Raw genomic sequence first — 57,671 nt, 5'->3', positions numbered from 1 at the left:
AGAGGTAAAAATTCTTGATGAAAAAGGATCAAAAGCCATGGGAAAGCCCATTGGAACCTATATCACCCTGGAAGCAGACCAGCTGTCTTTAAAAGATGAGGATTATCACAGGGAGGTGTCCGAAGAGCTTTCAGCCCAGATCTCCAAGCTGCTGGAAGGGAAAGATTTCAGAAAACCGGATTTTCACGTATTGGTGGCAGGACTTGGCAATTCTTCCGTAACTCCGGACTCTTTGGGGCCGAGAGTTCTGAAAAACCTTCAGGTCACCAGACATTTAAAAGTTCAGTATGGGGAAGATTTCTGGCGGGGAAAAACCATGCCGGTGATCAGCGGAATTGCACCTGGTGTTATGGCTCAGACCGGAATGGAAACAGCCGAAATACTAAAAGGAATTATTAAAGAAACAAAACCGGATCTCATTATTGCAATTGATGCTCTGGCTGCAAGAAGTGTAAAACGTCTCGGAACCACCATACAGCTGACGGATACCGGAATCCATCCAGGTTCCGGAGTGGGAAATCACCGCCACAGCTTAACAAAAGAAAGCTTAGGGGTCCCGGTTATGGCAATTGGCGTCCCCACCGTGGTAGGGGCGGCTGCCATCGTACACGATACAGTCAGAACCTTAATCAGAGCTTTGTCAGAAAATATGGAGACCAAGGGTATGGGAGATTTTATGGAAAATCTTAATTCTGATGAGCAGTATGATCTCATACGGGAACTTTTAGAGCCGGAGTTCGGACCACTTTATGTGACTCCTCCCGATATTGACGAAACCGTGAAAGAATTGAGTTTCACCATCTCAGAGGGAATCCATATGACCTTTCTGGGACAGGAAGTTTCGTAGTAAACAGCCGGCTTTCTGCATAGTATATTATGAATCAAGAATGCAGGAAGGCGGCTATGAAACAGAGCAGTGAACGATTGAACCGGTTAATTAAAAATTTAATGATTGCAGTAAGCCTGATTCTGGCCGTTTTTTTTAGTTTTAAAGAAGCTTCCCAGGCAGCAGGCAGACTGGATTTAAAGGAGATACAAAACTGGATGGGAGAGGGAGTTGCAGATAGCGTCTCCTTTATCTGGCGATACCAGTATCCTGCTGCTGTCTGGGACCAGGAGGGGGAAGAGGGAAAAGCGCTTTATCAGAAAGATTCTCTCGGAAGCCTTTTTTGCGGGTTTTTCTTCAGCCATTCCCCCTTATCCCGTTATATGGGAAAAAGTAACACAAAAGCCGGCTATTACGGAGAAAATGATCCGGCATACAGGAGTTATTTAGAAAGCGGGAAGTTTTATGAAGAGCACAGCTTTCTTCTATATGATGGAGGAGAAGAGAGCGGGGAAGACGGTAGCGTAAATGCCGGGGCACCTAAGATACAGCCGGGGACACAGGAAAGCCAGGCGGCAGCACAAACGCAAAAACCAGAGGTGAGCCAGGAGATACAGCAGCCCATGCCTGGGGGGACAGAAAAAAAGTCTGCAATGACCTGTGCATCAAGCAATATCTGGCCAATTGTGGGAACTACATACCGGAAGGAACAGCTGGCAGATTATGATTATATGATGAAGCATTTTTACAGCGTTCATACCTCCACGACTGCAGGGCGGGATCTGATGAAAGCCGATCAGTTCCTTTCGGAGAAATTTACTCTGGAAGGAGGTAATGACAAACCCCAGATTTTAATCTACCACACCCATTCCCAGGAAGAATATTCCGATTTCAGGACTCAGAATAATAAAGAAGCAACCGTAGTGGGTATCGGAACCTATTTAACAAAATTGTTAACCGCTAAGGGTTACAACGTCATTCATGACACTTCCGTATATGACTTGCAGAATGGAAAACTGGACAGAAACAAAGCCTATACCTACGCTCTCGACGGCATTACAAAAATTCTCCAGGAAAACCCTTCTATCGAAGTCATCCTGGATATTCACCGGGATGGAGTAAACAGTGATCTGCATATGGTCAATAAAGTCAATGGAAAAATGACTGCGCCTGTTATGTTTTTTAATGGAGTCTGCCAGACTCCGGAAGGCCCCATTGAGTATCTGCCAAATCCTTACAGAGAGAAGAATCTCGCCTTCAGCTTTCAGATGCAGCTGGACAGCGCAGCCTATTTTCCCGGTCTCACCCGTAAGATTTACATAAAAGGACTTCGTTATAACCAGCACTTAAGAGCCAGGTCTTCCTTAATTGAAGTAGGTGCCCAGACCAATTCCTATCAGGAGGCATTAAATGCAATGGAACCTCTGTCAGAGGTTTTGGATATGGTCTTAAAAGGGAACTAAACAGAATACATATTGGTAACTAAAAAAGCTGGGAACCCGTTATTTATCAGGTTTATCCAGCTTTGAGTCTTTTATACAAATGTGATCTTAAGAGAACAAAAACAATTGCGTGGTAAAATGGAATATGTTACCATAGGTACAAGGAACAATCGTGTCACTGCAGGGGCGTTGGCCTTCCATCATTACATAGATGGGAGGTGATGCAAATGAAATATGACTTTAAAGACCTTATGGCCTTTGGTACATTCATTTTAGCATTGCTTACCTTTATTTTTTATAATTGTAAGTAGCGTTTTTCTATAAAGACCTGGAAACAGGCATAGAAAAACCACCCTTGTATACTTTGGACGGTAGCAAGGATGGATTTCTATCATCGTTATTGGCCAACCCCTTGTATTGGGGCGGTTGTTTCTTTACTATTATTCTAATACATATTTACTGTATTTGCAAGCGAAAATAGTAATATGATTAAGGTAATTCAACGCTTTCCCGGTGGACAACCGGTAATTTTAATGGTATATTTGAAGACATTAGAAACATCAGAAAAGAGGATTATACTTTATGGCAGCTGCCCAGCAGAATAGAATACGTAATTTTTGCATTATTGCGCATATTGATCATGGAAAATCGACACTTGCAGACCGGATTATAGAGAAAACAGGGCTTCTTACCAGCAGAGAGATGCAGGCGCAGGTCCTTGATAATATGGATCTTGAACGGGAGCGTGGGATTACCATCAAGGCCCAGGCAGTTCGTACTGTTTATAAGGCAAATGACGGACAGGAATATATATTTAACATGATTGATACACCGGGTCATGTTGACTTTAATTATGAAGTTTCAAGAAGTCTGGCAGCGTGTGACGGCGCTGTTTTGGTAGTGGATGCCTCCCAGGGAATTGAGGCCCAGACACTTGCAAACGTTTATATGGCACTGGACCACGATCTGGATGTATTTCCGGTTCTGAATAAAATCGACCTTCCCAGTGCAGAGCCGGAACGTGTGGTTGAGGAGATTGAAGATGTTATCGGCATTGAAGCCCATGATGCACCCAGAATCTCAGCCAAGACCGGGCTGAATGTAGAAGCGGTGCTGGAAGCAATCGTTGAGAAAATTCCGGCTCCTGCCGGCGATCCGGACGCTCCGCTCCAGGCCCTGATCTTTGATTCCCTTTACGATTCCTACAAGGGCGTTATCGTATTTTTCCGTGTTAAGGAAGGAACGGTACGAAAAGGGGATAAAGTACGCATGATGGCCACCGGTGCGGTGGAAGAGGTGGTGGAAGTCGGATATTTCGGTGCAGGCCAGTTTTTACCCTGTGAAGAATTATCTGCCGGTATGGTTGGATATTTAACCGCCAGCATCAAGAACGTGAAGGATACAGCAGTGGGTGATACCATTACCCATGCAGACAGGCCATGCAAATCGGCTCTGCCAGGTTATAAAAAAGTAACCTCTATGGTGTACTGCGGTTTGTATCCGGCAGACGGAGCCCGTTATAATGACCTGCGAGATGCGTTAGAGAAGCTTCAGCTTAACGACGCTTCCTTATTCTTTGAACCGGAGACGTCACTCGCCCTTGGCTTTGGTTTCCGCTGCGGATTTTTAGGACTTCTTCACCTGGAGGTAATTCAGGAGCGTCTCGAACGGGAATATAATTTAGATCTTGTGACCACTGCTCCTGGCGTGGTCTATCATGTATACAAAAAGAACGGGGAGAAGCTGGAACTGACCAATCCCTCTAATCTGCCTGATCCGACTGAGATTGAATATATGGAAGAGCCCATTGTCAGCGCAGAGATTATGGTGACTACTGAGTTTGTAGGAGCCATTATGAAGCTTTGTCAGGAACGCCGGGGTGTTTATCTTGGAATGGAATATATGGAAGCTACCAGAGCATTGTTAAAATATGAGCTTCCGCTGAATGAAATCATTTATGACTTCTTTGATGCGCTCAAATCCCGATCCAGAGGATATGCATCCTTTGACTACGAACTGAAAGGCTATGAGAAGTCTGAGTTAGTGAAGCTGGACATTTTAGTCAACAAAGAAGAAGTGGATGCCCTTTCCTTTATTGTCCATGCAGAATCCGCCTATGAACGCGGCAGAAGAATGTGTGAGAAGCTAAAGGATGAGATTCCCAGACAGCTCTTTGAAATTCCCATACAGGCAGCCATCGGAGGCAAGATCATTGCCCGTGAGACAGTAAAAGCCATGAGAAAAGATGTACTTGCCAAATGCTACGGCGGTGATATTTCACGTAAGAAGAAACTTCTTGAAAAGCAGAAAGAAGGTAAAAAACGTATGCGCCAGGTCGGTAACGTTGAGATACCGCAGAAGGCATTTATGAGCGTACTGAAATTAGATGATGAATAAAAAAAATTTGGAGATTTATGTGCATATTCCATTTTGTGCACGTAAATGCGCTTACTGTGATTTCTTATCGTTTCCCGGAAACAGACAGATGCAGCAGGAATATACGCAAAAGCTGCTGGAAGAGATAAAATACCAGAGTGCATACGCCGGAGAATACCAGGTCATCAGTATTTTTATCGGGGGCGGGACGCCCTCTATTCTGGAAATAAATCAGATGACCGCTATTCTCGAAGCATTAAACAGTCAGTTTGATATCCAGCCGGAAGCGGAAATTACATTGGAGGCCAATCCGGGAACGGTCACTTCTGAGGCACTTGTTCAGTATAAAAGTGAGGGAGTGAACCGGATCAGTATGGGACTTCAGTCCGCTGATGATAAGGAACTGAACTATCTGGGCAGAATACACACCTACGATGAATTCTTAAAAAGCTATCAGAGAGTCCGCATGGCGGGTTTTGACAATGTAAATGTGGATTTGATTTCAGCAATTCCGGGACAGACGGTGGAATCATGGAAGAACACCTTAAAGAAGGTTACCATGTTAAAGCCGGAGCACATATCGGCTTACAGCCTCATTGTAGAGGAGGGAACTCCTTTTTATGACCGTTACGGAGAGCATGTGGAAATGGACAATGATTCCATGACAAGAGAGGAACGGAGGCGTCTCATGTCTCTTCCGGACCTCCCTGACGAGGACCTGGAGAGGGAGATGTATTACCTGACCAGAGAGTTTTTAAAAGAACAGGGATATGAGCGGTACGAAATATCCAATTATTCCAGAAAGGGATATGAGTGCAGGCATAATATCGGCTACTGGACGGGAACCGAATACTTAGGTCTGGGGCTTGGTTCTTCTTCCTATATGAATGGCTGCCGTTTTCACAATACAGCCAGTTATCAGGAGTATAAAAATGGCGGATTTGAAAGAAAAGAAGAATTTGACAAACTTTTAAGGCAGGAGTTTGAACGGCTTACCATGGAAGAAAAGATGGAAGAGTATATGTTTCTGGGACTCCGTCTGATAGAAGGGGTATCTGCCCACGGATTTGTCAGCAGCTTCGGTCAGAATATTCGTCATGTGTATGGACCTGTTCTTGATAAACTGGAGCGGGAAGGCCTGCTGGAGTTGAAAGAAGGATTCTACCGGCTGACGGAACGGGGTATTGATATCAGTAATTACGTTATGAGTCAGTTTTTGATGTAACAGAAGGGTCTGCAAGGAGAGTAGGAATTTATTCTCTCTTTGCAGACCTTTTTTGTACCACATCAGGGATTTTGTTACTGAACCAGAAAAACCTCCATATTTCTGGTTCCATAAGCACGGGTCTCTCCATGGGTATTGAAGAAGATATCGATATGATTCCCTTTTACACCGCCTCCGCAGTCCTCCGCCGTGTAAATCACTCCGCCGATCATGAGACGGGTTCCATAAGGAATCACTCTGGGATCAACGGAAATGGTATGTCCTGCCGTTGCCACCGTACCGGTGCTGGTGCGTCCTCCCCATCTTCCGGAACAGCTTCTGCAGGGGCAGTAGGCGGTGGTTCTGAAAATTCCAAGGGAACGAAGACCTGTCGCGGAAGCAAAGGAACCAGTACCGTATACTCTGGAACCGGAAAGTTTCTGTCCGCCGGCATAAGCTTCTACAAGATAAGAGCCGTCGCCGTAGCTGCTCCAGGGTACAGATACTTCAAAGCCATAATTTCCTGTGCCTGTGCCCTGATCAGCTAAATCCTTTCTGTATTTCGAAGCAGAAGTGGTCAGCTCGCCTACAACAGTTCCGGCTGTCTGGCTTGTAATGATGACTTTCACCTCTTCCGTAGAAGACGGATCAGAGCTGTTCCATGCCCAGCCCCTGACACTGGTTTCATCTGCACCGTCTATAATTCCCGGAGTCTGTCCGGCAAGAACAGGGGTGGGTGCTGCTGTAAGTAATGCTATCATTAGTAATGTTCCGAAGAACCATTGGATTTCCTTTGTTCTTATCATGTAATAATTCCTTCCTTTCTTTTTTACAAAAAGTACATACAATTTAATACAATATAAATATATGTAACAGATTTGTAATAAATGAGGTACAAGTAATTATTTTACACTTTTTTCCATATTTGTCAAGTTTTTATGGCGATTTCGTCCCGCCACACCTTTCGCTGCACAAAAAAACTGCCGGAAAGCGGTTCTTCCGCTTTCCGGCAGTGTATATGGATGGTTTTTATTATCTCTCTACTACAGCAAATATCTCTTTTGACTGTCTTCCAAAAGCCAGAGCTTCACCACGGCTTCCAAAATAGATATCCACTTTCTTTCCTCTGATACCGCTTCCGGTATCTTCTACAGTATAAATAACTCCGTCAATCATGACTTTTGTTCCAAGTGGCAGAATAGTAAGATCTGCAGACAGTGTGTGCAGCGGCTGTGGGATCGTGCCGGAGTAAGTCTTCTGCTGTCTTCCTGAGCTGCTGGGGCAGTAGGCTGTTGCAGAGAATATTCCGAGAGATGCGCCTCTTTCGTAAACAGGACCTGTGGGTGCTTTTTCTTCTGGCTGTGGCTGTACTTTCTTCTCTATGCCCGGTCCTACCTCGTCACTCATCGTGGCTTCGCTTGCAGTAGCAACCGTTCCGGTGCCGTTCTTTTTCATTTGGTTATCCGTTTCAACACTCCAGGACTGTTGGTTTGCTGTACCTTGGCTTTCAGCCGTCTGGGCAGCCATTGCAGTAGTGGATAACAGCAGAATACAAAGGAGTGTCAGAAATCCAGTGACCTGAATTCGTCTTAAAAAACTAATCATGATTTACCTCGCAATCGTGTTGTTATGGTGTATCAATTACCATTATATTACAAAAGTGTTAAAAGTCAAGAAAAAAATGTCACAGGCTTTGTAATATTTGATAGAAAATTGATATAAAATGTACATGCAGGTAACAAAAACTTCATTTAAAAATTTTCAGGAATGTATTGACAAATGTAGAAAAAAAGAATATATTATGAAAAGAAGATGTTAGCACTCCTAAACGTTGAGTGCTAACAAATACCTCTGAAAGGAGCGTGGCAGTTTGGATGATAAGGATCAGCTTGATGAGCGGAAGATCATTATTTTAAAAGCAATTATTAAAACTTATCTGGAAACAGGAGAGCCGGTAGGTTCCCGTACGATTTCTAAATATACGGACTTGAATTTAAGTTCCGCCACCATCCGCAATGAGATGTCTGATCTGGAAGAGATGGGTTACATTATGCAGCCCCATACTTCTGCAGGAAGGATACCATCCGACAAGGGATACCGCTTCTACGTGAATAAGATTCTTCAGGAAAAGGAAGATGAGTTTACAGAGATTAAGGATTTAATGTTAAAGCGTGTGGACAGGGTAGAGCTTCTCCTCAAGCAGGTAGCAAAGCTGCTTGCCCAGAATACCAATTATGCAGCCATGATCAGTGCGCCCCAGTACCATCATAACAAGTTAAAGTTTATCCAGCTGTCCAAGGTTGATGAGGGAAAACTGCTTGTGGTAATTGTGGTGGAAGGCAATATCATAAAGAACACCATAATCCCTATTCGTTCGGAACTGAATGACGAAGGGCTTTTGAATCTTAACATTCTATTAAATAATGCTTTAAACGGGCTTTCAATAGAAGAAATTAACTTAGAAGTGATCAGCAGACTGAAGACCCAGGCAGGTCCCCACAGTGAAGTGGTTGACCGGGTTTTATCGGAGGTGGCGGCAGCCATAAGAGCCGATGATGAAGATCTTCAGATTTATACCAGCGGTGCAACCAACATTTTCAAATACCCTGAGTTAAGTGACGGGGAAAAAGCAAGTCAGTTAATTGGTGCGCTGGAGCAGAAGGAGCTTCTTCAGGAACTGGTGGATGATGTAAATAATTCGGAAAGCAGTTCCGGAATCCAGGTGTACATCGGAGATGAAGCACCTGTTCAGACGATGAAGGACTGCAGCATTGTTACCGCTAACTATGAACTTGGGGAAGGCTTAAGGGGAACCATTGGCATTATCGGCCCCAAGCGAATGGATTATGAAAAGGTATTGAATACGCTGAGAAACTTAATGACCCAGCTGGATACCATTTTGAAAAAAGATGAAAGGTGAAGGGTAGAATATTGAGCATGGAAGATGTTAAAACAGACGGGAAGCTGACAGAAGAAACGATGAATCAGGAAGACGGCGTTTCCTCTGAAAAAGAGATAGAAGAAACTTGCGGCTGTAATGAAGAATCTTCACAGGAAGAACAGGAATCAGATGAGGTGACACAGTCTGAGGACGATGCAAAAGAAGAACCGGGCAAAAAGGGCTTCTTCGGTAAAAAGAAAGAAAAGAAGGATCCAAAGGACGAGAAGATAGAGGAACTCACAGACCGTCTTCAAAGATCCATGGCTGAATTTGATAATTTTAGAAAACGTACCGAAAAAGAAAAATCCGCCATGTTTGAAATCGGGGCAAAGGATATTATAGAGAGAATCCTTCCCATAGTTGATAATTTTGAACGGGGCCTCGCAGCAATTCCGGAAGAAGAAAAGGAATCACCTTTCGCCGACGGAATGGAGAAGATCTATAAACAGCTGATGAAAACACTGGAAGAGGCAGGGGTTAAGCCGATTGAAGCGGTTGGAATGCCCTTTGACCCAAACTACCACAATGCGGTAATGCATGTGGAAGATGATTCTCTTGGTGAGAATGTAGTTTCCCAGGAACTTCAAAAAGGTTATACCTATCGGGATACCGTGGTAAGGCACTCCATGGTTCAGGTAGCTAATTAATAAAATAAATCAGAAACTCTCACAATTTTGTTTATAAAATAGGAGGAAAAAACTATGGGTAAGATCATTGGAATTGACTTAGGAACAACAAACAGCTGTGTAGCCGTAATGGAAGGCGGTAAGCCAGTTGTTATCCCTAACAGCGAAGGTGTAAGAACAACACCGTCTGTCGTTGCATTTACTAAAAACGGAGAAAGACTGGTTGGTGAACCTGCTAAACGTCAGGCAGTAACCAATGCAGACCGCACCATCTCTTCCATCAAGAGACACATGGGTACTGATTACAAAGTAACCATCGATGGAAAGAATTACAGCCCTCAGGAAATTTCTGCCATGATTCTTCAGAAATTAAAAGCAGATGCAGAGGCTTATTTAGGAGAAAAGGTTACAGAAGCAGTTATTACCGTACCGGCTTATTTTAACGATGCACAGCGCCAGGCAACCAAGGATGCAGGAAAAATTGCAGGCCTTGATGTAAAACGTATTATCAACGAGCCGACAGCAGCAGCGCTTGCTTACGGTCTTGATAATGAAAAAGAACAGAAGATCATGGTATACGATTTAGGAGGCGGTACATTCGACGTTTCCAACATTGAAATCGGTGACGGAGTTATTGAAGTACTTTCTACCAACGGCGATACCCACTTGGGCGGAGATGATTTCGACAACCGTCTGACTCAGTGGATGGTGGATGAATTTAAAAAGGCAGAAGGCGTAGACTTATCCGGTGATAAGATGGCTATGCAGAGATTAAAAGAAGCTGCTGAAAAGGCAAAGAAGGAATTATCCTCTTCCACAACCACAAACATCAATTTACCTTTCATTACAGCTACAGCAGAGGGTCCGAAGCATCTGGATATGAACTTAACCAGAGCAAAATTTGACGAACTGACACTGGATTTAATCGAGCGTACCGCAGTTCCGGTACAGAGCGCTTTAAAAGATGCAGGAATCACAGCAGCAGAGCTTGGAAAAGTGCTTTTAGTCGGCGGATCCACCCGTATGCTGGCAGCTCAGGAGAAAGTAAAACAGCTGACAGGCAAAGAGCCTTCCAAGTCATTAAACCCGGATGAGTGTGTAGCGATTGGTGCATGTATCCAGGGCGGTAAGCTTGCAGGCGATGCAGGTGCAGGCGATATCCTTCTTCTTGACGTAACACCCCTTTCCCTGTCCATCGAGACAATGGGCGGTGTGGCTACCAGACTGATTGAGAGAAACACAACAATTCCTACAAAGAAGAGCCAGGTTTTCTCTACTGCAGCAGATAATCAGACAGCAGTTGACATTCATGTCGTACAGGGCGAAAGACAGTTTGCAAGAGATAACAAGACTCTCGGACAGTTCCGTCTGGATGGAATTCCACCTGCAAGAAGAGGTGTTCCTCAGATCGAAGTTACCTTTGATATTGATGCCAACGGTATTGTTAATGTTTCCGCAAAGGATTTAGGAACAGGCAAAGAGCAGCATATTACCATTACTTCCGGATCCAACATGTCTGATTCCGACATTGATAAGGCTGTGAGAGAAGCAGCTGAATATGAGGCTCAGGATAAGAAACGCAAGGAAGGCATTGATGCAAGAAACGATGCGGACTCCATGGTATTCCAGACAGAGAAAGCTCTGCAGGAAGTCGGAGATAAGATCGCAGATACGGATAAAGCGGCAGTTGAGGCTGACTTAAATGCATTAAAAGAAGCGATTAACAGAGCACCACTGGAAGAAATGACAGATGCCCAGATTGAAGATATTAAGGCAGGCCGTGAAAAACTGATGAACAGCGCACAGGCATTGTTTGCAAAGGTTTATGAGCAGGCACAGTCCCAGGCTGGAGCAGGAGCAGGCCCTGACATGGGAGCAGCAGGAGCAGGAGCTTCTTACCAGGACAGCGATGTTGTAGACGGAGATTATAAAGAAGTTTAATAATAAGTCGGTTGACAGGACTTTGGAGAAAGTGTTGTAGGAATACAGCACTTTTTCCGCAGGAATAAATTCCTTACAATTATGAGAGGTAGACCTAAGATGGCAGAAAGTAAAAAAGATTATTATGAAATCCTTGGCGTTTCCAAAGATGCAGATGATGCAGCACTTAAGAAGGCCTATCGCGCATTGGCTAAAAAATACCATCCGGATACGAACCCTGGAGATGCTGCCGCTGCTGAAAAATTCAAACAGGCCTCCGAAGCTTACAGTGTTTTAAGTGATCCGGATAAGAGACGTCAGTATGACCAGTTTGGTTCTGCTGCATTTGACGGAACCGGCGGAGCAGGCGGTTTTGGCGGCTTCGATTTTAATGGTTCGGATATGGGGGATATTTTCGGGGATATTTTCGGAGATATCTTTGGCGGCGGAAGAAGAAGCGCCCAGTATAACGGTCCATTAAAGGGAGCCAACTTAAGAACCAGTATCCGTATCAGCTTCGAAGAAGCAATTTTCGGCTGCGAGCGGGAGATTGAGATCAATTTTAAGGAAGAGTGCGCTTCCTGTCATGGAAGCGGTGCAAAAGCGGGAACATCACCGGTAACCTGCCCCAAATGTAACGGAAAAGGCAAGATCATGTACACCCAGCAGTCTTTCTTTGGTCAGATACAGAATGTACAGACCTGCCCGGACTGCGGCGGTACCGGCAAGGTCATTAAGGAGAAGTGCCCGGACTGCTATGGAACAGGATATATTACCAGAAGAAAGAAAATTAAGGTTACCGTTCCGGCAGGAATTGACAACGGACAGTCTGTCCGTCTGGCGGGAGCAGGTGAGCCTGGAAGCAACGGCGGAGAGAGGGGAGACCTTCTGGTTGAGGCAGTGGTATCCAATCACCCCATATTTAAACGTCAGGATACCAGCATTTTTTCAACTGTACCCATTTCTTTTGCAAAAGCGGCGCTTGGCGGCACCATTCTGATAAAAACGGTAGACGGCGATGTGGAATACGAAGTAAAAGCAGGAACCCAGACAGATACCAAGGTGCGCTTAAAAGGAAAGGGTGTTCCTACCCTGCGTAACCGTGCTGTCAGAGGTGATCACTATGTCACACTTGTTGTTTCAGTCCCTGAGCGCCTGACTGAGACACAAAAAGAAGCATTGAAGAATTTTGATGATGCAATGAATGGTAATGCAGACAGTGATAAACATAAAAAGAAGGGACTTTTCAAATAAAGCCTTTGAAAGTACATGTCTCAGAGAAGGGGGAAGGTATGAACGGGGTAAGTAAAAAACTTTTATGGGCAGCGGCCTTGTCAGGAATGATAATCCTGCTGTCCATGAATGCATTGGCAGATAATGGACAGACCGCCAGAAATTTTCCGGGCTGGAATGGTTCCGGTACGACAATTGGCGGACCTGGTAATTCCAGTGATTATTTTGATTTCTGGGATGACGAGGAGGAGGACGATGATGGCCCGGGAAACCGAAGCTCAGGAAGAGGGTGGTACTACAGCCCTGCAGGCTGGTGGTTTCAGTACAGTGACGGTACATGGCCTTCTGACTGCTGGAAATATATAGACGGCAGATGGTACCGTTTTGATCAGGGGGGACACATGGTTACAGGCTGGTATACGGACCAGAACGGCGGGAAGTATTATTTAAATCCGGTTGATGACGGAATGCTTGGCGCCATGAGAACCGGCTGGCAGCTGATTGACAAAAAGGCATATTATTTTAACACCATGTCTGACGGAACACTGGGCAGACTTCTTCTTAATACGGTCACACCTGATGGATATAAGGTTGGAGCTGACGGGGCATGGGTTCAGTAAGAATCTTTTTGGATAAAAAAAAACAGGAGACATTTGAGATGACTGAATCATCAGCCGTTCCAAATTGCTCCTGTTTTTCATTACAAATTCTAATTGCCTTTAGATTGTAATTTTGTAAAAAAGATTCTGTTCCGGTCCCGGACACTCAGGCGGGTGTGATGGGGTGTAATGCATCAAGGAATTTCGTTTACTTGATATGTTTTTTTTTGCCCTTACATCCGGTACGGAACAAAAGTCTTTTTCATCCGTTCAATTAGTTAATGCACCAGGAAGAATTTTTATTGCAAACTTTTTAAAAAAATTTAAAAAAAATATTTTTTTCCCGGAAAATATGAGAGAAAGCCTGATTTTCTGCGCTTGCAACCCTTATCATTGTATGTTATGATATCATGTGGTTTTCCTTATGAAGGATTTTTATTGGAAAAGGAATGTACAAAAGAAAGGAAACAGATGATGGTTCAATATTTAATTGTATGCCCTCTTGTTTTTCTGGCTGGTCTTATTGACTCGATCGCCGGCGGGGGAGGACTCATCTCACTGCCTGCCTATCTCGCTGCAGGAATACCGCCTCATCTTGCTATTGGAACCAATAAGATGGGATCTGCCATGGGGACAGTGGTTTCTACGGCACGGTTTGCAAAAAATGGTTATATTAAAGTGAAACTGTCTTTGTGCGCAGCACTTCTGGCAATGGGCGGTTCTGTAATCGGAGCCCATTTATCCATGCTTGCCAGTGAACTGGTGTTAAAAACCATGATGTTAGTGGCACTGCCGGTTGTTGCGTTCTATGTTTTGAAGAATAAAGATTTGGGAGAGCGGGAATATAAAAAAGAAGTATCAGAGAAGAAGATGTTTCTGGTCACCATGGGAGCAGCCCTGGTGATCGGATGCTATGACGGTTTTTATGGACCTGGAACGGGAACATTTCTGCTTCTTGTGCTGACCGGACTTGCAGGAATGGATATCAGAAGCGCTTCCGGTACAACGAAGGTCATTAATTTGTCATCCAATATTGCAGCTCTTACAACATTTTTAATAAATGGAAAAGTATTAATACCCCTTGGCCTTGCTGCCGGTGTATTCTGTATAGCCGGACATTATATCGGTTCAGGACTTGTGGTGAAGAATGGGCTTAAGATTGTCCGCCCCGTCGTACTTGTAGTTCTGCTGTGTCTATTTGTGAAAATAATAAAAGGATAGGGAATTATTATGAAATGGAAGAAATTTACTCTTACTACAACCACAGAGGCTGTTGATCTGGTCAGCAGCATGTTTGATGAAATTGGAATTGAAGGAATTGAAATAGAAGACAACATTCCTCTTACTGAAGCGGAAACAAAGGGGATGTTTATTGATATTCTACCGGAACTTCCGCCGGATGAAGGAATTGCAAGAGTCAGCTTTTATCTGGATCCTGACTCTGATGCGGATATAGATGGGATGTTAAAAAAGGTGGAAGAGGGACTTAACGAGCTTTCCATGTTTACTGATTTAGGAGCCCGTACCATTGAGACCAGCGAGACAGAGGATAAAGACTGGATTAACAACTGGAAGCAGTATTTTAAACCATTTACAGTTGATGATATTTTAATTAAACCGACCTGGGAGGCAATTCCAAAAGAGCATAAAGACAAGCTTTTAATCGAGATTGATCCGGGAACTGCCTTTGGGACAGGCCAGCATGAGACCACTCAGCTTTGCATCCGCCAGCTGAAAAAGTATGTGACGCCGGATACCCTTGTTCTTGATGTGGGAACCGGAAGCGGAATTCTGGGAATCACAGCATTAAAGCTGGGAGCCAGGGAGGTTTTCGGAACAGATCTGGATGAAAATGCCATTGTTGCCGTAATGGAAAATATGGAGTCCAATCACATTGATCCCGCCAAATTTAAAGTTTTAAAAGGAAATATCATAGATGATAAGGAAGTAAAAGAAGCTGCAGGCTTTGAAAAATATGATGTTGTAGTTGCAAACATACTGGCTGATGTAATTATTCCATTGCAGAAAGAAATTCCGGTTCATATGAAGAAGGGCGCTGTATTTATTACCTCCGGCATCATTAATATGAAAGAGGAAGCGGTAAAACAGGCGTTTGCTGATAACGATGCCTTTGAACTTCTGGAGATTACTTATCAGGGAGAGTGGGTTTCTGTGACCGTCAGAAAGAAATAGGAAAGAGGAGCAAAGAGGAAACCATGTATCATTTTTTTGTGCAGCAGGATCAGATCGGAGAGACCACGGTCAGGATCGCAGGAACGGATGTAAATCATATAAAAAATGTCCTGCGTATGGGACCGGGGGAGGAAATCCTGCTTAGCAACGGAGTGGATAAAGATTATTTGTGTGAGATCCAGACCATTTCTTCTGATGAAGTTACAGCGAAGATATTGGAGGTCAGGGAAGGCGGCTCAGAGCTGCCTGTAAAGCTTTATTTATTTCAGGGACTTCCAAAAAGTGATAAGATGGAACTGATTATACAGAAAGCGGTTGAACTGGGAGTGTATCAGATTATTCCGGTTGAAACAAAGCGTGCTGTAGTGAAGCTGGATAAAAAGAAAGAAGAATCGAAAATTAAACGCTGGACGGCTGTTTCAGAAAGCGCAGCCAAACAGTCCAAACGGCTTTTGATACCGGAAGTGACAGGCGTAAAGACTCTTCGGGAGGCGTTTGAATATGCAAAGGATTTTGACGTACTGTTGCTTCCCTTTGAACATGCTGAAGGCATGATGCAGACCCGGGAGATTTTTTCCTGCATAAAACCGGGAATGAAAGTCGGGATTTTTATCGGGCCGGAAGGCGGATTTGAAGACGGAGAAGTGGAACTTGGAGAAACATACGGCGCCAATACAATCACACTGGGTAAACGCATCTTACGGACGGAAACAGCGGGACTTTTTGTTCTTTCCGTACTTGCGTTTCAGTTGGAAAGCGTTTAGGGAGATGATCTAAATGGAAGCATATTTTGATAATTCGGCTACGACTAAAGTTCTGGAGCCGGTAAAAGAAATTGTAATAAAAACAATGATGGAGGATTATGGAAATCCATCTTCCAAGCATAAAAAAGGACTGGATGCGGAACGGTATATCAAAGAAGCGGCTGAAACCATAGCGGGAACTTTAAAGGTAGCTGCAAAGGAGATTGTTTTTACATCCGGTGGTTCCGAGTCCAACAATATGGCTATTATTGCGACTGCTATGGCCAATAAACGGGCAGGAAACCATATTATCAGTACTGGGATTGAACACGCTTCCGTATACAATCCACTTGCCTTTCTGGAAGCGCAGGGATTTCGGGTGACCTATCTTTCTGTTGACGGACAGGGACATATTAACTTAGAAGAACTGGAAGAAGCAATCTGCCCTGAGACAATTCTGGTTTCCATCATGTATGTAAACAATGAAATCGGTGCCATTGAACCAGTGGAAGCCATTTCCAAAATTATAAAGAAGAAAAACCCCAATATTTTATTTCATGTAGATGCCATACAGGCTTATGGAAAGCTTTTAATCCGGCCAAAAAGCCAGGGGATTGATCTGCTTTCTGTAAGTGCCCATAAAATTCATGGCCCGAAAGGGATCGGTTTTTTATACATTGACAAGAAGGTCAGGATAATACCTATGATTTATGGCGGAGGACAGCAGAGAGGAATGCGCTCCGGTACTGAGAATGTACCCGGTATTGCCGGTTTAGCTGCTGCAGCAAACTATATGTATACCAGTCACAGGGAGAAAATCCGGGGAATCATAGAGCTTAAGGATTATATGATTGACAGACTGTCAGAAATAGAGGGAGTAACCATAAACAGCTTAAAAGGAGAATTGTCGGCACCTCAGATTGTCAGCGCAAGTTTTATGGGCATCCGCAGTGAAGTACTCCTTCATGCACTGGAAGAGAAAGAGATCTATGTATCTTCCGGGTCCGCCTGTTCCTCCAATCATACGGCTGTCAGCGGAACCTTAAAAGGGATAGGCTTAAGACAAGAGCTTCTTGATTCCACTTTAAGATTCAGCTTCGGAATTTTTAATACAAGGGAAGAAGTGGACTACTGCATCGAAACCTTAAAGGAGTTGCTGCCTGTACTCAGACGGTATCAGAGAGGTTAGATGGGTTTTTACAAAGAAAGGACAACAGATGCAATATCAATCATTTTTAATTAAATATGCAGAAATCGGTGTGAAGGGAAAAAACCGTTTCTTATTTGAGGATGCCCTTGTGGCACACATCCGTCACGCTTTAAAGAGACTGGATGGAGATTTTATTGTTTCAAAGGAATCCGGACGTATCTATGCCACAGCAGAATCAGAATATGATTTTGATGAAGTCGTTGAATCGCTGAGCCGTATATTCGGTATCGCAGCGATCTGCCCTATGGTTCAGGTGGAAGATAACGGTTATGAAGATTTGAAGCAGCAGGTTTTATCTTATGTGGACCAGTATTATGAGGATAAGCAATTCACATTTAAAGTGAATGCAAGAAGAGGAAATAAACGATATCCGGTGAACTCAGAACAGATTAACCGGGATTTGGGGGAAGTGATTCTTCATACATTCCCGGAGACGAAGGTTGATGTTCATAAACCGGAAGTTATGCTTCATGTAGAAGTCAGAAATAAAATTAATATATATTCCAAAATCATTCCAGGACCGGGAGGAATGCCGGTAGGAACCAACGGAAAAGCCATGCTTCTGTTATCAGGAGGCATTGACAGTCCGGTAGCCGGTTATATGATTGCCAAGAGAGGTGTCAAAATTGACGCCGTCTATTTCCATGCTCCGCCATATACCAGCGAACGGGCGAAGGAAAAGGTAATTGACCTTGCAAAGCTGGTATCAAGGTATTCAGGACCTGTTCACCTTCATATTGTGAATTTTACTGACATTCAGCTTTATATTTATGATAAATGCCCTCACGAGGAACTTACGATCATCATGAGACGGTATATGATGCGGATTGCAGAGCATCTGGCAGGAGAAGCCGGAGCCCAGGCACTGATTACAGGAGAAAGTATCGGCCAGGTGGCTTCTCAGACCATGCAGTCCCTGGCAGCCACTGACGCAGCCTGCACGATCCCTGTATTCCGTCCGGTAATTGGTTTTGATAAACAGGAGATTGTTGATGTATCGGAAAAGATCGGAACTTACGAGACCTCAGTGCTTCCTTTTGAAGACTGCTGTACCATCTTTGTTGCAAAACATCCTGTTACGAAGCCCAGCATTAAGATGATTGAGCGGTCAGAGGAAAAACTGGAAGAAAAGATTGATGAGCTGGTTGAGACGGCCATTCGCACTGTAGAAAAAGTCTGGTGTTAAAGAAAAAAATGGGGTCCGGCTCCTTTTTAAAAGGACGGATCCCATTTCTAACATAGTTCTTAATCCAGTTAATCTACAATATATGGAGATAAAATGTTTAAGATTTCATCGACAGCACTTTCGGAATGAATGTTTAAATCAATCGGCTTGGATAAATCCAGGCTGAAAATACCCATAATAGATTTTGCATCAATCACATATCTGCCGGAAACAAGATCAAAGTCTGTATCAAATTTTGTCAGATCATTTACGAAAGATTTTACTTTGTCGATGGAATTTAAAGATATACGAACTGTTTTCATGTGAAAAACCTCCTTGCGTGAGCTCTTTTATTAATCAGGGAACCGCCCCCTTTTTCACTTCAATACTACTGATTTATTGTATAAAAGTCAATGGTAATTTTACATGAAAATACTGAAAATTTAAGCATTATTTAGATAGGAGAAAATAAAATGAGAAAGGCAGCCCTGCATAACCTTGGATGCAAGGTAAATTCATATGAAACAGAAGCGATGCAGCAGCTTTTGGAAAGCGCAGGCTATGAGATTGTTCCGTTTGCAGAGGGAGCAGACGTTTATATTATCAATACCTGCTCTGTTACAAACATTGCAGACCGGAAATCAAGACAGATGCTGCACCGGGCCAAGAAGATGAATCCCGGCGCAGTTGTTGTTGCAGCCGGCTGTTATGTCCAGGCAGCGGGTGAAGAACTGAAAAAAGATGAAGCTGTGGATTTAGTGATAGGAAATAATAAGAAGACAGAGCTGGTATCCATTCTGGAAGATTACTTTGCACAGAATAAAGCGGCGGAGGAAGAAACGGTAATTGACATCAGCCATACCACTGAATATGAGAACCTTTCCATCAGCCGGCCGGGCGATCACACAAGGGCATTTGTGAAGGTACAGGACGGATGCAACCAGTTTTGCAGTTATTGTATCATTCCCTTCACCAGAGGCCGCGTCAGAAGCAGAAAACCCCAGGAAGTGGTGGAAGAGATCAGAAGGCTGGCAGCCCTTGGATATGAGGAAGCTGTTTTAACCGGAATCCATTTAAGCTCTTACGGCATGGATTTTCCGGAACAGGAGCGAATCGGCCTGCTGGATTTAATTATAAAGGTACATGAGATTCCGCAAATCAGACGGATCCGCCTGGGTTCTCTGGAGCCAAGGATTATAACGGAAGAATTTGCAGGTACTCTTGCAGGTCTTGAAAAAATCTGCCCTCATTTTCATTTGTCACTGCAAAGCGGCTGTGATGCGACTTTAAAGCGCATGAACCGGAAATATACGACGAAAGAATATTTAAAGGGCTGTGAACTGCTCCGCAGTGCATTTAAGAATCCTGCGATTACAACCGATATCATAGTAGGGTTTCCAGGAGAAACCAAAGAAGAGTTTGAAACAACCAGAGAGTATTTAAAAAAGCTGCAGTTTTACGAAATGCATGTGTTTAAATATTCTGTCAGGAATGGAACCAGAGCTGCAGATATGCCGGACCAGATCCCGGAATCTGTGAAGGCGGAGCGAAGCAGTGAACTTCTTTCTCTGGAACAGGAGATGTCACTTTCCTACCGGAAATCCCATCTGGGCAGCCAGACTGAAGTGCTGATGGAAGAGGAATATGAGACGGATGGAAAGCGCTATATTATCGGTCATACGAAAGAATATATAAAAGCAGCAGTCCCTTTTGAAGAAGGCATAAAAGGCAAGGTGGTAAAGGGAACTTTATGGAAAATGCTGACAGATGAGGTTATATTTTTAAAATGTTAAGAGACAAAAATTATTTTTGTCTTGCCGAATCCATGATTATGGTTTAAAATAAAGGAGAACAGTTAAAGGACGTGAGAAACATGGGCGATATTCATAATACACAATTTTTTAAAGCAGTCCAGGAAAATAAGCTGGACGTAAGTCAGGTACTGGAACAGGTTTATATTGCCCTCACAGAAAAAGGCTATAATCCGGTTAACCAGATTGTGGGGTATATTATGTCAGGTGATCCTACCTATATCACCAGCCATAAGAATGCCAGAAGTCTGATCATGAAAGTGGAGCGGGACGAGATTCTGGAAGAACTGATGCGGGTATATATTGACACGATGTTAAAGTAATGACGCCGTTAGACGTCAGTCGGTCAGGTATCAACTCTATAAGACCTTTGCAATGCGTTACAGCTGTCAGATGAAGTGGAAAGAGGCGGAGTCTGACAGTTAGTTTTTTATCTAGTTGGCTGCGAACCAGCTTTGTTTTGCTGCATATTTTTTCCTAAGGACATACCTTTATGTCCAAAAAGCATGGACAAGAAAGAGGTAATTATGAGGATCATGGGACTTGATTACGGTTCTAAAACTGTGGGAGTTGCAGTTTCCGACTTACTGGGTATAACCGCCCAGGGCGTGGAGACAATTACGAGAGAAGAAGAAAATAAACTGAGAAGAACCTGTGCCCGGATCGAAGAACTGATTCAGGAATATGAGATTGAAACAATTGTTTTGGGTTATCCTAAGAATATGAATAATACGGCTGGCGACAGAGCAAAAAAGACAGAAGAATTTAAGGATATGCTTACCCGCCGGACAGGGCTTCCTGTAATTTTGTGGGACGAGAGACTGACTACGGCCGCTTCTGAGAGAATTTTAATGGAAAGCGGTGTGAGACGGGAAAACCGGAAAGCCGTGATTGATAAGGTGGCAGCAGGACTGATCCTGCAGGGCTATTTAGACAGTTTAAAACGGGAGACAGGCAATGAACAGTGAAGAGAGAAAAATTACCCTGACCAATGACGAAGGGGAAGAAATTGTTTTATATGTTTTAGAAGAAACCAGAATTAATGGTATGAATTATCTGTTGGTAACTGATTCCACAGATGAGGATGAAGAAGGAGAATGTTACATCTTAAAAGACATGTCAAAGCAGAATGAAGAAGAAGCTTTGTATGAATTTGTTGAGGATGATAACGAGATAGATTATTTATTTAAAATATTTTCCGAACTGCTTGACGGAGCGGATGTGGATATTGAAAAATGATGGTAAGTGGTTGAGGGACTGTTATATGGAACAGGAAGTTTTTAAAGATATGCTTCGAAAAAAAGGACTCAAGGTGACCAATCAGCGCATGCTGGTACTGGAACTCATGGCTGAGCGTCCGGGAGAACATCTGACTGCAGAGGAGATCTATGATCTGGCCAGACAGAGCTGTCCGGAGATAGGACTTGCCACGATTTACAGAACTGTACAGGTGCTGGTGGATTTATCAGTGATAGATAAGGTCAGCTTTGACGATGGATTTGCCCGCTATGAACTGGGGGGCTTTAATCGTGAGTCCGGACACCACCACCACCATGCCATTTGCAGCCGATGCCAAAAAGTATTTTCTTTTAAAGGCGACCTTTTAGATACTCTGGAACAGGCACTTCTTGATACAGAGGGGTTTATGGTAACAGATCATGAAGTGAAACTTCACGGGTACTGCAGGGAATGCCGGGAGAAAATGGAAGAAGATCAGGACGGGAAATAATAAAACGGAGGTAAAAGATTGAAGAAACAAGACAGCAACGCGAAAGTAAAAATCATTCCCTTAGGAGGAATGGAGCAGATTGGTATGAATATCACTGCTTTTGAATACGAGGACAGCATCATTGTTGTGGACTGCGGACTGGCATTCCCTACTGATGATATGCTTGGAATCGACCTGGTAATCCCGGATGTTTCCTATTTAAAACAGAATATAAACAAAGTTAAGGGATTTGTCATCACCCATGGACATGAGGATCATATTGGGGCCCTGCCATATATTTTAAGGGATATCAATGTACCTGTATACGGAACAAAGCTGACGATAGGACTTATTGACAATAAGCTAAAAGAGCATAACCTGTTAAAAAACACAAAGAGAAAAGTGATCAAACACGGACAGTCCATTAACCTGGGATGTTTCCGCATTGAGTTCATAAAGACGAACCACAGCATCGCCGATGCTTCCGCCCTTGCCATATTCTCTCCGGCAGGAGTAATTTTACACACCGGTGATTTTAAGATTGATTACACACCTGTATTTGGAGAGCCTGCTGATCTGGAGCGGTTTGCAGAGCTGGGGAAAAAGGGTGTTCTGGCTATGCTTTGTGACAGTACCAATGCAATCAGACCAGGATTTACGCCATCTGAGAAGACCGTAGGAAAGTCTTTTGATAACATATTCGCTGATCATAAGAACAACCGTATCATTGTAGCAACCTTTGCTTCCAATGTAGACAGAGTGCAGCAGGTTATCAATTCGGCTGCAAAATACGGACGTAAGGTTGTTGTGGAAGGCCGCAGTATGGTTAATGTAATTGGTACTGCAAGTGAACTGGGATATATTAATATACCGGAAGGAACCCTGATTGATATTGACCAGCTGAAAAATTATCCGGATGAGCAGACCGTGCTCATTACCACCGGAAGTCAGGGCGAATCCATGGCAGCTCTTTCACGAATGGCAGGCAGTACCCATAAGAAGATTTCAATTAAACCGAATGATGTGATCATTTTAAGTTCCCATCCTATACCTGGTAACGAAAAAGCGGTCTCTAAGGTAGTGAACGAACTGTCCATGAAAGGCGCAGAGGTTATTTGTGAAGATACACATGTTTCCGGGCATGCGTGCCAGGAGGAAATTAAACTGATGTATGCCCTGGTACGTCCCCAATACGCAATTCCGGTACATGGAGAATATCGTCACCTTATGGCACAGAAAAATCTGGTTCAGGCTATGGGAATTCCCAAAGAAAATATCGTCATCATGTCATCGGGAGATGTGGTGGAGCTGGGACAGGAATCCTGCAAAATCGTGGATCATGTCCAGTCCGGAGGCATTCTGGTGGATGGACTTGGTGTTGGTGACGTAGGCAATATCGTTTTAAGAGACAGACAGAATCTGGCTCAGAACGGAATTATTGTGGTAGTGCTGACTTTAGAAAAGTATTCCAATCAGCTTCTTGCAGGACCTGACATCGTATCCAGAGGATTTGTATATGTAAGAGAATCTGAGGATCTGATGGAAGAGGCGAGAACCATTGTGAATGATGCAGTACAGGACTGCCTGGAACGCAAGATTAACGACTGGGGTAAAATTAAGAATATCATCCGGGACAGCTTAAGCGATTTCCTCTGGAAGCGCATGAAACGTAATCCCATGATTCTGCCGATTATTATGGAGGTTTAGGAGTTTTTCATTAACTCCTGCCTTTAAGGCGAAAGGAATGGATTGTTATGAGCCGGACAACCAATGAGATAAACAAAATAACAGGAGCGATTATTGCCATCTCTTCCAGACTTATTATTTTTGCGCTGGTTATACTGCTGCTGTATGAAGGAGTGACCAGAGGCTATGAGTTTGGGCATGAGATATTCTATGCATCCGCAATGGAACAAAGTCCAGGGCAGGATAAGAGTATCACGGTGGAAAAAGGGGCATCAGCCGTCCAGGTAGCCAGGCTTTTAAAGGGCAGCGGCTTAATTGCCAATGAATATTCCTTTATCATTCAGGCTGAGTTCTTTGATTATAAAGTAAATCCGGGAATCTATACATTTAACACTTCCATGACCTCCAAGGAGATCCTTCAGATGATGAATGATAATACCGGGGAAAAGAAAGAGAAACAATGATTGTTAACGACAGGATAACGGAATATATTAAATCTCTGGAGACGGACCGGAACGGACTTCTTACAGAGATTGGAGAAAGGGCAAGAAAAAACGGGGTTCCGGTCATAAGAGAAGAGACCGCAGCCTTTTTACAGACAATGACTGCCGCCATGCAGCCTCAGGCGATTTTAGAGGTAGGAACAGCCGTTGGCTATTCTGCCCTTCTGATGGCCGGGGTCATGCCCCGTAACTGCCATATTACTACTATAGAAAAATATGAGAAGAGAATTCCGGAAGCGAAGTCTAACTTTGAAAGAGCCGGAGAAACGGATCGCATTACCCTGTACGAAGGGGATGCCGAGGAGGTATTAGAGGGGCTTAGCGGCCCCTTTGACCTTGTCTTTTTAGATGCCGCCAAGGGTCAGTATTTAGTCTGGCTACCAAGAATTCTTGAACTTTTAAGGCCGGGCGGAATGCTGATTTCAGACAATGTTCTCCAGGACGGTGATATTATAGAATCCCGCTATGCAGTGGATCGGCGCAACCGGACCATTCATGGGCGGATGCGGGAATATTTGTTTGAGTTAAAGCATTGTGACCAGCTTATTACATCGGTGGTTCCAATTGGAGACGGAATTACTGTCAGCATTTTAAAAGAGAAGTACGAGAGAGGAGTTTCATGAGAAAGACCGAACTTTTGATTCCGGCAGGCAGCCTGGAAGTGTTAAAAACCGCAGTGGTTTACGGTGCAGATGCTGTCTATATCGGAGGAGAAGCCTTTGGACTGCGTGCCAAGGCAAAAAACTTCACAAATGACGATATCCGGGAAGGAATTGCCTTTGCCCACGACCGCGGGGTAAAAGTCTATATCACAGCCAATATTCTGGCACATAACGATGATCTTTCCGGAGTAGAGGAATATTTTAACGAATTAAAGGAAATCAGACCGGATGCGGTGATTATTTCCGATCCGGGTGTATTCGCTATTGCAAAACGGGTAATTCCTGATATGGAACTTCACATCAGTACCCAGGCGAACAACACAAATTACGGAACCTATCTGTTCTGGCACCAGCTGGGAGCAAAACGTGTGGTATCAGCCAGGGAGCTTTCCCTTGCTGAGATTAAGGAAATCCGGGAAAAAATTCCTGAAGATCTGGAAATTGAAAGCTTTATACACGGAGCCATGTGCATGTCCTATTCCGGCCGCTGCTTACTGAGCAATTTTATGACGGGAAGAGATGCAAACCAGGGCGCCTGCACCCATCCCTGCAGATGGAAATACTCCCTAGTAGAAGAAAAACGTCCGGGTGAATATATGCCGGTTTATGAAAATGAGCGGGGGACATACATCTTTAATTCCAAGGATTTGTGCATGATTGAGCATATTCCGGAGATGATGGATGCGGGGATCGACAGCTTTAAGATCGAAGGACGTATGAAAACGGCTCTTTATGTGGCGACGGTGGCGAGAACCTACCGGAAAGCCATTGATGATTATAACAAAGATCCTGAGCTTTATAAAGCAAATATGGACTGGTACCGGTCTGAAATCGGAAAATGTACCTACAGGGAGTTTACAACCGGATTTTATTTTGGAAAGCCTGATGAGACGACTCAGATCTACGACAATAATACCTATGTAAAAAATTACACCTATTTGGGAACGGTAGAGGCTGCTGATGAGAGAGGGTATGCAAGAATCGAGCAGAAGAACAAATTCACGGTGGGAGAGACCATTGAGGTCATGAAGCCTGACGGAAGTAATCTGGAAGTAAAAGTCAAAGGCATATGGAATGAAGATGGAGAAGCACAGGAAAGTGCACCTCACTCCAGGCAGATTCTTTTTGTCCATCTTGATGCTGAGGTGGAACCATACGACATTCTGCGCAGAAGTGAAATAGAATAGATTGATTGTGAGATTTTAAGCACTGTCCGGCATGGCAGGTTAAGCAGCCGGATGGTGTTTTTCTTTTCCGGCTAAATCTGGTGGTTGTTGTAGAAACTGCCATATTGTGGTATGCTATAAAATGGACGTACAGAAACACAAATTTAGAAGTTAGCAGAGCGGAGGCTTACTTATGATATGGATTTTGTGGCTCACAGCTGTTTTATGTGTGGTTTATTATATTATCATTGCTGTTTATTCAGGCTTAGCCACTTCTTTTTCCCTGATCTGGCTGTTTATTGCAGCTCTATGCATGATTTTGACAGGTGGTTGGGAAGCCTATATAAGGCATAAGGATAAAGTCCCTTTGTGGGTTCCGGTTTCCGTTGTAACCATGTGCTGCACCGGAATCCTGGTGTTTGCAGTGGTTGAGATCCTGGTATTTACAGGAGTGGCTGCCGGTGACACATCGAATCTGGACTATGTGATTGTTCTTGGGGCGAAAGTAAAGGAAACAGGGATCACAAAATCCTTAAAAAAACGCCTGGATAAGGCAGTGGAATATGTAGATAAAAATCCGGGAACGATTCTTGTTTTATCCGGTGCCAGGGGAGAAGATGAGCCGGTTGCCGAGGCCGAGGCCATGAGGGATTATCTGGTTTATAACGGCGTAAGGGAAGAACAGCTTATTTTGGAGACCCGTTCCCACAGTACAGTAGAGAATATTGCTTACAGCCGGGTAGCCATTGAAGAGGATCAGGCAAAGAAAAAAGCCCGCAGGCTGAACAGTCCGGGAATTGTGGTTCCGGGGGCATTTGAAGAGGTACCGGATAAACCTATAAGAGTTGGGGTACTGACCAGTGATTTTCATGTATTCCGTGCACAGCAGATTGCTAAAAAGTGGGGAATTCCTGATATTTATGGGATATCCTGCGGGTCAGATCCCGTTCTTTTTATACATTTTTGCGTCAGGGAATGCGCGGCTATATTAAAAGATAAATTAGTGGGCAATATGTAATTAATACAGAATTTGCAGGAGGAAGAAACAATATATGAATCAATTAAAAAAACTTGCAGCCTATGAGGTTGTGGAGGAAAAAGAAATTGTGGAGTTAAACGCGACCGGGTGCGTACTTCATCATAAAAAAAGCGGAGCCAGAATTTTCATCATACCTTGTGACGACGAGAACAAGGTATTTAACATTGGATTCAGGACTCCACCCAGGGACAGCACAGGAGTGGCACACATTCTGGAACACAGTGTTTTATGCGGCTCCGACAAGTTTCCTGTTAAGGACCCCTTTGTGGAGTTGGTAAAAGGCTCCCTTAACACATTCTTAAATGCCATGACTTATCCGGATAAAACCGTATACCCGGTTGCCAGCTGCAATGAAAAGGATTTTCATAACCTGATGAATGTTTATATGGATGCGGTACTTCATCCAAATATTTATAAAGAAGAGAAAATCTTTATGCAGGAAGGCTGGCATTATGAGCTGGAAGATAAAGACTCCGATTTAATCTATAACGGAGTGGTTTACAATGAAATGAAGGGTGCTTTTTCCTCACCGGAAGAGGTTCTTGACCGTTTTACCAGAAAGGTGCTTTTCCCGGATAACTGCTATGGCCAGGAATCTGGCGGAGATCCAGCTTTTATCCCTGACTTAACCTATGAGGATTTTTTGAATTTTCACAGAAAGTATTACCACCCTTCTAACAGCTATATCTATCTATACGGTGATATGGATATGGAAGAAAAACTTATATGGCTGGATGAAACGTATTTAAGCCATTATGACCAGACAGAGGTTGATTCCAGGATTGTGAGACAGAAACCGTTTGAACATCCGGTGCAGGATGAGACTTACTATTCCATAACAGAAGGAGAATCGGAAGAGAACGCCACTTATCTTTCCATTAATACCGTGGTAGGAACTGATCTGGATCCCAAACTGTATATAGCATTCCAGATTCTTGAGTACACGCTTCTTGATGCGCCGGGAGCCCCATTAAAACAGGCGCTTATTGATGCTGGAATCGGTCAGGATATCCTTGGCGGTTATGACAGCGGCATTTTGCAGCCATATTTTACGGTAATTGCTAAAAATGCAAACAGAGAGCAGCTGGGAGAGTTCCTTGCAGTTGTGAAGGGAACTTTGAGAAAACTTGCCGATGAAGGCATTAACAAAAAGAGTTTAAAGGCTGGTATGAATTATTACGAATTCCGTTATCGGGAAGCAGATTACGGTTCGGCACCAAAGGGACTGATGTATGGTCTTCAGTGCATGGACAGCTGGCTTTACGACGGTGATCCCATGATGCACTTACAGTACCAGGCGACCTTTGATTATCTAAAAAAGGTTGTGGATGACGGCTATTTTGAACAGCTGATCAGAGAGTATTTGCTTGATAATCCGTTTGAAGCAGTACTGACTGTCAGCCCGAAAAAGAACTTGACAGCAGAGGAAGATGCAAAGACAGCCAGAAAGCTTGCAGCATATAAGGATTCTCTTTCAGAAGAGGAGATCACCCGTTTTATTGACCAGACAAAAGCATTAAGAGAATATCAGGAAAACCCGTCTCCACAGGAAGATTTAGAAAAGATTCCCATGCTCTCCAGAGAGGATATCAGCAGAGAACCGGAGGAGATTATCTGGGAAGAAAAGGAAGTCCATGGAGTTAAGGTAATTCATCATGAGATGTTCAGTTCCGGAATCGGCTACTTAAAAGTGCTGTTTGATACGTCGGTTCTTCCCATGGAGGACCTGCCTTATGTGGGATTTTTAAAATCTCTGCTTGGATATGTTAACACTGAAAACTATACTTACGGAGATTTAGCCAGTGAGATTCATTTAAACAGCGGCGGTGTCAGCTTTAGTGTCACCTCTTATCCTGATTTTAAGAACAGAGGCCAGTTTAAAGGTTATTTTATGGCAAGTGCCAGAGTACTCTATGATAAGATTGATTTTGGATTCTCTATTTTAAATGAAATCCTGACCCGTTCTCTCTTAGATGACGAAAAGAGGGTGGGAGAGGTAATCAGTGAAACCAGATCCAGGGCAAGAATGAAACTGGAGGGTGCCTGCCACTCGGCAGCAGTGGCGAGAGCCACATCCTACTTTTCTCCTGCTGCTTATTTTAATGATATGACAGGCGGAATCGGTTATTATGAGTTTTTAGAAAAACTGGAGAAGGAGTATGCGGCTGATAAGAAAACGTTTATTGCCAGATTTCAGTCTGTGGTGAAAAAACTCTTCACTACAGGCAATATGCTGGTAAGCTATACGGCAGATCAGGAAGGCTATTCCCTTCTTCCCGATGCGATGAAAAAGCTGACGGATGGACTGCCTGCAGGAGACGATAAGCGGTATTCTTTCATATATCCGTCAGGTAACAGAAACGAAGGTTTTACAACCGCGTCTCAGGTTAACTATGTGGCAAGGTGCGGAACCTTTGCTGGTACAGGATTGGAATATACAGGAGCATTAAAGATATTAAAAGTCATTTTAAGCTATGATTACCTTTGGATTAATCTGCGTGTCAAGGGAGGAGCTTATGGCTGTATGAGCGGATTCGGACGCTCTGGCGAAGGGTATTTTGCTTCCTACCGGGATCCTAATTTAAAAGAGACAAAACGGATCTATGAAGGCGTTGTGGAATATTTGGAAAACTTCCAGGTGGAAGACCGGGATATGACCAAATACGTAATCGGAACCATCAGTGACATGGATGTGCCTTATCCGCCGTCTACCAAAGGAAACCGCGGTCTGTCCGCCTATTTATCAAATGTGAGCAGAGAGATGATGGAAAAAGAGCGGGAAGAAGTATTAAACGCAACACAGGAAGACATCAGAAACCTGGCTCCTATTGTAAAAGCGGTATTAAGTACCGGCAGTCTCTGTGTCATCGGCAATGAAGAAAAAATCACAGCGGAAAGTTCCATGTTTGCAGAGACAAAGAACTTGTTCCACTCATAACACAAAGGAGAATCTATATGGATCATAATTATAAATCTGGCTTCGTTTCTTTAATCGGGCGCCCAAACGTGGGAAAATCTACCCTGATGAATCATTTAATCGGGCAGAAGATTGCCATTACCTCTGACAAGCCGCAGACAACAAGAAACAAGATTCAGACCGTTTATACGGATGACAGGGGACAGATTATATTCCTTGATACTCCGGGCATCCACAAGGCAAAAAACAAGCTGGGAGAATATATGGTAAATGTGGCAGAGCACACGTTAAAGGAAGTGGACGTAGTTCTGTGGCTGGTAGAACCTACCACCTTTATCGGTGCCGGAGAACAGCATATAGCAGAGCAGTTAAATCAGGTAAAAACACCGGTAATTCTGGTCATCAATAAGATTGATACGGTAAAAAACCAGGAAGAGATACTCACGTTCATAAACGCGTATAAGGATATCTGCAAGTTTGCGGAAATCGTTCCGGTATCCGCCTTAAAGGATAAAAATACGGATTTAATGCTGGAGCTGATTTATAAATATCTTCCGGAAGGCCCCCAGTATTACGATGAAGATACCGTGACAGACCAGCCTATGCGCCAGATATCTGCAGAGCTGATCAGAGAAAAGGCGCTCCGGCTTTTAAACGATGAGATCCCTCACGGAATCGCCGTCACAGTGGAAAAGATGAAGGAACGGGACAACAAAATTATGGATATTGAAGCCAATATTATCTGTGAGCGGGAATCCCACAAGGGAATCATCATCGGAAAAGGCGGATCAATGCTAAAGAAGATCGGAAGCGCGGCACGAAGGGAAATTGAAGATCAGCTGGAGATGAAGGTGAATTTACAGCTTTGGGTCAAGGTCCGCAAAGAGTGGCGTGACAGTGAACTGTATATGAAAAATTATGGGTATAGCCAGAAGGATATTTAAAAGCGGTGGTTAACATTGAGGGAAACAGAGAAACTGACGGGGATGGTAATTAAGGTATCTCCGGTAGGAGAGATGGATAAGCGTCTTGTGATACTGACCAGGGAAAGAGGGAAGATCACCGCATTTGCCAGAGGTGCAAGAAGGCCCGGCAATCCGTTCATGGCGGTGAGCAGGCCCTTTGCCTTCGGCCAGTTTTCCCTTTACGCCGGAAGGGATTCCTATACACTGCAGTCTGCGGAGATTTCCAATTACTTTGATGAACTGGCGGCAGATATGGAATGTACCTGCTATGGCTCCTATTTTCTGGAATTTGCCGATTACTATTCCAGGGAAAACATGGAAGGGACCGGACTGTTAAAGCTTTTATACCAGTCAGTAAGGGCTCTTTTAAAGCCTGCTTTAAATAACCAGATGGTTTTACGGATATTTGAACTGAAAGCCATGGTATTAAATGGGGAATATACCGAGAGGCCGCCGCGGCAGGTCAGTGACTCGGCTAATTATGCCTGGGAGTATGTGATCGGTTCCCCCATAGAGCATTTATATACCTTTACCTTAACGGAACCGGTGCTAATAGAATTCTCCCGTTGTGTGGAAATCAATAAAAAGCGGTACGTAGACCGTGAGTTTCATTCTCTGGAGATTTTGAAGACGATGATGGGGAGTAAAGTATTGAAATGACAGGCAGCATTTGGTATAATGCTCTCATATGTGCCAATGCAGGAGGAATTTGGATGAAAAAATGGAAAGCGGTTCTGACTGCCCTGCTGGCAGCAGGCATGCTGACAGGATGTCTTGGGAATGGCGGCGGCAGCACCTTGAATTCAGAGAGCAGCAGAATCTATGTAACAGAAGAAGGGACATTTCAGACTGCTACGGTGGAATCTTATGTACAGCAGGATTATTACAATGGGGATGAACTGAAAACATTTCTGGAAGAAGCAGTTTCTCAATATAACGGGGCAAACGGGCAGAACCAGGTAACCTTAGACTCCTGCACACTGGATAACGGAACAGCCAAAATGATGTTCCATTATGCATCTCCGGATGCACTGATTGGATTTACAACCCAGTATGAAGACAAAGAAAATCAGGTAGAGTCCATTGCAGTCGATAAACTGTCTGAAGTTTATGGCCAGAGTGAATCAGAGGGAGTGACCTTTATAAAAGCAGATGGTAAAAAAGCGGATCAAAAGGCAGTATCCAAAAGAGGAGAGAGCCAGACGGTTGTTGTAACATCAGCCAATCCCGTAACCATACAGACCCAGGGAAGGATTCTGTTTGTTTCAGACAATGTGGTGATAAAGGACAGTCATACTGTACAGACAACAAAGGGAAAAAGCTACATTATTTTTAAATAAGAGAGGTTAAGATCATGGAAAAGACAATGGAAAAGATAGTGGGACTGGCAAAGTCAAGGGGATTCGTATATCCAGGCTCTGAAATTTACGGAGGTCTTGCAAATACCTGGGATTACGGCAATCTGGGAGTGGAATTAAAGAATAACGTAAAGAAAGCCTGGTGGCAGAAATTTATTCAGGAAAGTCCCTATAACGTAGGTGTGGACTGCGCAATCCTGATGAATTCCCAGACCTGGATCGCTTCCGGCCACTTAGGCGGATTTTCCGATCCTCTTATGGACTGTAAGGCATGTAAGGAACGTTTCCGCGCAGATAAGCTGATTGAAGATTATATGGGTGAACATGGAATTACCATCGAAGGCTCCGTAGACGCATGGTCTCAGGAAGAGATGAAAAAGTACATCGATGAAAAAAATATCTGCTGCCCAAGCTGCGGAAAGCATGACTTTACCGATATCCGCCAGTTTAACTTAATGTTCAAGACCTTTCAGGGAGTTACTGAGGATGCAAAGAATACTGTTTATTTAAGACCTGAGACAGCTCAGGGTATCTTCGTAAACTTTAAGAATGTTCAAAGAACCTCCCGTAAGAAGATTCCTTTTGGCATCGGACAGATTGGTAAGTCTTTCCGTAATGAGATCACTCCTGGAAACTTTACCTTCCGTACCAGAGAATTTGAGCAGATGGAGCTGGAATTCTTCTGTGAACCGGATACAGATTTAGAGTGGTTTGCTTACTGGAAAGAGTTCTGCATCAGCTGGTTGAAGAATTTAGGCATCAAAGATGATGAGATGCGCGTCAGAGACCATGAGAAGGAAGAACTTTCCTTCTACAGCAAGGCAACCTCTGATATTGAATTTTTATTCCCCTTCGGCTGGGGTGAATTATGGGGAATTGCAGACAGAACCGATTATGACTTAACCCAGCATCAGAATACTTCCGGTCAGGACTTAACCTATTTTGATGACGATAAGAAGGAGCGTTATATTCCATATGTAATCGAGCCTTCTCTGGGAGCTGACCGTGTGACGCTTGCGTTCCTTTGTGCTGCATACGATGAGGAAGAGATCGCAGAGGGTGATGTACGTACAGTTCTTCATTTCCACCCGGCTATTGCTCCGGTAAAGATTGGTGTTCTTCCATTATCCAAGAAATTAAATGAAGGCGCAGAGAAAGTATTTGACGAGCTGCGCAGATATTATAACTGTGAATTTGATGACAGAGGAAACATTGGAAAGCGTTACAGAAGACAGGATGAGATTGGTACTCCGTTCTGCATTACCTATGATTTTGATTCAGAAGAAGATCACGCAGTAACAGTCCGTGACCGTGATACCATGGATCAGGTCAGAGTTCCGATTGCAGAACTTAAGAGCTACTTCGAAGATAAGTTCCATTTCTAAAAACAGAATCCGGGAGAGAATCTATGATGAGATTTTCTTCCGGATTTTTTATATGAATTGCTGTCGCTAGTTCTGCTTATCAGAATCTCTTTTCGTCCAGTGAACTGTATCCGGCTGGTGGACAACCGGAGCATAGATACAATAGATTTTCAGAGGGCGGTCTCCGGTATTGATCAGATTATGCCATGTGTTGGCAGGAATCAAAATGGCACAGCCATTGTCTACGGATTTGGTATAAAGAAGGTCATACGGACTGTTACCCATACAGATCATACCATCTCCGTCTGTAACACAGATATACTGATCTTCATTCGGGTGATTTTCCACACCTACTTCATAACCTGCAGGAATACTCATTAAAGTAAGCTGCATATGTTTTCCTGTCCATCTTGTTGTCCGGAAGGAAGGATTTCTTAAAGTATCATGATTGATATTAAGAATGAGAGGGGAAGGTCCGTAGTCATTGGCATCCCAGGAATAGTAGGAGCTGTGATGACAGGTGAAATTGCATATGAAATTACAGTCAGACATTATGGGATCACTCTTTTCTAGTATGCTGTAATATATCATATGGTACGATATTGTTAAGTGACAACAGGATCAGAGAAACAAAAAAGCCGCAGGAGGAAAATCCAGTCGGATCATCCGGCCCTGCGGCAGTTTCGTTATCTCTGTCCTTTGTCGTATGGAATTCCCTCCGCTTTTGGAGCCTGGGAATTTCTTGAAGTAAAGACAAGTACGATTAAAGTGATGATATAAGGAACCATTTTGTAGAAATAGCTGGGAATTCCAAGGGCACTTAAGAACGGAATTCCGGAATATGAGGAAGCCACCGCTTTCATCAGTCCGAAGAAGAGAGAGCAGAGCATGATATTTACCGGTTTCCACTGACCGAAGATTAATACCGCAAGAGCCAGGAATCCGTATCCTGCCACATCGGCATTAAAGTTAGTGGAGGTGGGAACTACAAATACCAGACCTCCAAGACCGCCTAAAGCTCCTGAAATTAAAACTCCCGCATACTGCATCTTGTAAACATTAATTCCTGCAGAATCTGCTGCCTGGGGGTGTTCTCCGCATGCACGAAGTCTTAAACCGAATCGGGTGCGGTAAAGCACAACGGCTGATAAAATAAAGATTAAGATTCCCACGTATGTGGTAATATAGGCGTTCTGGAATAAAAGGGGTCCGATAAACGGAATGCTTCCCAGAACAGGTACCGAGATGATACGGAAGGTATTGTTAAACGGAACCTGCTGCACACCCTGGATAACACGGGCAACGAAAATGGCAAATGCAGGTGCGAACATGTTTAAAGCAGTACCGCTGATTACCTGGTTTGATTTCATGTTGATGGATGCATAAGCATGGAACAGTGAGAATACCATTCCGGTACCCATGGATATTAATATGGCAATAATCAGCTGCAGCTGTCCGCTCATACTGCTGCCTGTAAAATTAAGAAACAGGATTCCGGTAAATGCTCCCATGGTCATAATACCTTCCAGAGCGATGTTAATAATGCCGCTTCGCTCCGAGAACATGGCTCCAAGAGCAACGATCATGAGAGGAATCATAAAATACATGGTCTGCTGAAAAATGAAATAAATAACACTCATGATTTCGTTCCTCCTTTCTCAGTTTCGCCTGACTTTGCATTTTTCTGTCCCATAATCTTTGATATAATAATCTTCACCATAAGGGCAAATGCACTGAAATAGATAATGACTGCTACGATAATATCAATAATTTCCGTAGAAAACTCAAACAGCTGTAAATAAAAGCCCCCTGCGGTTAAGTATGCGATGAAAATACCGGAGAACAGTACACCGATGGGATTGTTTAAGCCAAGGAGTGCAACGGAAATACCGGTAAAGCCTTCGGAAGGCAGCACATCTTTAATCTCAATATGCTTACCGGTTCCTGCAAGGAATAAGAGACCTCCTGCAAGACCTGCAATGGCACCTGCGATTACCATGGAAAGAATAATGCTTTTCTTTTCATTGATACCCGCATATTTGCTGGCATCCCGGTTGAATCCAACGGCCTTCAGCTCATAGCCGAATGTGGTCTTATTTAAAATAACCCATATGAGGATTACAACCAGAATGGCGATAATAATTCCTCCGTTGACACTGGATCCCGGGAAAAGCCTGTCCAGACCCATCTTCGGGATATTTGCGGTAGCAGCCACGTTCTTGGATTCGTTGCGCAGATTGTTAAACAGCGGCTTGTAGCTTTTTGTAATCCAGTTTACCAGGTACATGCCGATGTAGTTCATCATAATAGAAGCAATCACTTCATTCACGTTGTAGTAGGCTTTTAATATACCCGGCACCAGTCCCCACAATGCGCCCAGGATTACGCTTGCCGCCAGGGCTATAATCCAGTGGGCCGGTCCCAGTGATGTCCAGAGAATGCCCACATAGACGGCTCCAAAGCCGCCCACGATAAACTGACCCGGAGTACCGATGTTAAAGAGTCCGGTTTTAAATGCAAATCCTACGGAAAGACCGGTGAGAATAATGGGTGTGGCATAATAAAATACCTGGCCTACGCCTTTGGCGCCGTGGGTAAAGGCTCCTGTTAAAATGGTAGCAAATCCGGGAAGTGCCTGCACCGGATTGCACAGAAACAAGATAATCAGTCCCACAATCAGTCCCAGAATTATGGCGAAAACGGAAGAGAGAATGCCTGTATGATCTTTTATCTGTTTCGGTTTCATAGTGTGCCACCTTCTTTCTTAGCGCCTGCCATATAAAGACCTAATTCCTGAACGTTAATGTTCTCAGGGTCTAAGTCGGCAACGATTCCGCCTTCAAACATGACTAAAATCCGGTCGCTTAAATTCATAACTTCATCTAATTCCAGTGATACCAGTAAAATTGCGGCGCCTGCATCACGCTGCTTTACCAGCTGGTTGTGAATGTATTCGATGGCCCCCACATCCAGTCCTCTGGTAGGCTGTACTGCAAGTAAAATATCCGGCCCTTTTGAGATCTCTCTGGCTACGATTGCCTTCTGCTGGTTACCGCCGGACATGCTGCGGGTAGTGGTAAATGCTCCTTCGCTGCTCCGGATATCATAATTTTCAATCAGCTTCTGTGCATAATCATAGATCTGGTCATTCTTTAAAAATGTACCGCTCTGGAATTCCTTGTCAAAGTACTGCTGAAGAACCAGATTGTATGCCAGGTTATATTCCAGCACCAGACCATGCTTATGCCGGTCTTCCGGAATGTGGGAGAGGCCGTGGGTATTTTTGTAGCGGATACTTTTTTTCGTCATATCCTCACCGTTAATGGAGACCGTACCGGAGTTTGGGTCTGAAATGCCGGTAATTGCATGAATCAGCTCAGTCTGCCCATTGCCGTCAATACCGGCGATACAGACAATTTCGCCTCTTCTTACCTGGAAGGATACATCATGAACCAGCTTTTTGGTCTGTCCCTTATGTTTGGCCTCTACGGATAAGTTCTTTACTTCAAGAACCACTTCACCGGGGGCTGCAGCCTTTTTATTAATGGTTAAGTTCACCTTCCGGCCAACCATCATCTCTGACATCTCTTCCCGTGTGGTATCAGCAACATCTACAGTTCCAATATATTTACCGCGGCGCAGAACGGAACAGCGGTCTGCTACCGCCTTGATTTCGTTGAGCTTATGTGTGATGAACAGGATGGATTTACCTTCCTTTACCAGATCCCGCATGATCTGCATCAGTTCATCAATTTCCTGAGGGGTCAAAACTGCGGTGGGTTCATCAAATATCATGATTTCATTATCACGATAAAGCATTTTTAAGATTTCAACCCTTTGCTGCATTCCAACGGTAATATCTGATATCAGTGCATCAGGGTCTACGAACAGTTTGTATTTTTCACTTAATTCCATTACTTTTTTCCGGGCATCATCCATCTTTAAAAATCCATGTCTGGTGGTTTCCATGCCCAGAACAATATTTTGTAAAACCGTGAAATTCTCCACCAGCTTGAAATGCTGATGCACCATACCGATACCAAGAGCATTGGCATCCAGCGGACCTGTAATTTTTTCTTCATTACCACGAACCCGGATTGAGCCTTTCTCCGGCTGGTATAATCCGAATAAAACACTCATGAGAGTGGATTTGCCTGCTCCGTTTTCTCCCAGGAGGGCGTGTATCTCGCCTTTTTTCAGCTGAAGTGTAATGTCATCATTGGCGATGATACCGGGAAATTCTTTTGTGATATGAAGCATCTCAATAATGTAGTCCATAAAATCCCCCTTACTTCGGTACCTATCTATGGGACCCGGTACCAGGTTAATAAAGTTTTAAACCAAAAAGAAGATGCCGTAAGAGACCAGATCTGTTATGACTGGTGAATCAAACGGCATCTCCTTTCCTTTTTTATGTCAGAATACTGACATTGTGGTATGCCCGAAAGGGCAATACCCCTTCGGATTATTCTACAAAGTTAATTTTTGTTTTTTCAAGCTTTAAGTCTTTGTTCGGATCGTTATTATCCTGAGAAGGCTGTACCAGAGTTACCTTGCCATCCTTTAATTCAGTAAAGATTTTTTCATAATCTTCTTTTGTGAATTTAGTAAACTTGGAAGTTTCCATAGGAAGACCGATACCATCATTCTTAGCTGAGAAAATGCTTGTCTCGCCGCCTGGGAACTTGTTGTCATAGAAATCTTTTACACCATCGTATACAGATACGGAAAGCTGCTTCATGGCAGAAGTGATGACTGTTTCAGATTCAAAGCTCTGGTCAACGTCAACACCGATTACTTTTTTGCCCTTTTCCTGAGCTGCAGCCATAACAGAGTTGCCAACAGCACCGCCGCAGCCGAAGATTACTTCGGTTCCGTTCTGATACCAGGATGCTGCCATAGACTGGGCTTCCGGAGTTGCAGCGAAAGCACCTGTATAGTTGTACATAATTTCAATGTTGTCAATGCCCATTTCCTTAGCAGCGTAATCGGCGCCCTCAGCAAATCCGTAACCATAACGGATAACTGCAGGAACTGCCATACCGCCTAAGAAACCAAGCTTTGTATAACCGTCTTTTACTGCTGCATAGCCGGCTAAGAAACCAGGCTCGTCTTCCTGGAACAGGATTGGCATAACGTTGGCTTCTGTCTTATATTCGGAGTAATCTGCATTATGAGGAACTCCGTCAAGAAGAATGAAGTGAACATCCTTATACTGTTCCTGAGCAAGGAATACCGGTTCTTCAAATAAGAAACCTGGACATACGACTAATTTTGCGCCGCCTTCAATCGCAAGTCCGATGGTCTCCAGATAAGAATCTGTGGTACCTTCCTGCGGCTGATAGTACTTGTAGGAGATCTTGTTCTCTTCTGCGTACTTCTTCATACCTTCCCATGCACCCTGGTTAAATGATTTGTCATCAATGGTACCAAGGTCTGTAACCAGCGCCAGTTCATATCCGTTTGATGAATCAGACTTGACGGATGTTGCACCGGTAGTTTCAGCAGTTTTTTCAGCTGCAGTTGTGGTTTCTGCTGATGAAGCTGCAGTAGTTGCTGTTCCGGAATTGGAAGAACCACATGCGCTGAGTGTTGCAGCCATCATGACTGCCATAGCTAATGCGAGAGCTCTTTTTTTCATAATACGATCTTTCCTCCTGTTATTTATATATTTTCAGAGATAACACTAATGTATCATATTTCAGCGCTGGAAACAATCTTAATTGATGATATTTTGCATAAAAACTAAGATAAAAAAATCTGTCTTTTTAAACCATATGCACTGACTTTTATATGTTAAATCCCCCTTTCTTTCTTTTCCTTGTTATTTAATTAAATTATGTTAAACTATTTTAAGACTTAAAAAAGGAGACTTAATTATGAAAAAAGTAAATCTACTGGAAGATCCTGTTAAAAAATTATTCGCAGGATATCTTCTTCCGTCAATTAGTGCAACAATGGTTACATCCATTTATATATTAGCAGACACTCTTATGATTGGAAGAGGAGTGGGCGCGATCGGAATTGCTGCCCTGAATATACTTCTGCCTCTGTTCAGCCTGTTCTTTGCAACCGGCATGCTGTTCGGGGCAGGAGGCGGAATCCTTTTATCTGTGTGCAAAGGGAAAAAAGACGGTCTGGCTGCCAATCAGTATTATACAGCTGCATTTATAATGGCTGCAGGAATGAGCGTTACCTATACCGTTTTCGGCCATGCTTTTTTTCTGCCCATTACAGCATTTCTGGGGAGAAATGGAAATATGACGCCTTATGTGGAGGAGTATGGACGGATTCTGATATCAGGAGCCCCCGCTTTTTTATTTGCATCTTTTTATCAGGTATTTGTGCGCAATGATAAAGCGCCAAGGCTTGCCATGACAGCAGTGGTTTCAGGAGGAGTGTTAAACATTATCCTGGATTATATTCTGATGTTTCCCATGCAGATGGGTATGAAAGGGGCTGCTGCTGCCACTGTCATCGGCAGTTTTGTAACTCTTTTTATATTGCTGACCCACCTGGTTTCAAAAGAAAATACATTAAGATTTGTTACAGGAATCCGTTTGAAGCAGGCTGCAGATGTGGTGAAAAATGGATTCTCCAGCTTTTTACTGGATATGTGCAATGGAATCGTCACCTTCTTATTTAACCGCCAGATTCTTTCCATCGCCGGTGAACTGGGAGTGGTGGTTTATGGTATTATTTCCAACAGCGCATATATCGCATCGTCAGTCAATAACGGAATATCCCAGGCAGTACAGCCGATTCTGGCAACAAATTACGGTGCAGGAAAAAAGGAAAGGTTAAAGGAGGTAAGACATCTGGCGGAGGGGACAGCCTGTCTTTCCGGTGTGCTGTTTGCCGGGATGGGACTTTTGTTTCCGGCTCTTGTAACAGAAGCATTTGTAAGACCTGATAAGGAAATTCTGACTATGGCGGTTCCAGCAGTAAGGATTTACTTTCTGTCCTTTGCAGCAATGGGGCTGAATGTGCTTTACACCACCTGGTTCCAGTCAGTGATGGAACCTGCAAATGCCTTGAGGATCTGCCTGCTTCGGGGGATCGTTCTAAACAGCCTTCTGGTTTTTGTTCTTCCATTGTTTATGGGAGTTACGGGAATCTGGACTGTGATGCCGGTGACAGAAGTGCTGACTCTTGCTGTATGTCGAATTATGTTAAAAAAACAGAGTATTTGTCGAAGGTAATTTCGTATATACGAACACAAATCGCATATCGGAAAAAGACAGACTTTGTAAGTGCTTTCAATGCAATTGTATTTAAAAAAGAGAAAATTACTTCAAATAATCAATGAAAACCTCTTTACTCCCCCTTTAATTGTGCTATAATACTTTCAGGGCTTTTCCGCAATGAAAGCTGCGGGGGAGCAGCATAATTTTCACATTTTGAGGAGGATTTTACTTATGGCAAGAAAATGGGTTTATTTGTTCACCGAGGGAAGTGCAGACATGAAAAACCTGTTAGGTGGCAAAGGAGCGAATCTGGCAGAGATGACCAATTTAGGTCTGCCGGTTCCTCAGGGATTTACAATTACGACTGAGGCTTGTACTCAGTATTATGAAGATGGGGAAACAATTAATGACGAGATCATGGGGCAGATCATGGATCATATCGAAAAGATGGAAAAAATCACCGGCAAAAAATTTGGTGATAACGAAAATCCTCTTCTTGTTTCCGTTCGTTCCGGAGCCCGGGCATCAATGCCTGGTATGATGGATACGATTTTAAATCTTGGACTGAATGAGAAAGTAGTGGAAGTGCTTGCAGAAAAATCAGGCAATCCGAGATGGGCGTGGGACTGCTACAGAAGATTTATCCAGATGTTCTCCGATGTAGTTATGGAAGTGGGTAAAAAGTACTTCGAAGAGCTGATTGATGAAATGAAAGAAAAAAAGGGTGTTACAGAGGATGTGCAGCTGACTGCAGAGGATTTAAAAGAGCTTGCAGGACAGTTTAAAGATGAATATAAGGAAAAAATCGGTTCTGATTTCCCAACTGATCCTAAGGAGCAGTTAATGGAGGCTATCAAGGCCGTATTCCGTTCCTGGGACAACCCAAGAGCCAATGTTTACCGCCGTGACAACGATATTCCTTATTCCTGGGGAACGGCTGTCAATGTTCAGATGATGGCATTTGGAAACATGGGTGAGACTTCCGGTACGGGTGTGGCATTTACCCGTGATCCGGCAACTGGTGAAAAACATCTTATGGGTGAATTCCTGATGAATGCACAGGGTGAAGATGTGGTTGCCGGTGTGCGGACTCCTCAGAAGATCGAGCAGTTAAAAGAAGTTATGCCGGAAGTTTATCATAAATTTGTGGGAATCTGCAGTATCCTGGAGGATCACTATAAAGACATGCAGGATATGGAATTTACCATTGAAGACAAGAAGCTTTATATGCTTCAGACCCGTAATGGTAAGAGAACAGCGAAGGCTGCTTTAAAGATTGCCTGTGATTTAGTAGACGAGTTTATGATCACAGAAGAAAAAGCAGTTAAGATGATTGATCCGAGAAACTTAGACACTCTGCTTCATCCTCAGTTTGATGCAGAAGTATTAAAGAAGACAGAGCCGGTTGGAAAGGCACTTGCTGCTTCTCCGGGAGCTGCCTGCGGTAAGATCGTTTTCACAGCAGATGATGCTAAGACATGGAAGGAAAGAGGAGAAAAGGTGGTTTTAGTCCGTCTGGAAACCTCTCCTGAAGATATTGAGGGTATGAAGGCAGCTCAGGGTATTCTGACTGTAAGAGGAGGAATGACCTCCCATGCAGCTGTAGTTGCAAGAGGAATGGGAACCTGCTGCGTATCCGGCTGTTCTGAAATTGCCATGAATGAGGCAGCGAAAAAATTTGTACTTGCAGGCAAGGAATACCACGAAGGAGACTGGATTTCCCTGGACGGATCAACTGGTAAGATTTACGACGGAATTATCCCGACAGTCGATGCAACCGTTGCCGGTGAGTTTGGAAGAATTATGGCGTGGGCTGATAAATACAGAAAGCTGAAAGTCAGAACCAATGCAGATACACCTGCTGATGCAAGAAAAGCCAGAGAGCTTGGCGCAGAAGGTATCGGTCTTTGCCGTACAGAGCATATGTTCTTTGAAGGCGACAGAATTGACGCATTCCGTGAGATGATCTGTTCCGATACAGTTGAAGAGAGAGAAGCAGCACTGGAGAAGATACTTCCGGTACAGCAGGGAGATTTTGAAGCTCTATATGAAGCTCTGGAAGGAAATCCTGTTACCATTCGTTTCTTAGATCCGCCTCTTCATGAGTTCGTTCCTACAGAGGAAGATGATATCAGGAAGCTGGCTGATACACAGGGCAAGACTGTGGAGCAGATCAAAACAATCATTGATTCTCTTCATGAATTCAATCCGATGATGGGACACAGAGGATGCCGTCTTGCTGTTACCTATCCGGAGATTGCAAGAATGCAGACAAAGGCAGTGATCCGTGCTGCAATCAACGTTCAGAAAGCACATCCGGACTGGAATGTATGTCCTGAGATCATGATTCCTCTGATCTGTGATGAGAAAGAATTAAGATTTGTGAAAAAGATTGTTGTTGAGACTGCAGATGCAGAGATTGCAGCAGCAGGCAGCAGCTTAACCTATCAGGTAGGAACCATGATTGAGATTCCGAGAGCAGCACTGACAGCCGATGATATCGCAAAAGATGCGGAGTTCTTCTGCTTCGGTACCAATGACTTAACTCAGATGACCTATGGCTTCTCCCGTGATGATGCAGGTAAGTTCTTAAACGCTTACTATGATACCAAGATTTTTGAGAATGATCCATTTGCAAAACTGGATCAGACCGGCGTAGGCAAGCTGATGGAGACTGCAATCAAGTTAGGCAAGAGCGTCCGTCCTGATATGCATGTAGGTATCTGCGGCGAGCACGGCGGAGATCCGTCTTCCGTAGAATTCTGCCATAAGATTGGTCTTGACTATGTATCCTGTTCCCCGTTCCGTGTGCCGATCGCAAGACTTGCGGCAGCACAGGCAGCGTTGAATAATTAATGCGTTGGCAATGAGCCGTGCAAAAATAAGTGTCGGAAAGCCCGGTGGAGAGCTTGCTCTCCACCGGGCTTTCTGATGCTTATTTTTATAGGGCGAAGCCCGTGACCGAGATGGAGCGCAAGCGGAATCGAGGTTATAACGGCGGAGATATGTATTGGAATAATTCGTGGACTAAAACAATATTATGTTTATACATATATAGACAAATAAACAAAATGGTTGAATTATATAAAAAACAACATTGAAAAATCCGGAGGTAACATCAAATGAAAGGTTTAGCCTTATATGGTGCTAAATGCACAATTGAAATATGGAAACAGTTCCAGATCCAAATGGAAAAATATGACATAACATATGTAGAGTATCCACATTCTTTAACAGAAAGAGCAGAAAATTTTTCTTAAGTTTTCGATTTGTTAAGAATGCCTGTCATATGCCAATGATAGAAAACCCGATTAATTTAGCGGAGATAATAAAATATATAATTGAAAATTGATGCAAAAAATAGCTGCACACAGCATTTTAATGAGCTGGTGTACAGCTATTTTTTGCCTATATTTGCAGATTTTGACTCGTATCATAAACAACATCATAGAAAATTACATGTAGAGTCGTAAAAATTACATGCAGTTAAAATAGAGTATATTTCTTGATATAATACGGGAATTAATTTGGTAGTAATGTGATTCATTACACATTTACTATATATGATCGGATTGAGATTATATAACTACATAGAAAGGGGGACGAGTACATGAATAAAGATTTTGATTTAGATCTTAAAATGGACAAGGGTTCAGTAGATGTAGGAGAATCAAAAATTGCAAGTATTGTTTATTGCACATCTGGTTGTTTAACAGGAACAACCTGTGAAACAAGTGAATGTGGGATAACAAGAAGCTGCACAAACACAGTTTTATGCTATTAATGTCCACGCAAAACTAAACCCGATGCAAACGTACATGCATTTAGAAGATTCACAAAATGCATGTACGTTTACATTTTGTGGAAGTAATTTACTGGTACAAATGAAGTTTCTATTTTGGTTAGGCATACAAGAGTTAAGCAAGGGGGATACGGTTAAAATATGAAAGATTTATACAAAGATATAGGTTCCTTTATGATAAGAACACCGGGTCTGCCAATCAATTTATTGACAGATAACATAGGAAATAAAACAAACATAGATCATACTATGTTTTTATTTGATTCTCCTCAATACAAAGATCAGTTTAATGAAGCTATATTTGTGGCAAGCCAAGATTTATATGAATCTATGCAGCACTATATAGAGGAGGGCACAGCAAGAGATACGAATTATTTGTTGAATTCAATTTATAAATATTTTAGCAGAAGCTGTTCCAGGTGTACTCCATTTGGATTATTCTCAACAGTTGCATTTGGTAATATTACATCTGAAAGAACATCATTTGAATTAAGCAGTGCAGAATTAAAAAGGAACCCCCTGATTGATTCAGAGTGGTTATACCAGGTGGTTTTTATGTACGAATCCAAGTACTTAAAATTCCTCCGATACAAAATCAATGAAAGTGTTGCTATTCAGAGAAACAAAGCAATCTTATTTAACTGCACAAAAGACAGCAATGGGGAAAAAGTAAATAAAAAATCTGTAAAGTACTCCAATGCATTTGAAGTGGTCTTGAAAATATCAGGAGATTACGTAAGTTATTCTGATATTATAGAAAACCTTAAAAAAGAATATCCGAATGTGGAAGAAAACACATTTCATACATATATCCAATCACTCATAAAGGAAGGTTATTTAATATCCGATCTTCGTCCTCCATTAACAATCGTTGACCAATTTGAATACTTTATCTGTAAACTTCAGGAATACGATATAAATACAAGCTCCTTAATTGACATAAAAAATAAATTTCAGGAATATTCCAATGGCCATATAAATAATACCATCGAAAGCGTGACACAGATTTTCAAAAACATGAAGAGAATCCACGACTCAAAAAACTACCTGGCCATAGATTCCTCCTTCTCCTATAGCCAATGCAACTTAAATCAAAATGAAATAAAAAAAATAAATAAGCTTCTCAATTTATTTATACAATTTAATATCAAAGAGCCTTTCAATAATTTATATGATTACAAGAGCAAATTTTTAGAAAAGTATGGCCATTCCAGGTGCGTTCCTTTGATTGAACTTATTGATCCTGATATAGGAATCGGTTTTCCAGACCATTATGATGGAAAAACCGGCATAAATAATCTGGGAGAATATATCAACCCCTGGATACGATTTTTTGAAAGAAAATATGTTGATTCCATAAGACTTGGTCAGGAAATAGAGATTACTGATGCAGATATGGGAATGTTTTTAACAGAAGTTATTGATCTGGATCAGTTGCCCAAATCCATGGAAATCTACTTTAATTATGTGAAAGAAAATGGAAGGGATGTTTACTATTTAAGTAATATATTTGGATCAACTTATGCAGGAAAAACATTTGGAAGATTTTCTCACTTAATGAAGAATCCAAAACAATTCTTTGAAGAAATAAATAAAAATTATGGTGATAAATGCCAGGTCTGTGAATTTACCTACTTACCCGATACTTTAAAGCATGCAAACATAATTCGAAATATACATGGTTCCACTTATGAATCAAGTTTTGGGACTACAAATTCCAAAGATCAGGCATTTATACTTAAGCTAAGTGATATTTTAGTAGAATTTAAAAACAACAAATTATATTTAAAGTCTGCGGTTAACAATAAAAGAATCATATCAACATCTACCAATATGTTTAATCCGCAGTTAAAACCCAGAATATTACGATTAATTGACGAAGTTTCTTCTGATGGAATTAAGTTTTATAATAAACCATGGCAATACTTACTGGAGAAATTTGCCTATCTTCCAACAATACGATATAAAAACTTCGTATTGGAACAGGAAAAATGGATTATTAAAATAGGCGATCTGGGTTTAACAAAACATTATGATTTTGCTGAGTTTAAAAATAAATTTAACGAATACATAAATTCAAGAAAAATACCCCTTTGGGTGGATGCTGTAGATACAGACAAAAAACTACTGTTAAATCTGAAAGAGGACAGATGTTTATCTGTGTTGCAGAAATTGCTGGAAAAATCAGAAACTGTTGTGGAAAGATATAATATAGAATCAGAGCATCCAGTGAAACTGAATGACAGTTCTTATTGCAGTGAATTGGTAATACCATTAATTTTAGCTCAGGATGCTACCCCCCATAAGGCCAATAATTTTGACATTACAAGGAATTATGGTAATGTCAGATATAAAGAGCCGTTAGATGAGTGGCTATATTTCAAAATATACGGTATTGAGGAATATGCAGATTATCTGTTAGGTGAAGCTCTGTATGCTCCATTGCAGAAGTTACTTGAAAACAAAGAAATTGACAGCTATTTCTTTATTCAGTATAAAGATCCTGATTTACATCTGAGATTGAGATTAAAAGCTGATAATACTAAATTAATGATGGTATTGCCTAAAATGTTAGATATATTAAGCCAGCTTATGAAAAAATCTCTTATCTCAAATTATAGTATAAATTGTTATGAGCTAGAATTGGAGAGGTATGGCGGATATGATTTGATGAACTATGCCCATGAGGTGTTTTGTAAAGACAGCATAGCAATTCAAACCATAATTTATGAAAAAAATAATCATAATATAAAAGTGCCAGATGAACTTTTAGCATCAGTGATAATTTTCTTTCACATGCAAACATTTAATTTGAGTTTTGAGGATATGTTTGTATTTCTCAATTGTGAAAATCCTACCAAGAACTATCAAAAAGAATTCAGAGAACATAAGGATACTTACGTTGATTTCGTAATAAAGTATTTGAATCATGAAACTTTAAATCCAGAGATTGAATTTATTTTGAAAATATTATCGGTAAAACAACAATCAATGAAAGAATATTTAAATAGAATTGAAGAAAATTATCCGGATAACAAAGCTGTAAAATTAAGCATACTGGATAGTCTGCTGCATATGAACATGAATCGATTGTTTGGTCCCAAAAGGGAATTGGAAAAAAAGATGAGAACTTTAGCACGTCATACATATTACTGTGTTTACAACAGAAAAAAAATAGGTATACTGGGTGATAAATAATATGCAGAAATTTAAAATACTAAGTACTTCAGAAGTAAAGGAAATGCTTTCTTCCTTAAAAGTGATTCCAAAATCCATTAAAATATTCTTCCAGGCCAGCAAACCAATATTTGTACTAACCATCATTATTAATATAATTGCGGGTATTGTTCCTGTAATTTCCGTTAATATTTTTGGTAGCCTGATTAATGCTATTTCAGCGAAAGACTTAAATCTCTCGCTGAAGGTATTAGCAATCTATATCGGGATAAGTTTTGTATCAGGTATGATTATAAGTATTAAAACATTTTTATTTACCAAATTTCAATTCTTGTTGGATTATGAATTGATTAACAGATTATTGGATAAATGCGCCATTATGTCTTTGGAGGAATTTGAAAATTCTGATATACAGGATCAGCTGCAGCATATCCTTTCCCAGGTGGGATTCAGGCCTTATAATATATTTACAACCACATTGACACTTGTAACTTCCATTACTACCATACTTTCATCTGTATATATCATATTGATGTGGCGGCCGTTGTCGGTATTTTTGATTATTGTTCCGGCGTTTGCCTTTTCAATATTCTACTTATCCATAAGTAAAAGAGAGTTCCAGACAGAAGAAAGAAATGCAAAGAAAGCCAGAAGTATATGGTATTACGAATTTTTACTTACAAAGGATCAATCATTTAAAGAAGTTAAAATTTTTAATTTAGCCAGGCATATTATAAAGAGACATAATGATTTAAAGCAAAGCGTGATTAATGAAAACTTGTACAATACCAAAGTAAGGCTGATTATATCTGTTGTATTTGATTTTGTTGATCAGATCTGTATGGCGGTACTCATGATTTTAATCATATTCTCTGTAATTGCAGGTGAAATCCTAATTGGTAACGCTGTTGCACTTTTAAGAATTATAAACATGATGTTTGATAGCTTTAACAGTATTATGAATATTATTTACAGCATAAATCAAAACAGTCTGTATATGTCAAAACTGATTAATTTTCTTAATAAGACTGGAAATGGGAATAGTAAAGAAACATACAAACTAAACGATTTAAATCAGATTGAAATAAATAATCTAACATTTGCATATCCGGAAACAGATAAAAAAGTTCTTCAGAACATCAACATAAAAATTGATAAAAACCAAAGAGTTGCATTGTTCGGAAGAAACGGATCAGGTAAAAGTACATTAATAAAATTATTACTGGGATATTATTTAGTTGAAGACGATATAATTAAGATAAATGGAATTCCATTAAATAAAGTTAATATTGACAGCTTACATAAATTAACAGGTGTATTATTCCAGGATTTCTGCAAGTATGAACTTTCAGTAAAGGATAATGTAGGCTTCGGTAACATTGATGAAATCGATAATGAGGCCCAGATAAGAGAGTCACTGGAAGAAGCCAGTATAGACTTTCTTCCTCCTGATTTAAATCAGCAGCTGGGAAAATGGTTTTCAGATGGAACACAGTTATCTGGTGGGCAGTGGCAGAGAGTAGCTCTGGCCAGGTGCTTTTTCAAAAAAGCACAAATGTATATTTTGGATGAACCCAATGCGGCGCTGGATAAAATGGGTGAGAAAAAAATAATGAACACATTTTTTGAACTTACAAAAAACAAAATAGGTGTATTTATTTCTCATAAAATTGCACATGTCATGTTAGCTGATAAAATAATTTATCTGGACGAAGGAAAGATCGTTGCTGAAGGTACACATGAAGAGTTATTAAAAACATGTCCCTCTTATAAAGAAATTTATGATCTGGAATTCGATATACCCCAAAATGGAGGCTGATTATGAATTTACCGAATGAAAAAAAGCGTGAATTGGATAATTTCATAATAAATATATCAAAAAAATTATCTGACGCAGATTATGTTCAGGGGATATTTGCTTCAAATAAAACTGAGTATCGATGTACTTCAGTAGCAGTGTCATATCCCGCATTATGTATATTATTTTCGGAACTTCAATTAAATTACCCAGATTATGGTTTTGATAATTATGCTCATAAATATCTGGAGATCATAAACGATTATATGGGAAAAAACAACATCTATGATATTTCCCTGTTTGATGGGCTATGCGGAGTGGGGTTTGCTGCACATTGTATGTCAGACCATGGGAAACGATATCAATCGTTTATAAAGAGTCTAAACGAGTATATTGTTGATATCGCGGAAAATAATATCCAAAAGTACAAAGAACTTCCATTAAACGAACTACTTTATGATATTATGTATGGATTAACCGGTACAGCCAATTATCTGTTGAATTTTAAATCCGAGCAGAACGTGAAAGAGACTTTGTTGCATATTTTGCAATATTTAGCGGATATTTGTAAAGCAGGGGACAACAATATCCCCCGGTTTGCCATCCGGTCAGATGAGAGTCAATTGTTTCCATTGGAAAATAGTCAGGAGATACGATATATAAATTTAGGGGTTGCGCACGGGATCCCTGGCATACTTTTAATATTATGTAAGTCCTATGAGTCGGGAGTATATGTACAAGACCAGCTGGAAGCAATAAAATATCTGTCAGAATTTATTTTTAGCAGCTGTATAAAAGACAGTGATGATATTTATTGGGAAACTCAAAAAATAATAGGGATGGAACAGGGGAAAGCAGTACCATCCAGAGATGCATGGTGTTATGGTACTCCAGGTGTGGCGTATTCATTATTGATTGCTTCAAAGATCCTTAATAATGATGAAATGGGTAAGCTTGCGATTGATAGTATGAAGTTATCTTTGAAAAGAATGCGGCATGTTATCTCACCTACTTTTTGTCACGGTCTTTCTGGTTTGTGCTGCCTGACCAGAAAATTCTATGAATACACAGATGATGACTTCTTTTATGAAGTGCATATGAAAATATTGGATCATTTACTGGAATCATACAGTGATCAATATCCATTTGGTTTTAAGGATACAGAAATAGAGGAAGGGCATATCGTAAATAAGGATGAAATAGGACTCTTAACAGGAACCAGTGGAGTGATCCTGACTATTTTATCTTGCTATCAACCCGTTAAGACACAATGGGATTCCATATTTTTATTATAATGGTGATTTTAAAATCTGGTCACTTAATTATCGGGATTCTAACCACTTTAACTAATAGATGGTTTTGTGGTGTACATAAAAATAATCTTTTAAAATTTGTTTTATATGGAAAGAGGGTGTCACTCCATCACTTTATTTTAGTGATTTTGCGACACCCTCTCTGAATTTAATTGTAACAACCCCTCCGGACTTGGAGTTACTCAGATAAAGCTGACCTTCGTGGGTTTTAACTACCTGTGCAGCAAACCAGAGCCCGAGACCATTATGGCCGTCTGCACTACGAGCCGTATCTCCGCGCCACAGTCGTTCCGTTGCATGTAGTAAAGCCGCCTTACTAAATCCAGGGCCTTCATCACAGACAGTCACCTGCCAGCCGCCATCTGCAATACTGCCTGTCAAATATACGTTTCCACCAACCGGTGAATGCTCTATGGCATTTTGTACTACATTTCCAAGGGCTCGAAGCAAATGATCCTTTTGGACGTTTGCAGAACCGTTAAGGCTGTTCTGGACTTTCATGCTTACGCCCCTTGCTTCTGCAATAGCCGTAGTGTTACTGATCAGTTGTTCAAACAGAGCATTCAGACTGTTGCTTTTAAAAGCCTCCTCCTCACCTGCCGAGGATTCAAGGAAACTTGTTACATACTGCCTGGCACGTTGATTGCTGGCAGCAATTGTTTCCACCATTCTTCGGCTGCTTTCAGGGAGTTCTTCATCAAGCAGCAGCTCAGCATTACCGCCCACCAGAGTGAGTGGAGTTTTTAAATCATGGGCCAGTGCGGCTATTTCTGCTTCCCGTTCCTGCTGTGCCGCCCACTGGGAAGACAAAGAATTGTACAAAGCATCTCTCATATGCTCCATTGCATCAAGTGCCTGATCGTATTCCCGTATTCCTGCGTGTGGAATTGTAAAATCCAGTTCCTTGGCACCTACCTTCCGGCTAACATCACCAAACAGCTTAAGCCTGGCAGCAAGACGCTGACGAAGCCACAGGGTGTTAAACAGCAGACAAAACACCAATGCTGCTCCCAGCGATGACAGCCAAAGATATTCAAAGGGGGGAAGAGCACCTCGAAGAACAGGATTTGCAAACTCTGATCTGTAATAATATCGTATAATCACCGTGCTTCCATTTCTATAAGTATGTCTGGAAACACGCATAGTAGATGTATCTTCCTGTAAAAGACTACTCAGTTTTTTCAGTTTTCTTCCTTTGGTATTACTTTCCAAAACTTTACCGTTCCGGTCAAATAAAGCGTACTCTGCCAAAAAATCATCACTTGGAGAAACGAAGGTTTCCGGGTCGCCAGCCAGCATTTGCTCTACCTGCCGGGTGGAAGTATAGGACTTATAGAAAAAGCCGGTATTTACAAGCCGGATAAATAACCAATACCATAACAGGCAGCATAATAGCATGCAGCCAAGCATAACAATGCCAAAGCGTAAAAGGACAAAGGAAAGACTTACAGATCTTCGTTTTTTCGCCATTTGTAACCCACCCCCCAAATTGTATCAATAGGACTGATGCCGTGAGCTTTCATCTTGGCACGGATATTTTTAATGTGCTCTGCAACAGCGGACGAATCTCCCTCTGCGTCATATCCGAAAACGGCTTCGTATAATTGCTCTTTGGTATACACCTGCCCGGCGTGAAGTGCCAGATGCTCACAGATCGCATATTCGCCCTTGGTGAAGGGCAGTGTGTGTTCACCAGCAAATGCCGTTTTTGCCTGTATATCGAAGCGGACGCTGCCTCGTCTTAATATATGGGTTGGCTGACGCACGTCTCTCCGAAGATGAGCGCCTACCCGGGCACGCAGCTCTGCAATACTGAAAGGCTTTTTAATGTAATCATCGGCTCCCAGGCCAAAGCCCTGGACGAGAGCTGAATCTTCTGCCTTGGCGGTTAAAAACAGGATAGGGCAATCCACTTCGGTACGGATCCGCCTGCAGAAGGAAAATCCATCCTCGCCGGGCATCATTACATCAAGAAGCAAAAGATCGTATAATCGGCATCTGGCAGGCTGTAAGGAAGCAGCATTTGCTTCAGTGTCCACCTGGTAACCATCTTTTTCCAGAGCAGTGCGTACCAGAGCCAGCATATCCAGGTCATCGTCGATGACTAACAGTTTTGGCATAAACTATCCTCCTTATCTTACTCTTGTATAACTCTGCCTTCCCATCTACTATACCATAATATTGTGAGAACCAGAACAGCCGAAGTAATAATAATCAGAGAAATTACTCCAGGAATAACTGATCCACTGGTAAGGTTAAAATAATCTTTTAAAAACCGCACACCCCATTCCCAGGGAATAGCCGGCCAGATTTTATCACCAATGGAATTTTCAAAGTAACCAGCTAAAATTGTACCTGCTATTCCTGATAAAACGGAGATACTGAAACCAAATTTAAAAGCAATGGGTACATGTATAACATATAAAAATAAGTTACTTAATAAAAATGAGCAGAATATGAAAAAATAGGAACCAAAGTCCATAAAGTTCATATTTAGAAAAAAATTCACTCCGGCATAAAAGCATAGCTCGTATAGTATGATACTAGTGGAAGACAGAAACAGCAGAAAGAACAATTTACCCAGATAAACACTTCTTCTGGATTCTACAATTCCCAGAGCGTTTTGGACATTGTTGATATTGCGGTCTAAATTAATAAAAATTGGTACAACAAAACTAACAAACATAGGATAGCATATTTGCAACAAAATAAAAAACAGCCGAACATCAGAAAAAATACGGTATCCTCCAGAATTGTAATAAACTAAAAATAATGTTGTAATTACGACAGGAGGCAGCAGATGCAATAGTATAAGCGGAGTTCGTTTAATTTTTGTAAAGTTAGAGAAAAACTCTCTTGTAATTGTCAATTCCGATACACCTGCCCTCTGTACCAGTGTGCAAATAGAAATGTAAGAACGACCGCAGTGAGCAGGCTTACAACCACCAGCAGTGAACTCTGGCCTAAACTCAGAATCTGTCTTGTACCTCCCTGAACCAATAATCCGTTTGGCAAAACTCTGAATAAGGTAATCATAAACCTGGCGGTCCAGCTATATGGAAAAAACCAGAATATAGGAGTCAGAGATAAAAACAAACCACCAAATCCAGTGAAAATCAGATTAATGATCATAGAACCAACGAATCCGGCTTTTTGATCCAAAAACAAGCAGAAAGGGATCTGCCATAATAAAGTCAGCCATAATAAGCAGTATCCTAAAACATAATATCCGGTATATTTGAATGCACTTAAGTCACCTGACTGCATGTATTCTGAAATAATAGATATCAATGATAGTAATAATGATATCAGCAAAAGATTAAGTGCTATTAAAATTGTTTTAGAAATAAATGTATTTTTTAAGTCTATGGGCAGGCTGTAAATAGTCCGGTAATTGTGTTTTTGTTCCTTATTATTTACTAAGTGGCATAATATTACAATGGATAAAGACGCAATGGGTACACACCAATTGCAGACGATGGAGCATGAAAAACCACCTAAACCAATACCCACAGATAAAAATATAACTGCTATTAAAATTAAGGCTGCCGGAATATATAAAATGAGTTTCCGGAACAGGGTGCGTTTAAATTTTAAGTTTTCTGCTGCCAGATAGGTTCGTAACATCAGGAAGCACGCTCCTTTCTTATGATATCCATAAACAACTGTTCCAGATTCTCATTGGCATCAATTTTATCCTGATATAGAAGTGACCCATTATTTAGAATGCCTATGTCATCGGCAACCTGCTGTATCTCGCTTAAGATATGACTGGATACAATGACTGAAATCCCGGATACTGCGAATGTCCGGATCATTTTCCTTAAATCTTCCATTCCGAAAGGATCCAGCCCATTGGTAGGTTCATCTAAGACTAACAATTCAGGGTCATTTAAAAGCGCTAATGCGATACCCAGCCTTTGCTTCATTCCCAATGAAAAATCAGCGATCTGCTTATTTTCCGTATCCATTAAGTCCATTCTTTCTAAAACTTCAATGCATTTATCGTTTGAGATCCCCATAAGAGTTGCCCGTACTTTTAAATTTTCAAACGCTGTTAAATTTTCATATAAAGGAGGTGATTCAATAAGGGAACCAATCCTTAATAGATCTTTTCTGCTCCAGGGGTGATTATCGAATAATATTTCTCCGGAAGTGGGGGTGATAATACCTGTAATCATCTTCAGTAATGTTGATTTGCCAGCACCGTTAGGTCCTAATAATCCATAGACAGAATTTTTCCTTACAGACATAGATAAATCATTAATTGCATATGTCTTTTTAAATTTTTTGGAAACATGATCGGTTTTAATCATATACTCATGCATCATAACATCCTCCATTTCACAATTAGCCGCTTTGTACAGTGTCTGTTTCATAGGGGTACCTCCTTTTAACCTTTTACTGCTATTGTAACAGCTATTTTTAAGGATTTTATAAGGAAGTGGACTATGTTAAAACATGACATACAGCTGCCGCATTATACATGTTATAATTGTGGTAAAATTAATTGGGAGGAATATAACATGAATTCAGAAATAATCGCGAAAGCAAATAAGATAATTGAAGAAAAGGCTGTAGGCGGAGATGAGGGATATTGTGCTTTGACATTAATCGACATGGATGGCTATCCAACAACCTCAACAATATCCGTATCAAAAGCTGACGGTATAAAGTGGCTTACATTCTGTACAGGTTTTGGCAGTGATAAAACCAAAAGAATTGAAAGATGCAGCAAAGCAAGTGTTTGTTTTAATTCAGTTAATCATAATATTACACTGGTGGGTACAATAGAAGTATTGACAGACCCTGAAATTAAAAAAGAAATGTGGTATCATGGACTTGAAAATCATTTCAGCGGTCCTGATGATCCCAATTACTGTGTTCTGCGTTTTACTACAACCCGCTACAATCTTTTTGTGGACTGGAAGGAAGCCAAGGGGGTCTTATAAACAAATTATTCTATAAAGCAAAGGAGATCTTTTAATGGAAACACAACGAATCTTTCATATGCCCTTTTCCGATATCTATCCGCTTTATATAAAAAAAGCTGAGAAAAAAGGAAGAACCAGAAAGGAAGTAGATGAAATCATTTTCTGGCTGACAGGCTACGATGAGCGTTCATTACAGCAGCAGATAGAGAAGGAAGTAAGTATGGAGGACTTCTTTCATCAGGCGCCCCTTTTGAATCCCAAAGCTTCTCTGATTAAAGGGGTTATCTGCGGCTACCGGGTGGAAGAGATCGAAGATGAAGTGATGAGGAAGATCCGGTATCTGGATAAATTAATTGATGAACTGGCCAAAGGTAAGGCAATGGAAAAAATATTAAGAAAATAGAGGGAAAAGTGAAATGAATGCGTATGAAGAAGGACTTGGGGTTTTGGAAACATTATTTGCGAGAGATTATCAATTTGCGCTGGCTACATCAAACGATAATATTCCGGCTGTCAGGTTTATTGATACCTTCTATGATAGTGGAGCATTTTATATAGTCACATATGGTAAGTCTCAAAAAGTAAAAGAGATTGAGAATAATCCGGTGGTTGCATTAAGTAAGGATCTGTATCGTTTCAACGGAGTTGCGCGCAATATCGGGCATCCATTGTCAAAGGAAAACCTTATAATCAGAGAAAAGCTCATTAAAATATTTGAACCATGGTATTTTGTCCATAATGATGAGAATGATGAGAATATGTGTTACGTCAGAGTGGATTTAAAGAAGGGCTTGTTTTATAAAGATGGAACTGGGTACAAAGTTGACTTCGACAGTAAAACAGCAGAAAAGTTCCCTTTTGTATTTGATATTATAAAGATAGACTGATGAAACTCGGAGGTAATGTATGGATTATATGAATACTAAGGCCATTGTACGAAAAACAGTGGGATATAGAAAGCCTGGCAGTATTGTCTGTATCGTATTAATCATTGCTCATCTGATGAGCCTGTGGTTTTATACCTCAGTATCTGCCAATTCAGCGGAAGCTCCCGGTTTCACCATAATCGTATTGAATTCCAGAGAGAGTCTTTCGTTATCTCTGCAAATGCCAAATGACAGTTTAAGCGAATTAAGAATCAGAGAGAGCGAAAAAAAAGGCTGGGAAAAGTACTATAAAGTATATTTCCATTACCGCGTGTATCCGCCGAAGATTGAGGATATAAAGGATATAAAACTTATTGTTCAAAGCAGCAGTAAAAGCTTTCAGTGTAATCTTCCGAAAGGAACCTTTGACAAATACAATAATATTTTAACGCTTGATATGAAATCGGAAACTCTTACGGTCGGTCAGTCTCCCTTACGGGTGCCTGCTCTGGTGGCTTTGCGGGTTATCCTGACGCTGCTTATTGAAGGTGCTGTCTTTTTTCTCTTTGGATACCGGCAAAAGAGAAGCTGGCTTGTCTTTGCATCGGTCAATCTGCTTACACAGGCAGGATTAAATGCTATGCTTACAGGCCCTAATTTAAGCAATTACTGGATACTTGGTTATATATTTGGTGAAATGGTGGTATTTATCGTAGAGATGATTGCATATCTTAGTTTGATAAAGGAATACAGGAAAAGGCGTGCGGCATTTTACGTAATGATCGCCAATACTGCCAGTCTGATATTAGGAGGCATGTTGATTACATATTTGCCGGTTTAATATTATTTTACAGCCTTTTTAGAAGTCATAGTGTAAAGCTATGGCTTTTTCTACGAACAAAACCGGAATAATTACGAGGTGACAAACTATAAATAG

At 41.9% G+C, this 57,671-nt stretch carries 53 protein-coding genes (1 of these 53 running past the window's edge); 40 read left to right on the top strand and 13 right to left on the bottom strand.

Going from position 1 to position 57,671, the window contains the following annotated elements:
- From gpr to hemW, 4 genes are all read left to right on the top strand, one after another.
- Positions 1-847 carry the 3' portion of a GPR endopeptidase gene (gpr, locus tag DS742_RS07975; protein WP_117416460.1) on the top strand. It extends 131 nt beyond the left edge of the window, so 847 of the gene's 978 nt are visible here — the last part of the coding sequence; its start codon lies beyond the left edge, outside the window; the stop codon is at positions 845-847.
- A gap of 56 nt (positions 848-903) precedes the next feature.
- Positions 904-2,289 carry a stage II sporulation protein P gene (spoIIP, locus tag DS742_RS07970; RefSeq protein WP_117416459.1) on the top strand — a complete coding sequence of 462 codons (1,386 nt, stop codon included), beginning with the start codon at positions 904-906 and terminating at the stop codon, positions 2,287-2,289.
- A 561-nt stretch (positions 2,290-2,850) separates the two neighbouring features.
- Positions 2,851-4,665, top strand: a complete 1,815-nt coding sequence (lepA, locus tag DS742_RS07965) for a translation elongation factor 4 (RefSeq protein WP_117416458.1) — start codon at positions 2,851-2,853, stop codon at positions 4,663-4,665.
- Positions 4,655-5,869 carry a radical SAM family heme chaperone HemW gene (hemW, locus tag DS742_RS07960; RefSeq protein WP_117416457.1) on the top strand — a complete coding sequence of 405 codons (1,215 nt, stop codon included), beginning with the start codon at positions 4,655-4,657 and terminating at the stop codon, positions 5,867-5,869. Before lepA ends, hemW begins: the two co-directional genes overlap by 11 nt.
- Positions 5,870-5,943: 74 nt before the next feature.
- On the opposite strand, the gene DS742_RS07955 is transcribed toward hemW, so the two are convergent.
- Together DS742_RS07955 and DS742_RS07950 are read right to left on the bottom strand one after the other, a co-directional pair.
- On the bottom strand, positions 5,944-6,654 hold the full coding sequence (locus tag DS742_RS07955) for a 3D domain-containing protein (protein WP_117416456.1): 711 nt from the start codon (positions 6,652-6,654) through the stop codon (positions 5,944-5,946).
- A 226-nt stretch (positions 6,655-6,880) separates the two neighbouring features.
- Positions 6,881-7,453: a 3D domain-containing protein gene (locus DS742_RS07950; protein WP_117416455.1), complete on the bottom strand. Its 573-nt coding sequence runs from the start codon at positions 7,451-7,453 to the stop codon at positions 6,881-6,883.
- Between the two features lie 265 nt (positions 7,454-7,718).
- On the opposite strand from DS742_RS07950, the gene hrcA reads away from it, so the two are divergent.
- From hrcA to thiI, 10 genes are all read left to right on the top strand, one after another.
- Positions 7,719-8,768, top strand: a complete 1,050-nt coding sequence (hrcA, locus tag DS742_RS07945; protein WP_117416454.1) for a heat-inducible transcriptional repressor HrcA — start codon at positions 7,719-7,721, stop codon at positions 8,766-8,768.
- A gap of 17 nt (positions 8,769-8,785) precedes the next feature.
- The gene (gene grpE / locus DS742_RS07940; RefSeq protein ID WP_117416519.1) at positions 8,786-9,436 is read left to right on the top strand and encodes a nucleotide exchange factor GrpE; all 651 of its coding nucleotides are present in this window, start codon (positions 8,786-8,788) and stop codon (positions 9,434-9,436) included.
- A 54-nt stretch (positions 9,437-9,490) separates the two neighbouring features.
- The gene (dnaK, locus tag DS742_RS07935) at positions 9,491-11,356 is read left to right on the top strand and encodes a molecular chaperone DnaK (RefSeq protein WP_117416453.1); all 1,866 of its coding nucleotides are present in this window, start codon (positions 9,491-9,493) and stop codon (positions 11,354-11,356) included.
- Between the two features lie 99 nt (positions 11,357-11,455).
- A complete protein-coding gene (gene dnaJ, locus DS742_RS07930; RefSeq protein ID WP_117416452.1) occupies positions 11,456-12,589 on the top strand; it encodes a molecular chaperone DnaJ in 1,134 nt (377 codons plus the stop codon).
- A 38-nt stretch (positions 12,590-12,627) separates the two neighbouring features.
- Positions 12,628-13,188 carry a glucan-binding protein gene (locus DS742_RS07925; protein ID WP_117416451.1) on the top strand — a complete coding sequence of 187 codons (561 nt, stop codon included), beginning with the start codon at positions 12,628-12,630 and terminating at the stop codon, positions 13,186-13,188.
- 453 nt (positions 13,189-13,641) lie between these two features.
- On the top strand, positions 13,642-14,388 hold the full coding sequence (locus tag DS742_RS07915) for a sulfite exporter TauE/SafE family protein (RefSeq protein ID WP_117416518.1): 747 nt from the start codon (positions 13,642-13,644) through the stop codon (positions 14,386-14,388).
- Positions 14,389-14,397: 9 nt separating this feature from the next.
- Positions 14,398-15,360, top strand: a complete 963-nt coding sequence (gene prmA, locus DS742_RS07910; protein ID WP_117416449.1) for a 50S ribosomal protein L11 methyltransferase — start codon at positions 14,398-14,400, stop codon at positions 15,358-15,360.
- 23 nt (positions 15,361-15,383) lie between these two features.
- Positions 15,384-16,124 carry a 16S rRNA (uracil(1498)-N(3))-methyltransferase gene (locus tag DS742_RS07905; RefSeq protein WP_117416448.1) on the top strand — a complete coding sequence of 247 codons (741 nt, stop codon included), beginning with the start codon at positions 15,384-15,386 and terminating at the stop codon, positions 16,122-16,124.
- 13 nt (positions 16,125-16,137) lie between these two features.
- Complete coding sequence (locus tag DS742_RS07900; protein ID WP_117416447.1) at positions 16,138-17,292, top strand: cysteine desulfurase family protein; 1,155 nt, start codon at positions 16,138-16,140, stop codon at positions 17,290-17,292.
- Positions 17,293-17,320: 28 nt separating this feature from the next.
- Positions 17,321-18,499: a tRNA uracil 4-sulfurtransferase ThiI gene (thiI, locus tag DS742_RS07895; RefSeq protein WP_117416446.1), complete on the top strand. Its 1,179-nt coding sequence runs from the start codon at positions 17,321-17,323 to the stop codon at positions 18,497-18,499.
- 68 nt (positions 18,500-18,567) lie between these two features.
- Here thiI and DS742_RS07890 read toward each other — a convergent pair whose 3' ends face one another.
- A complete protein-coding gene (locus DS742_RS07890; protein ID WP_104436689.1) occupies positions 18,568-18,801 on the bottom strand; it encodes an HPr family phosphocarrier protein in 234 nt (77 codons plus the stop codon).
- A 150-nt stretch (positions 18,802-18,951) separates the two neighbouring features.
- Between DS742_RS07890 and mtaB the strand changes: the two genes are divergently transcribed.
- From mtaB to DS742_RS07815, 15 genes are all read left to right on the top strand, one after another.
- Positions 18,952-20,271 carry a tRNA (N(6)-L-threonylcarbamoyladenosine(37)-C(2))-methylthiotransferase MtaB gene (gene mtaB, locus DS742_RS07885; RefSeq protein WP_117416445.1) on the top strand — a complete coding sequence of 440 codons (1,320 nt, stop codon included), beginning with the start codon at positions 18,952-18,954 and terminating at the stop codon, positions 20,269-20,271.
- An 80-nt stretch (positions 20,272-20,351) separates the two neighbouring features.
- Entirely contained in the window at positions 20,352-20,612 is a 261-nt protein-coding gene (locus DS742_RS07880) for an IreB family regulatory phosphoprotein (RefSeq protein ID WP_117416444.1), read from the top strand.
- Between the two features lie 204 nt (positions 20,613-20,816).
- A complete protein-coding gene (gene ruvX, locus DS742_RS07875; RefSeq protein WP_117416443.1) occupies positions 20,817-21,257 on the top strand; it encodes a Holliday junction resolvase RuvX in 441 nt (146 codons plus the stop codon).
- Positions 21,247-21,528, top strand: a complete 282-nt coding sequence (locus tag DS742_RS07870) for a DUF1292 domain-containing protein (protein WP_117416442.1) — start codon at positions 21,247-21,249, stop codon at positions 21,526-21,528. Before ruvX ends, DS742_RS07870 begins: the two co-directional genes overlap by 11 nt.
- 25 nt (positions 21,529-21,553) lie before the next feature.
- Positions 21,554-22,018, top strand: coding sequence for a Fur family transcriptional regulator (locus DS742_RS07865; RefSeq protein WP_104436685.1), 465 nt, complete (start codon positions 21,554-21,556; stop codon positions 22,016-22,018).
- A gap of 18 nt (positions 22,019-22,036) precedes the next feature.
- Positions 22,037-23,704, top strand: a complete 1,668-nt coding sequence (locus DS742_RS07860) for a ribonuclease J (RefSeq protein ID WP_117416441.1) — start codon at positions 22,037-22,039, stop codon at positions 23,702-23,704.
- A 47-nt stretch (positions 23,705-23,751) separates the two neighbouring features.
- Positions 23,752-24,147: an MltG/YceG/YrrL family protein gene (locus tag DS742_RS07855; RefSeq protein WP_117416440.1), complete on the top strand. Its 396-nt coding sequence runs from the start codon at positions 23,752-23,754 to the stop codon at positions 24,145-24,147.
- Positions 24,144-24,809, top strand: coding sequence for an O-methyltransferase (locus tag DS742_RS07850; protein WP_117416439.1), 666 nt, complete (start codon positions 24,144-24,146; stop codon positions 24,807-24,809). Before DS742_RS07855 ends, DS742_RS07850 begins: the two co-directional genes overlap by 4 nt.
- A complete protein-coding gene (locus DS742_RS07845) occupies positions 24,806-26,035 on the top strand; it encodes a peptidase U32 family protein (RefSeq protein ID WP_117416438.1) in 1,230 nt (409 codons plus the stop codon). Before DS742_RS07850 ends, DS742_RS07845 begins: the two co-directional genes overlap by 4 nt.
- A 172-nt stretch (positions 26,036-26,207) precedes the next feature.
- Positions 26,208-27,032 (top strand): YdcF family protein, encoded by an 825-nt coding sequence (locus DS742_RS07840; RefSeq protein ID WP_117416437.1) that lies wholly within the window; start codon positions 26,208-26,210, stop codon positions 27,030-27,032.
- A gap of 34 nt (positions 27,033-27,066) precedes the next feature.
- Entirely contained in the window at positions 27,067-29,991 is a 2,925-nt protein-coding gene (locus tag DS742_RS07835; protein WP_117416436.1) for an insulinase family protein, read from the top strand.
- Positions 29,992-30,008: 17 nt separating this feature from the next.
- On the top strand, positions 30,009-30,914 hold the full coding sequence (era, locus tag DS742_RS07830; RefSeq protein WP_117416435.1) for a GTPase Era: 906 nt from the start codon (positions 30,009-30,011) through the stop codon (positions 30,912-30,914).
- A gap of 15 nt (positions 30,915-30,929) precedes the next feature.
- On the top strand, positions 30,930-31,595 hold the full coding sequence (gene recO / locus DS742_RS07825; protein WP_117416434.1) for a DNA repair protein RecO: 666 nt from the start codon (positions 30,930-30,932) through the stop codon (positions 31,593-31,595).
- Between the two features lie 53 nt (positions 31,596-31,648).
- Positions 31,649-32,275 (top strand): hypothetical protein, encoded by a 627-nt coding sequence (locus tag DS742_RS07820; RefSeq protein WP_117416433.1) that lies wholly within the window; start codon positions 31,649-31,651, stop codon positions 32,273-32,275.
- Between the two features lie 14 nt (positions 32,276-32,289).
- Entirely contained in the window at positions 32,290-33,678 is a 1,389-nt protein-coding gene (locus DS742_RS07815; protein ID WP_117416432.1) for a glycine--tRNA ligase, read from the top strand.
- 66 nt (positions 33,679-33,744) lie between these two features.
- Here the strand turns inward: DS742_RS07815 and DS742_RS07810 are convergent, their stop codons facing one another.
- The 5 genes from DS742_RS07810 to DS742_RS07790 form a co-directional block, all read right to left on the bottom strand.
- Positions 33,745-34,209 (bottom strand): cupin domain-containing protein, encoded by a 465-nt coding sequence (locus tag DS742_RS07810; protein WP_117416431.1) that lies wholly within the window; start codon positions 34,207-34,209, stop codon positions 33,745-33,747.
- A gap of 134 nt (positions 34,210-34,343) precedes the next feature.
- Positions 34,344-35,297: an ABC transporter permease gene (locus DS742_RS07805; RefSeq protein ID WP_117416430.1), complete on the bottom strand. Its 954-nt coding sequence runs from the start codon at positions 35,295-35,297 to the stop codon at positions 34,344-34,346.
- Positions 35,294-36,403, bottom strand: coding sequence for an ABC transporter permease (locus DS742_RS07800; RefSeq protein ID WP_117416429.1), 1,110 nt, complete (start codon positions 36,401-36,403; stop codon positions 35,294-35,296). The genes DS742_RS07805 and DS742_RS07800 overlap by 4 nt, the downstream gene beginning before the upstream one ends.
- Complete coding sequence (locus DS742_RS07795) at positions 36,400-37,935, bottom strand: ABC transporter ATP-binding protein (protein ID WP_117416428.1); 1,536 nt, start codon at positions 37,933-37,935, stop codon at positions 36,400-36,402. The genes DS742_RS07800 and DS742_RS07795 overlap by 4 nt, the downstream gene beginning before the upstream one ends.
- A gap of 187 nt (positions 37,936-38,122) precedes the next feature.
- Entirely contained in the window at positions 38,123-39,298 is a 1,176-nt protein-coding gene (locus DS742_RS07790; protein WP_117416427.1) for a BMP family lipoprotein, read from the bottom strand.
- 238 nt (positions 39,299-39,536) lie between these two features.
- Here DS742_RS07790 and DS742_RS07785 point away from each other — a divergent pair, with 238 nt between their 5' ends.
- The 7 genes from DS742_RS07785 to DS742_RS07760 all read left to right on the top strand — a co-directional run bounded on the left by DS742_RS07785 (position 39,537) and on the right by DS742_RS07760 (position 50,916).
- On the top strand, positions 39,537-40,859 hold the full coding sequence (locus DS742_RS07785; RefSeq protein WP_117416426.1) for an MATE family efflux transporter: 1,323 nt from the start codon (positions 39,537-39,539) through the stop codon (positions 40,857-40,859).
- A gap of 216 nt (positions 40,860-41,075) precedes the next feature.
- The gene (ppdK, locus tag DS742_RS07780) at positions 41,076-43,700 is read left to right on the top strand and encodes a pyruvate, phosphate dikinase (RefSeq protein ID WP_117416425.1); all 2,625 of its coding nucleotides are present in this window, start codon (positions 41,076-41,078) and stop codon (positions 43,698-43,700) included.
- A gap of 266 nt (positions 43,701-43,966) precedes the next feature.
- A complete protein-coding gene (locus tag DS742_RS28755) occupies positions 43,967-44,104 on the top strand; it encodes a hypothetical protein (RefSeq protein ID WP_170313391.1) in 138 nt (45 codons plus the stop codon).
- 350 nt (positions 44,105-44,454) lie between these two features.
- Positions 44,455-44,628, top strand: coding sequence for a gallidermin/nisin family lantibiotic (locus DS742_RS07775; protein WP_117416424.1), 174 nt, complete (start codon positions 44,455-44,457; stop codon positions 44,626-44,628).
- A 159-nt stretch (positions 44,629-44,787) separates the two neighbouring features.
- Positions 44,788-47,844 carry a lantibiotic dehydratase gene (locus tag DS742_RS07770; RefSeq protein WP_117416423.1) on the top strand — a complete coding sequence of 1,019 codons (3,057 nt, stop codon included), beginning with the start codon at positions 44,788-44,790 and terminating at the stop codon, positions 47,842-47,844.
- 1 nt (position 47,845) lies between these two features.
- Entirely contained in the window at positions 47,846-49,642 is a 1,797-nt protein-coding gene (locus tag DS742_RS07765; protein WP_117416422.1) for an ABC transporter ATP-binding protein, read from the top strand.
- Positions 49,643-49,644: 2 nt separating this feature from the next.
- Positions 49,645-50,916 (top strand): lanthionine synthetase C family protein, encoded by a 1,272-nt coding sequence (locus tag DS742_RS07760; protein WP_117416421.1) that lies wholly within the window; start codon positions 49,645-49,647, stop codon positions 50,914-50,916.
- A 132-nt stretch (positions 50,917-51,048) separates the two neighbouring features.
- Here the strand turns inward: DS742_RS07760 and DS742_RS07755 are convergent, their stop codons facing one another.
- From DS742_RS07755 to DS742_RS07735, 5 genes are read right to left on the bottom strand one after another with little or no spacing between them, the layout of a single operon-like run.
- Positions 51,049-52,404 (bottom strand): sensor histidine kinase, encoded by a 1,356-nt coding sequence (locus DS742_RS07755; RefSeq protein WP_117416420.1) that lies wholly within the window; start codon positions 52,402-52,404, stop codon positions 51,049-51,051.
- Entirely contained in the window at positions 52,380-53,054 is a 675-nt protein-coding gene (locus tag DS742_RS07750; RefSeq protein WP_117416419.1) for a response regulator transcription factor, read from the bottom strand. Before DS742_RS07750 ends, DS742_RS07755 begins: the two co-directional genes overlap by 25 nt.
- A gap of 17 nt (positions 53,055-53,071) precedes the next feature.
- On the bottom strand, positions 53,072-53,803 hold the full coding sequence (locus tag DS742_RS07745; RefSeq protein WP_117416418.1) for a lantibiotic immunity ABC transporter MutG family permease subunit: 732 nt from the start codon (positions 53,801-53,803) through the stop codon (positions 53,072-53,074).
- Positions 53,800-54,561 carry a lantibiotic immunity ABC transporter MutE/EpiE family permease subunit gene (locus DS742_RS07740; protein ID WP_117416417.1) on the bottom strand — a complete coding sequence of 254 codons (762 nt, stop codon included), beginning with the start codon at positions 54,559-54,561 and terminating at the stop codon, positions 53,800-53,802. The genes DS742_RS07745 and DS742_RS07740 overlap by 4 nt, the downstream gene beginning before the upstream one ends.
- The gene (locus DS742_RS07735; protein ID WP_117416517.1) at positions 54,561-55,262 is read right to left on the bottom strand and encodes a lantibiotic protection ABC transporter ATP-binding protein; all 702 of its coding nucleotides are present in this window, start codon (positions 55,260-55,262) and stop codon (positions 54,561-54,563) included. The genes DS742_RS07740 and DS742_RS07735 overlap by 1 nt, the downstream gene beginning before the upstream one ends.
- Positions 55,263-55,460: 198 nt before the next feature.
- On the opposite strand from DS742_RS07735, the gene DS742_RS07730 reads away from it, so the two are divergent.
- Genes DS742_RS07730 through DS742_RS07715 form a run of 4 tightly spaced genes read left to right on the top strand, consistent with a single transcriptional unit; the run spans position 55,461 to position 57,575 of the window.
- A complete protein-coding gene (locus DS742_RS07730; protein WP_117416516.1) occupies positions 55,461-55,886 on the top strand; it encodes a pyridoxamine 5'-phosphate oxidase family protein in 426 nt (141 codons plus the stop codon).
- 34 nt (positions 55,887-55,920) lie between these two features.
- A complete protein-coding gene (locus DS742_RS07725) occupies positions 55,921-56,271 on the top strand; it encodes a DUF2200 domain-containing protein (protein WP_117416416.1) in 351 nt (116 codons plus the stop codon).
- A gap of 13 nt (positions 56,272-56,284) precedes the next feature.
- Complete coding sequence (locus DS742_RS07720; RefSeq protein WP_117416415.1) at positions 56,285-56,755, top strand: pyridoxamine 5'-phosphate oxidase family protein; 471 nt, start codon at positions 56,285-56,287, stop codon at positions 56,753-56,755.
- A gap of 19 nt (positions 56,756-56,774) precedes the next feature.
- Entirely contained in the window at positions 56,775-57,575 is an 801-nt protein-coding gene (locus DS742_RS07715; protein ID WP_117416414.1) for a hypothetical protein, read from the top strand.
- Positions 57,576-57,671: the final 96 nt, after the last annotated feature.

The organism is Lacrimispora amygdalina (assembly GCF_003432035.1).
Taxonomy (GTDB): Bacteria; Bacillota; Clostridia; order Lachnospirales; family Lachnospiraceae; genus Lacrimispora; species Lacrimispora amygdalina.
Note: the sequence above shows the minus strand (reverse complement) of the source record. Positions and strands in the feature narration are given on the sequence as shown.

Excerpts from the sequence above, each read along its gene's own strand:
- spoIIP (WP_117416459.1), top strand. The coding sequence starts at position 904 with ATGAAACAGAGCAGTGAACGATTGAACCGGTTAATTAAAAATTTAATG.
- lepA (WP_117416458.1), top strand. The coding sequence starts at position 2,851 with ATGGCAGCTGCCCAGCAGAATAGAATACGTAATTTTTGCATTATTGCG.
- hemW (WP_117416457.1), top strand. The coding sequence starts at position 4,655 with ATGATGAATAAAAAAAATTTGGAGATTTATGTGCATATTCCATTTTGT.
- DS742_RS07955 (WP_117416456.1), bottom strand. The coding sequence starts at position 6,654 with ATGATAAGAACAAAGGAAATCCAATGGTTCTTCGGAACATTACTAATG.
- DS742_RS07950 (WP_117416455.1), bottom strand. The coding sequence starts at position 7,453 with ATGATTAGTTTTTTAAGACGAATTCAGGTCACTGGATTTCTGACACTC.
- grpE (WP_117416519.1), top strand. The coding sequence starts at position 8,786 with ATGGAAGATGTTAAAACAGACGGGAAGCTGACAGAAGAAACGATGAAT.
- dnaK (WP_117416453.1), top strand. The coding sequence starts at position 9,491 with ATGGGTAAGATCATTGGAATTGACTTAGGAACAACAAACAGCTGTGTA.
- dnaJ (WP_117416452.1), top strand. The coding sequence starts at position 11,456 with ATGGCAGAAAGTAAAAAAGATTATTATGAAATCCTTGGCGTTTCCAAA.
- DS742_RS07925 (WP_117416451.1), top strand. The coding sequence starts at position 12,628 with ATGAACGGGGTAAGTAAAAAACTTTTATGGGCAGCGGCCTTGTCAGGA.
- DS742_RS07915 (WP_117416518.1), top strand. The coding sequence starts at position 13,642 with ATGGTTCAATATTTAATTGTATGCCCTCTTGTTTTTCTGGCTGGTCTT.
- prmA (WP_117416449.1), top strand. The coding sequence starts at position 14,398 with ATGAAATGGAAGAAATTTACTCTTACTACAACCACAGAGGCTGTTGAT.
- DS742_RS07905 (WP_117416448.1), top strand. The coding sequence starts at position 15,384 with ATGTATCATTTTTTTGTGCAGCAGGATCAGATCGGAGAGACCACGGTC.
- DS742_RS07900 (WP_117416447.1), top strand. The coding sequence starts at position 16,138 with ATGGAAGCATATTTTGATAATTCGGCTACGACTAAAGTTCTGGAGCCG.
- thiI (WP_117416446.1), top strand. The coding sequence starts at position 17,321 with ATGCAATATCAATCATTTTTAATTAAATATGCAGAAATCGGTGTGAAG.
- DS742_RS07890 (WP_104436689.1), bottom strand. The coding sequence starts at position 18,801 with ATGAAAACAGTTCGTATATCTTTAAATTCCATCGACAAAGTAAAATCT.
- mtaB (WP_117416445.1), top strand. The coding sequence starts at position 18,952 with ATGAGAAAGGCAGCCCTGCATAACCTTGGATGCAAGGTAAATTCATAT.
- DS742_RS07880 (WP_117416444.1), top strand. The coding sequence starts at position 20,352 with ATGGGCGATATTCATAATACACAATTTTTTAAAGCAGTCCAGGAAAAT.
- ruvX (WP_117416443.1), top strand. The coding sequence starts at position 20,817 with ATGAGGATCATGGGACTTGATTACGGTTCTAAAACTGTGGGAGTTGCA.
- DS742_RS07870 (WP_117416442.1), top strand. The coding sequence starts at position 21,247 with ATGAACAGTGAAGAGAGAAAAATTACCCTGACCAATGACGAAGGGGAA.
- DS742_RS07865 (WP_104436685.1), top strand. The coding sequence starts at position 21,554 with ATGGAACAGGAAGTTTTTAAAGATATGCTTCGAAAAAAAGGACTCAAG.
- DS742_RS07855 (WP_117416440.1), top strand. The coding sequence starts at position 23,752 with ATGAGCCGGACAACCAATGAGATAAACAAAATAACAGGAGCGATTATT.
- DS742_RS07850 (WP_117416439.1), top strand. The coding sequence starts at position 24,144 with ATGATTGTTAACGACAGGATAACGGAATATATTAAATCTCTGGAGACG.
- DS742_RS07845 (WP_117416438.1), top strand. The coding sequence starts at position 24,806 with ATGAGAAAGACCGAACTTTTGATTCCGGCAGGCAGCCTGGAAGTGTTA.
- DS742_RS07840 (WP_117416437.1), top strand. The coding sequence starts at position 26,208 with ATGATATGGATTTTGTGGCTCACAGCTGTTTTATGTGTGGTTTATTAT.
- DS742_RS07835 (WP_117416436.1), top strand. The coding sequence starts at position 27,067 with ATGAATCAATTAAAAAAACTTGCAGCCTATGAGGTTGTGGAGGAAAAA.
- era (WP_117416435.1), top strand. The coding sequence starts at position 30,009 with ATGGATCATAATTATAAATCTGGCTTCGTTTCTTTAATCGGGCGCCCA.
- DS742_RS07820 (WP_117416433.1), top strand. The coding sequence starts at position 31,649 with ATGAAAAAATGGAAAGCGGTTCTGACTGCCCTGCTGGCAGCAGGCATG.
- DS742_RS07815 (WP_117416432.1), top strand. The coding sequence starts at position 32,290 with ATGGAAAAGACAATGGAAAAGATAGTGGGACTGGCAAAGTCAAGGGGA.
- DS742_RS07810 (WP_117416431.1), bottom strand. The coding sequence starts at position 34,209 with ATGTCTGACTGTAATTTCATATGCAATTTCACCTGTCATCACAGCTCC.
- DS742_RS07805 (WP_117416430.1), bottom strand. The coding sequence starts at position 35,297 with ATGAGTGTTATTTATTTCATTTTTCAGCAGACCATGTATTTTATGATT.
- DS742_RS07800 (WP_117416429.1), bottom strand. The coding sequence starts at position 36,403 with ATGAAACCGAAACAGATAAAAGATCATACAGGCATTCTCTCTTCCGTT.
- DS742_RS07795 (WP_117416428.1), bottom strand. The coding sequence starts at position 37,935 with ATGGACTACATTATTGAGATGCTTCATATCACAAAAGAATTTCCCGGT.
- DS742_RS07790 (WP_117416427.1), bottom strand. The coding sequence starts at position 39,298 with ATGAAAAAAAGAGCTCTCGCATTAGCTATGGCAGTCATGATGGCTGCA.
- DS742_RS07785 (WP_117416426.1), top strand. The coding sequence starts at position 39,537 with ATGAAAAAAGTAAATCTACTGGAAGATCCTGTTAAAAAATTATTCGCA.
- ppdK (WP_117416425.1), top strand. The coding sequence starts at position 41,076 with ATGGCAAGAAAATGGGTTTATTTGTTCACCGAGGGAAGTGCAGACATG.
- DS742_RS28755 (WP_170313391.1), top strand. The coding sequence starts at position 43,967 with ATGAAAGGTTTAGCCTTATATGGTGCTAAATGCACAATTGAAATATGG.
- DS742_RS07775 (WP_117416424.1), top strand. The coding sequence starts at position 44,455 with ATGAATAAAGATTTTGATTTAGATCTTAAAATGGACAAGGGTTCAGTA.
- DS742_RS07770 (WP_117416423.1), top strand. The coding sequence starts at position 44,788 with ATGAAAGATTTATACAAAGATATAGGTTCCTTTATGATAAGAACACCG.
- DS742_RS07765 (WP_117416422.1), top strand. The coding sequence starts at position 47,846 with ATGCAGAAATTTAAAATACTAAGTACTTCAGAAGTAAAGGAAATGCTT.
- DS742_RS07760 (WP_117416421.1), top strand. The coding sequence starts at position 49,645 with ATGAATTTACCGAATGAAAAAAAGCGTGAATTGGATAATTTCATAATA.
- DS742_RS07755 (WP_117416420.1), bottom strand. The coding sequence starts at position 52,404 with ATGGCGAAAAAACGAAGATCTGTAAGTCTTTCCTTTGTCCTTTTACGC.
- DS742_RS07750 (WP_117416419.1), bottom strand. The coding sequence starts at position 53,054 with ATGCCAAAACTGTTAGTCATCGACGATGACCTGGATATGCTGGCTCTG.
- DS742_RS07740 (WP_117416417.1), bottom strand. The coding sequence starts at position 54,561 with ATGTTACGAACCTATCTGGCAGCAGAAAACTTAAAATTTAAACGCACC.
- DS742_RS07735 (WP_117416517.1), bottom strand. The coding sequence starts at position 55,262 with ATGCATGAGTATATGATTAAAACCGATCATGTTTCCAAAAAATTTAAA.
- DS742_RS07730 (WP_117416516.1), top strand. The coding sequence starts at position 55,461 with ATGAATTCAGAAATAATCGCGAAAGCAAATAAGATAATTGAAGAAAAG.
- DS742_RS07725 (WP_117416416.1), top strand. The coding sequence starts at position 55,921 with ATGGAAACACAACGAATCTTTCATATGCCCTTTTCCGATATCTATCCG.
- DS742_RS07720 (WP_117416415.1), top strand. The coding sequence starts at position 56,285 with ATGAATGCGTATGAAGAAGGACTTGGGGTTTTGGAAACATTATTTGCG.
- DS742_RS07715 (WP_117416414.1), top strand. The coding sequence starts at position 56,775 with ATGGATTATATGAATACTAAGGCCATTGTACGAAAAACAGTGGGATAT.